Origin of the sequence: Gemmobacter nectariphilus DSM 15620 (assembly GCF_000429765.1) — a bacterium.
Lineage (GTDB): Bacteria > Pseudomonadota > Alphaproteobacteria > Rhodobacterales > Rhodobacteraceae > Wagnerdoeblera > Wagnerdoeblera nectariphila.
The window spans coordinates 1-55,666 of record NZ_AUCM01000003.1 but is presented as its reverse complement, the minus strand read 5'-3'; the positions used below and the strand labels follow the sequence as shown (position 1 = coordinate 55,666).

General features: G+C 67.0%; 53 protein-coding genes and 1 riboswitch (1 of these 54 cut by a window edge). Of the genes, 23 read left to right on the top strand and 30 right to left on the bottom strand.

All coding sequences use genetic code 11. The annotated features are described in order from the left end of the window. The 16 genes from G481_RS0100275 to G481_RS0100195 form a co-directional block, all read right to left on the bottom strand. Nucleotides 1-797 carry the 5' portion of an ABC transporter permease gene (locus tag G481_RS0100275; RefSeq protein WP_028028216.1) on the bottom strand. 133 nt of this gene lie to the left of the window's left edge, so the window shows 797 of its 930 coding nt (coding positions 1-797); the start codon lies at nt 795-797; its stop codon lies off the left edge, out of view. A 7-nt stretch (nt 798-804) separates the two neighbouring features. Then, on the bottom strand, nt 805-1,785 hold the full coding sequence (locus tag G481_RS22420) for an ABC transporter ATP-binding protein (RefSeq protein ID WP_035024704.1): 981 nt from the start codon (nt 1,783-1,785) through the stop codon (nt 805-807). After that, the gene (locus tag G481_RS0100265; RefSeq protein ID WP_028028215.1) at nt 1,782-2,768 is read right to left on the bottom strand and encodes an ABC transporter ATP-binding protein; all 987 of its coding nucleotides are present in this window, start codon (nt 2,766-2,768) and stop codon (nt 1,782-1,784) included. Before G481_RS0100265 ends, G481_RS22420 begins: the two co-directional genes overlap by 4 nt. A 73-nt stretch (nt 2,769-2,841) precedes the next feature. After that, a complete protein-coding gene (locus G481_RS0100260) occupies nt 2,842-4,473 on the bottom strand; it encodes an ABC transporter substrate-binding protein (RefSeq protein ID WP_028028214.1) in 1,632 nt (543 codons plus the stop codon). Nucleotides 4,474-4,614: 141 nt separating this feature from the next. After that, nucleotides 4,615-6,102 (bottom strand): tripartite tricarboxylate transporter permease, encoded by a 1,488-nt coding sequence (locus G481_RS0100255; protein WP_035024702.1) that lies wholly within the window; start codon nt 6,100-6,102, stop codon nt 4,615-4,617. A gap of 1 nt (nt 6,103) precedes the next feature. Then, nucleotides 6,104-6,550 (bottom strand): tripartite tricarboxylate transporter TctB family protein, encoded by a 447-nt coding sequence (locus G481_RS0100250; RefSeq protein WP_028028212.1) that lies wholly within the window; start codon nt 6,548-6,550, stop codon nt 6,104-6,106. Between the two features lie 57 nt (nt 6,551-6,607). Continuing rightward, nucleotides 6,608-7,594: a Bug family tripartite tricarboxylate transporter substrate binding protein gene (locus tag G481_RS0100245; RefSeq protein WP_028028211.1), complete on the bottom strand. Its 987-nt coding sequence runs from the start codon at nt 7,592-7,594 to the stop codon at nt 6,608-6,610. 85 nt (nt 7,595-7,679) lie between these two features. Continuing rightward, nucleotides 7,680-8,054: a hypothetical protein gene (locus G481_RS26205; RefSeq protein WP_028028210.1), complete on the bottom strand. Its 375-nt coding sequence runs from the start codon at nt 8,052-8,054 to the stop codon at nt 7,680-7,682. Between the two features lie 3 nt (nt 8,055-8,057). Then, nucleotides 8,058-8,810 carry a tyrosine-protein phosphatase gene (locus G481_RS0100235; protein WP_161630498.1) on the bottom strand — a complete coding sequence of 251 codons (753 nt, stop codon included), beginning with the start codon at nt 8,808-8,810 and terminating at the stop codon, nt 8,058-8,060. A gap of 8 nt (nt 8,811-8,818) precedes the next feature. Beyond that, nucleotides 8,819-9,625: a metallophosphoesterase family protein gene (locus tag G481_RS22415; protein ID WP_035024699.1), complete on the bottom strand. Its 807-nt coding sequence runs from the start codon at nt 9,623-9,625 to the stop codon at nt 8,819-8,821. Next, a complete protein-coding gene (locus G481_RS0100225) occupies nt 9,622-10,398 on the bottom strand; it encodes an ATP-binding cassette domain-containing protein (RefSeq protein WP_028028208.1) in 777 nt (258 codons plus the stop codon). The genes G481_RS22415 and G481_RS0100225 overlap by 4 nt, the downstream gene beginning before the upstream one ends. Then, the gene (locus G481_RS22410) at nt 10,395-11,348 is read right to left on the bottom strand and encodes an ABC transporter ATP-binding protein (protein WP_051294208.1); all 954 of its coding nucleotides are present in this window, start codon (nt 11,346-11,348) and stop codon (nt 10,395-10,397) included. The genes G481_RS0100225 and G481_RS22410 overlap by 4 nt, the downstream gene beginning before the upstream one ends. After that, complete coding sequence (locus G481_RS0100215) at nt 11,345-12,163, bottom strand: ABC transporter permease (protein WP_028028207.1); 819 nt, start codon at nt 12,161-12,163, stop codon at nt 11,345-11,347. Before G481_RS0100215 ends, G481_RS22410 begins: the two co-directional genes overlap by 4 nt. Next, nucleotides 12,160-13,104, bottom strand: a complete 945-nt coding sequence (locus tag G481_RS0100210; protein WP_028028206.1) for an ABC transporter permease — start codon at nt 13,102-13,104, stop codon at nt 12,160-12,162. Before G481_RS0100210 ends, G481_RS0100215 begins: the two co-directional genes overlap by 4 nt. Before the next feature lie 99 nt (nt 13,105-13,203). Beyond that, nucleotides 13,204-14,694: an ABC transporter substrate-binding protein gene (locus tag G481_RS0100205; RefSeq protein WP_028028205.1), complete on the bottom strand. Its 1,491-nt coding sequence runs from the start codon at nt 14,692-14,694 to the stop codon at nt 13,204-13,206. A gap of 652 nt (nt 14,695-15,346) precedes the next feature. Next, nucleotides 15,347-16,999 (bottom strand): flavin-containing monooxygenase, encoded by a 1,653-nt coding sequence (locus G481_RS0100195; RefSeq protein ID WP_154664483.1) that lies wholly within the window; start codon nt 16,997-16,999, stop codon nt 15,347-15,349. A 365-nt stretch (nt 17,000-17,364) separates the two neighbouring features. Between G481_RS0100195 and G481_RS0100190 the strand changes: the two genes are divergently transcribed. Beyond that, nucleotides 17,365-19,656, top strand: a complete 2,292-nt coding sequence (locus G481_RS0100190; protein WP_028028202.1) for an arginine/lysine/ornithine decarboxylase — start codon at nt 17,365-17,367, stop codon at nt 19,654-19,656. Nucleotides 19,657-19,787: 131 nt separating this feature from the next. On the opposite strand, the gene G481_RS0100185 is transcribed toward G481_RS0100190, so the two are convergent. Next, the gene (locus G481_RS0100185) at nt 19,788-20,222 is read right to left on the bottom strand and encodes an RrF2 family transcriptional regulator (RefSeq protein WP_028028201.1); all 435 of its coding nucleotides are present in this window, start codon (nt 20,220-20,222) and stop codon (nt 19,788-19,790) included. Between the two features lie 142 nt (nt 20,223-20,364). Between G481_RS0100185 and G481_RS0100180 the strand changes: the two genes are divergently transcribed. Both G481_RS0100180 and G481_RS0100175 read left to right on the top strand, forming a co-directional pair. Next, entirely contained in the window at nt 20,365-21,675 is a 1,311-nt protein-coding gene (locus G481_RS0100180) for an NAD(P)/FAD-dependent oxidoreductase (RefSeq protein WP_028028200.1), read from the top strand. Nucleotides 21,676-21,685: 10 nt separating this feature from the next. After that, entirely contained in the window at nt 21,686-22,045 is a 360-nt protein-coding gene (locus G481_RS0100175; protein ID WP_028028199.1) for a DUF5368 domain-containing protein, read from the top strand. A 111-nt stretch (nt 22,046-22,156) separates the two neighbouring features. On the opposite strand, the gene G481_RS0100170 is transcribed toward G481_RS0100175, so the two are convergent. Next, nucleotides 22,157-23,401, bottom strand: a complete 1,245-nt coding sequence (locus tag G481_RS0100170; RefSeq protein ID WP_035024696.1) for an N-acetylmuramoyl-L-alanine amidase — start codon at nt 23,399-23,401, stop codon at nt 22,157-22,159. Nucleotides 23,402-23,458: 57 nt separating this feature from the next. Continuing rightward, a complete protein-coding gene (locus G481_RS0100165) occupies nt 23,459-24,010 on the bottom strand; it encodes a gamma-glutamylcyclotransferase (protein WP_028028197.1) in 552 nt (183 codons plus the stop codon). A gap of 74 nt (nt 24,011-24,084) precedes the next feature. On the opposite strand from G481_RS0100165, the gene G481_RS0100160 reads away from it, so the two are divergent. Further along, nucleotides 24,085-25,059 (top strand): DUF2125 domain-containing protein, encoded by a 975-nt coding sequence (locus tag G481_RS0100160; RefSeq protein WP_028028196.1) that lies wholly within the window; start codon nt 24,085-24,087, stop codon nt 25,057-25,059. A gap of 92 nt (nt 25,060-25,151) precedes the next feature. Here G481_RS0100160 and G481_RS0100155 read toward each other — a convergent pair whose 3' ends face one another. The 4 genes from G481_RS0100155 to G481_RS0100140 form a co-directional block, all read right to left on the bottom strand. Next, a complete protein-coding gene (locus tag G481_RS0100155; RefSeq protein WP_028028195.1) occupies nt 25,152-26,375 on the bottom strand; it encodes an MFS transporter in 1,224 nt (407 codons plus the stop codon). Between the two features lie 387 nt (nt 26,376-26,762). Next, on the bottom strand, nt 26,763-27,557 hold the full coding sequence (locus G481_RS0100150; protein ID WP_028028194.1) for an inositol monophosphatase family protein: 795 nt from the start codon (nt 27,555-27,557) through the stop codon (nt 26,763-26,765). 103 nt (nt 27,558-27,660) lie between these two features. After that, entirely contained in the window at nt 27,661-28,503 is an 843-nt protein-coding gene (locus tag G481_RS0100145) for an alpha/beta fold hydrolase (RefSeq protein WP_211235170.1), read from the bottom strand. A gap of 85 nt (nt 28,504-28,588) precedes the next feature. Continuing rightward, nucleotides 28,589-29,608: a lysine-2,3-aminomutase-like protein gene (locus G481_RS0100140; protein ID WP_425402445.1), complete on the bottom strand. Its 1,020-nt coding sequence runs from the start codon at nt 29,606-29,608 to the stop codon at nt 28,589-28,591. Nucleotides 29,609-29,737: 129 nt separating this feature from the next. Here G481_RS0100140 and G481_RS0100135 point away from each other — a divergent pair, with 129 nt between their 5' ends. The 3 genes from G481_RS0100135 to G481_RS0100125 are packed head-to-tail and all read left to right on the top strand — an operon-like array spanning nt 29,738 to nt 31,352. Continuing rightward, nucleotides 29,738-30,148 carry a ketosteroid isomerase-related protein gene (locus G481_RS0100135; protein WP_028028191.1) on the top strand — a complete coding sequence of 137 codons (411 nt, stop codon included), beginning with the start codon at nt 29,738-29,740 and terminating at the stop codon, nt 30,146-30,148. Further along, nucleotides 30,145-30,729, top strand: coding sequence for a GNAT family N-acetyltransferase (locus G481_RS0100130; RefSeq protein ID WP_035024694.1), 585 nt, complete (start codon nt 30,145-30,147; stop codon nt 30,727-30,729). The genes G481_RS0100135 and G481_RS0100130 overlap by 4 nt, the downstream gene beginning before the upstream one ends. Then, nucleotides 30,726-31,352: a nicotinate-nucleotide adenylyltransferase gene (locus tag G481_RS0100125; protein WP_035024692.1), complete on the top strand. Its 627-nt coding sequence runs from the start codon at nt 30,726-30,728 to the stop codon at nt 31,350-31,352. The genes G481_RS0100130 and G481_RS0100125 overlap by 4 nt, the downstream gene beginning before the upstream one ends. Before the next feature lie 184 nt (nt 31,353-31,536). Here the strand turns inward: G481_RS0100125 and G481_RS0100120 are convergent, their stop codons facing one another. Next, nucleotides 31,537-32,046 (bottom strand): HugZ family pyridoxamine 5'-phosphate oxidase, encoded by a 510-nt coding sequence (locus tag G481_RS0100120; protein ID WP_028028188.1) that lies wholly within the window; start codon nt 32,044-32,046, stop codon nt 31,537-31,539. Nucleotides 32,047-32,136: 90 nt separating this feature from the next. Between G481_RS0100120 and G481_RS0100115 the strand changes: the two genes are divergently transcribed. The 9 genes from G481_RS0100115 (at nt 32,137) to G481_RS0100075 (ending at nt 43,860) form a co-directional block, all read left to right on the top strand. Further along, nucleotides 32,137-33,762 (top strand): SulP family inorganic anion transporter, encoded by a 1,626-nt coding sequence (locus G481_RS0100115; protein ID WP_035024690.1) that lies wholly within the window; start codon nt 32,137-32,139, stop codon nt 33,760-33,762. A 349-nt stretch (nt 33,763-34,111) separates the two neighbouring features. Beyond that, nucleotides 34,112-36,073 carry an acetate--CoA ligase gene (gene acs, locus G481_RS0100110; RefSeq protein WP_028028186.1) on the top strand — a complete coding sequence of 654 codons (1,962 nt, stop codon included), beginning with the start codon at nt 34,112-34,114 and terminating at the stop codon, nt 36,071-36,073. A 3-nt stretch (nt 36,074-36,076) separates the two neighbouring features. Further along, a complete protein-coding gene (locus G481_RS0100105) occupies nt 36,077-36,763 on the top strand; it encodes an adenylate kinase (RefSeq protein ID WP_028028185.1) in 687 nt (228 codons plus the stop codon). Between the two features lie 55 nt (nt 36,764-36,818). Continuing rightward, nucleotides 36,819-37,076: a DUF4212 domain-containing protein gene (locus G481_RS0100100; protein ID WP_028028184.1), complete on the top strand. Its 258-nt coding sequence runs from the start codon at nt 36,819-36,821 to the stop codon at nt 37,074-37,076. Between the two features lie 12 nt (nt 37,077-37,088). Next, nucleotides 37,089-38,906, top strand: a complete 1,818-nt coding sequence (locus G481_RS0100095; RefSeq protein ID WP_028028183.1) for a sodium:solute symporter family protein — start codon at nt 37,089-37,091, stop codon at nt 38,904-38,906. Between the two features lie 90 nt (nt 38,907-38,996). Continuing rightward, complete coding sequence (locus tag G481_RS0100090; protein WP_028028182.1) at nt 38,997-40,823, top strand: DUF294 nucleotidyltransferase-like domain-containing protein; 1,827 nt, start codon at nt 38,997-38,999, stop codon at nt 40,821-40,823. Nucleotides 40,824-40,836: 13 nt separating this feature from the next. Continuing rightward, nucleotides 40,837-41,358 carry a hypothetical protein gene (locus G481_RS0100085; RefSeq protein ID WP_028028181.1) on the top strand — a complete coding sequence of 174 codons (522 nt, stop codon included), beginning with the start codon at nt 40,837-40,839 and terminating at the stop codon, nt 41,356-41,358. Between the two features lie 2 nt (nt 41,359-41,360). After that, nucleotides 41,361-41,777, top strand: coding sequence for a response regulator transcription factor (locus G481_RS0100080; protein ID WP_028028180.1), 417 nt, complete (start codon nt 41,361-41,363; stop codon nt 41,775-41,777). After that, nucleotides 41,770-43,860: a 3'-5' exonuclease gene (locus tag G481_RS0100075; protein ID WP_028028179.1), complete on the top strand. Its 2,091-nt coding sequence runs from the start codon at nt 41,770-41,772 to the stop codon at nt 43,858-43,860. Before G481_RS0100080 ends, G481_RS0100075 begins: the two co-directional genes overlap by 8 nt. 59 nt (nt 43,861-43,919) lie before the next feature. Here the strand turns inward: G481_RS0100075 and G481_RS0100070 are convergent, their stop codons facing one another. Genes G481_RS0100070 through G481_RS0100060 form a run of 3 tightly spaced genes read right to left on the bottom strand, consistent with a single transcriptional unit; the run spans nt 43,920 to nt 46,301 of the window. After that, complete coding sequence (locus G481_RS0100070; protein ID WP_028028178.1) at nt 43,920-44,321, bottom strand: hypothetical protein; 402 nt, start codon at nt 44,319-44,321, stop codon at nt 43,920-43,922. A 60-nt stretch (nt 44,322-44,381) separates the two neighbouring features. Beyond that, the gene (locus tag G481_RS0100065) at nt 44,382-45,476 is read right to left on the bottom strand and encodes an alkane 1-monooxygenase (protein WP_245594897.1); all 1,095 of its coding nucleotides are present in this window, start codon (nt 45,474-45,476) and stop codon (nt 44,382-44,384) included. 48 nt (nt 45,477-45,524) lie between these two features. Then, nucleotides 45,525-46,301 carry a BUD32 family EKC/KEOPS complex subunit gene (locus G481_RS0100060; RefSeq protein ID WP_051294207.1) on the bottom strand — a complete coding sequence of 259 codons (777 nt, stop codon included), beginning with the start codon at nt 46,299-46,301 and terminating at the stop codon, nt 45,525-45,527. A 167-nt stretch (nt 46,302-46,468) separates the two neighbouring features. On the opposite strand from G481_RS0100060, the gene ftsY reads away from it, so the two are divergent. The 4 genes from ftsY to G481_RS0100040 all read left to right on the top strand — a co-directional run bounded on the left by ftsY (nt 46,469) and on the right by G481_RS0100040 (nt 49,798). Then, nucleotides 46,469-47,452 carry a signal recognition particle-docking protein FtsY gene (gene ftsY, locus G481_RS0100055; RefSeq protein ID WP_028028175.1) on the top strand — a complete coding sequence of 328 codons (984 nt, stop codon included), beginning with the start codon at nt 46,469-46,471 and terminating at the stop codon, nt 47,450-47,452. A gap of 193 nt (nt 47,453-47,645) precedes the next feature. Continuing rightward, a complete protein-coding gene (locus G481_RS0100050; RefSeq protein ID WP_028028174.1) occupies nt 47,646-48,545 on the top strand; it encodes an EamA family transporter in 900 nt (299 codons plus the stop codon). A gap of 6 nt (nt 48,546-48,551) precedes the next feature. Next, complete coding sequence (locus G481_RS0100045; protein ID WP_028028173.1) at nt 48,552-49,157, top strand: inner membrane-spanning protein YciB; 606 nt, start codon at nt 48,552-48,554, stop codon at nt 49,155-49,157. Next, on the top strand, nt 49,154-49,798 hold the full coding sequence (locus G481_RS0100040) for a lysoplasmalogenase family protein (protein ID WP_028028172.1): 645 nt from the start codon (nt 49,154-49,156) through the stop codon (nt 49,796-49,798). The genes G481_RS0100045 and G481_RS0100040 overlap by 4 nt, the downstream gene beginning before the upstream one ends. 40 nt (nt 49,799-49,838) lie before the next feature. Here the strand turns inward: G481_RS0100040 and G481_RS0100035 are convergent, their stop codons facing one another. After that, nucleotides 49,839-50,549, bottom strand: coding sequence for a glutathione S-transferase N-terminal domain-containing protein (locus tag G481_RS0100035; protein WP_028028171.1), 711 nt, complete (start codon nt 50,547-50,549; stop codon nt 49,839-49,841). Nucleotides 50,550-50,672: 123 nt separating this feature from the next. Between G481_RS0100035 and G481_RS0100030 the strand changes: the two genes are divergently transcribed. Together G481_RS0100030 and metZ are read left to right on the top strand one after the other, a co-directional pair. Further along, nucleotides 50,673-51,050: a nuclear transport factor 2 family protein gene (locus G481_RS0100030; protein ID WP_028028170.1), complete on the top strand. Its 378-nt coding sequence runs from the start codon at nt 50,673-50,675 to the stop codon at nt 51,048-51,050. A gap of 22 nt (nt 51,051-51,072) precedes the next feature. Continuing rightward, a riboswitch (SAM riboswitch) is annotated at nt 51,073-51,153 on the top strand. A 38-nt stretch (nt 51,154-51,191) separates the two neighbouring features. Beyond that, nucleotides 51,192-52,373 (top strand): O-succinylhomoserine sulfhydrylase, encoded by a 1,182-nt coding sequence (gene metZ / locus G481_RS0100025; protein ID WP_028028169.1) that lies wholly within the window; start codon nt 51,192-51,194, stop codon nt 52,371-52,373. Nucleotides 52,374-52,431: 58 nt separating this feature from the next. Here the strand turns inward: metZ and G481_RS0100020 are convergent, their stop codons facing one another. Next, a complete protein-coding gene (locus G481_RS0100020) occupies nt 52,432-52,839 on the bottom strand; it encodes a hypothetical protein (RefSeq protein ID WP_028028168.1) in 408 nt (135 codons plus the stop codon). Then, nucleotides 52,836-53,756 (bottom strand): LysR family transcriptional regulator, encoded by a 921-nt coding sequence (locus tag G481_RS0100015; RefSeq protein ID WP_028028167.1) that lies wholly within the window; start codon nt 53,754-53,756, stop codon nt 52,836-52,838. Before G481_RS0100015 ends, G481_RS0100020 begins: the two co-directional genes overlap by 4 nt. A gap of 110 nt (nt 53,757-53,866) precedes the next feature. On the opposite strand from G481_RS0100015, the gene G481_RS0100010 reads away from it, so the two are divergent. Then, the gene (locus G481_RS0100010) at nt 53,867-55,093 is read left to right on the top strand and encodes a urate hydroxylase PuuD (protein ID WP_028028166.1); all 1,227 of its coding nucleotides are present in this window, start codon (nt 53,867-53,869) and stop codon (nt 55,091-55,093) included. Nucleotides 55,094-55,666: the final 573 nt, after the last annotated feature.

Genomic DNA, 55,666 nt, shown 5'->3' with positions numbered 1-55,666 from the left:
GCGACCGACACCACGATCAGCCGCCCGACGCCGGGCCAGGAAAAGATGCTTTCCACCACCACGGCGCCCGCGATCAGCGCGCCGACCATGAAGCCGATCAGCGTGACGATCGGCACCGCCGCATTGGGCAGCGCGTGTTTCCAGACCACATCGCGCCAGCTCAGCCCCTTGGCCATGGCGGTGCGGATATAGGGCTGGCCCAGAACCTCGATCATGGCAGAGCGGGAAAACCGCGCCAGCACGCCGATCCCGCCCACGGACATGGTGAGGATCGGCAAGATGGCATGGCGCCAGCTCTCCTGCCCGCCCGAGGGCAACCAGTCCAGCTGCACGGCAAAGATCAGCACCAGCACCAGCCCCAGCACGAAAGACGGGATGGTGAAGCCGAAGATCGACAACATGATGACGCCCCGGTCCGTCACCGACTGGCGGTGCAGCGCGGCATAGACCCCGGCAGGAATGCCGATGCCCACCTTCAGGATCAGCGCCGGGATCGTCAGCGCCAGCGTGGCCGGCACCCGTTCCAGCACCAGATCAATGGCAGGGGCCCGGTCGCGCATGGAAATGCCAAAGTCAAAGGTGACCAGCTGCTTCATATAGGCCAGGTATTGCTGCCACAGCGGGGCATCCAAACCCCAGCGGGTGCGGAAGGCGTCAATCGCGTCTTGCGGCGCATCGGGGCCCAGCAGGATCATCGCCGGATCGCCCGACATGCGCAGCACGACAAAGGCAAAGGTCATCACCAGCGCAATGGTCAGGACAGCGCGGGCCAGCCGCGACAGGATATAGCTGAACATGGGGACCTCAGGCGGCGGTTTGCGCAACGGGGCGCTGTTTCAGGCAGGCGGTCAGGCGACCACGATGGCGCTCCAGCGCCGGCACCTCGCGGGCGCAGGCAGCATCGGCCAGCGGACAGCGCGGGTGAAAGGCGCAGCCATCGGGCCGCGCGGCGGGGTTCGGCGGCTCGCCTTGCAAGATGATCCGCCCCGCCAGCCCCTGCCCCGCCTTGGGGACCGAGGAGACCAGCGCGCGGGTATAGGGATGGCGCGGATCGGTGAAAATCTGGTCCGAGGGCGCCTCTTCCACCACGCGGCCCAGATACATCACCGCCACCCGGTCGCAGATGTTGCGCACGACCTTGAGGTCATGGCTGATGAACACCATCGTCAGCCCTTCCTGTTCCTGAAGATCGCGCAGCAGGTTCACCACCTGCGCCTGAATCGACACATCCAGCGCGGAAACCGGCTCATCGCACACCAGGAACTTCGGGCCCGTCGCCAGTGCCCGCGCAATCACCACGCGCTGCCGCTGGCCGCCCGACAGCTCGTGCGGGTAGCGGTCGGCCTGATCGGGGCGCAGGCCGACGCGGGCCATCAAGGCGGCGACCCGCTCGTGCAGCTCGGGGCCTTCGGCGATGCGGTGGATGCGCAGCGGCTCGCCGATCTGGTCGGCAATGGTCATCCGGCGGTCCAGCGCGGCAAGAGGATCTTGATAGATCAGCTGCATCCGCGCCCGCAGGCGGCGCCATTCATCGGTGCGGGGGGCAGGCATCGCGGCGCCGTCGAACAGCACCTTGCCGGCGGCCGGGCTTTCCAGCCCCAGCAGCATCCGGCCCAGCGTGGACTTGCCGGACCCGGATTCGCCGACAACGCCCAGCACCTCGCCGGGGCGGACCGCCAGGTCGATGCCGTCCACCGCCCGCACGACACGGCCCGGCTTGAGCAGCGAGCGGCCGCTTTCATACTTCTGCACCAGGCCGCGCGCCTCGATCACGGGGGGGGTCATGCCAGTTCCTCCGCCCGCGCCCAGGTGCGGGTATCTTCGCCCAGCGGGCGGAAACAGGCCAGATGGCCGCCCTGCGGCTGCGGTTTCAGATCGGGGCGTTCGATGCGGCACAGCTCGCTTGCGCGGGTGCAGCGCGGAAAGAACGCGCAGCCCATCGGCAGCTTCTTGGGGTCGGGCACCACGCCCTGAATGGGGTTCAGGCGGCCCCGGCCCGCGTCAAGTTCGGGGATCGCGTCGAACAGACCGCGCGTATAGGGATGGCGGGGCGCGGCGAACAGCCGCTCGATCCCGCCCGCCTCGACCATGCGGCCCGCATACATCACTGCCGCCCGGTCGCAGACCGCCGAAACGGCGCCCAGATCGTGGCTGATGAACACCATCGCCATGCCGGTTTCCGCCCGCAGACGCGCCAGCAGATCAAGGATCTGCGCCTGAATCGTGGCATCCAGCGCCGTCGTCGGTTCATCCGCGATCAGCAGGTCGGGCTGACCGGCCAGCGCCATGGCAATCATGATGCGCTGGCACTGGCCGCCGGAAAACTCGTGCGGATACAGATCCACCCGCGTCGCGGCCGAGGGAATGCCCACCATGTCCAGCAGCCGCACCGTTTCGGCCCGCGCCGCCGCCCCGCGCAGACCGCGATGCAGGGCCAGGCTTTCGGCAATCTGCCGCCCCACCCGCTGCACCGGGTTCAACGAGGACGAGGGATCTTGAAAGATCATCGCGATGCGCGCGCCGCGCACCCGTTCGACCATGCGGGCGGGGGCACCGATCAGCTCTTGCCCCTCGACCCGGACCGATCCGGAAACGCGGGCCTTGCCCGGCAACAGCCCCAGTGCCGCCAGCCAGGTCACCGACTTGCCGCAGCCGCTTTCGCCGACCAGACCCACCGCCTCGCCGCGGTCGATATCAAGGTCGATGCCATGCAGAACCTGAACGCCGTCGAAGGCCACTTTCAGATCACGGATCGAGACGAACGCCATGCCCTGCCCCTTTCATGTTTCCAAACGCAATCAGGGGCGCCGGGCCCATGGCCCCGCGCCCCTGACAAAGCGATCAGACGTTCCAGTTGCCTGCGCGGAAATCCATCGCAAAGGCGGGGGCGGCCTTCCACTTCAGCTCGGACTTCATGCCGGTGAACACCGCGTTCTGGTGCAGCAGCGTATAGACCGGGTCTTCGCGTTCCGCGATTTCCAGCATCCGCGCGAACGACTTCTTGCGCAGGGCGCGGTCGGTCGAGGTTTCCAGCACCTGCGCCAGCTGGTTCAGTTCCGCATTCGCCCATTCGCGCGATTGCTGGGCCTGGCCGTTGGGGCCGAACTGGTTGACCATCGGCGTGATCGGATCGTTGATCAGGTTCGAGGCCGACCAGTCGCGCACCCCGCGGGTGCCTTCACCCGCCATGATCTGCGACCAGTTTTCCTTCATCTGGATTTCGATGTTCAGCCCGGCCGAGCGCCACATCTCGGTCAGGATCTGGCCGGTCGCGGTCTGGTTGGTATAGTAGTTGTTCAGCAGGAAATACGGGATCGCATCGCCCTTGTAGCCCGCCTGCTTGAGCAGATCGCGCGCCAGCGCCGGGTTGTATTCCGGCACCGTCCAGCCTTCGATGAACATGTCCGAGCTGGCATAGCTGTCGAACTGCAAGCCGGCCGGGATCACGGTCTGGTTGCCCCACAGCGCCTCGACGATCGCCTTGCGGTCGATCGCATGGGTCATGGCGCGGCGCACCAGCGGGTTCTTCATGATCTCGTTCTGGACGTTGAACACCGAAACGCGGTGGTTCCAGATGGTCGAGGATTGCACTTCCAGGCCCGGCGCGGCCGCAACGGTCGCAATCTGGTCCGGCGGCAGATCGCAGGCAAAGTCATATTCGCCCGACAGCAGGCCATTCACGCGGCTGGCCACCTCGGGGACTTCGACAAAGCGGATCCGCTCCAGCGGCGGGCGGCCGCCCCAGTACTCATCAAAGGCCACCAGCGTCAGCGACACGTCGGGGCGATAGTCCTCGACCATATAGGCGCCGGTGGTCACGGGCTTGCGCGCCCATTCGTCATAGCTGGCGGCCTCGTCCCACGACCGCTTGGACGTGATCTGCGAGCCATAGGCCATCAGCCGGCCTTCCAGCGTCACATCGGGCGTCGCGTTGTGGAAACGCACGGTGTACTTGTCGACGGCCTCGACGCCGCGCAGCGCCGGCCACAGGCGCCGGCCGGTGCCGGGAACCGAGGCAGGCAGTTCCTTGGCGGTCTGCGGCTTGAAGTTCTCGGGGTAGATGGTCTTGCCGCCAGCCGGTTCGGTGCCGCCGAACACGCGCTCGTTCGAGAACGAGAACACCACATCCTCGGCCGTCATCTCGTCGCCATTGTGGAACTTGACGCCCTGGCGCAGCTTCAGCTCGATGGTCTTGTCGTCCAGCCGCTTCCATTCGGTCGCAAGGCCCGGCACCGGCCCCTGATTGCCCATCCAGTCGCGCAGGATCAGACCTTCCCACAGGTTCGGGAAGAACACCCGCTCGCCGACGTTCGACTGCTCGCGCCAGATGTCGAGGGTGTTGTTGTTGGAAATCTTCTGCACCGCGATGGTGATGGACCGGCGGGCGCCCTGGGCGCGCACATGGCGCGGCAAGATCAGCGTGCCGGCGGCGGCACCGAACAGACCAAGGGATTGGCGGCGATTGATAAGCATGTTCATCTCGGCGTTGGGAGTGGCCAGACGTTGGCCCTTTCGCCGATGCTTTTTGCCGCCGTGCGTAACACAGGCGCGATAGGTTAAAGAATTTCGTGTAAAACCAATGTTAAGGCCGAGGCGCCCGGCCGACCGCGGCGTTTACGGGCGGCTCTGACGCCGCCCGATCGCCTGCCACAGCGACATGGCCAGCAGGCCGGCGGCCGCGATGATGAACACCGCCGCGATGGGGCGTTCCAGAAACACCATCGGATCGCCGCGGGCAATCAGCATGGCGCGGCGCAGGTTCACCTCGATCAGCGGCCCCAGCACAAAGCCCAGCAACAGCAGCGCCGGGTTGAACCGCGCCAGCGCCAGCAGATAGCCCACCGCCCCGATCCCCGCGACCATGACCAGATCAAAGGTCGATCCGCGCACCGAATAGACCCCCAGACAGACAAAGATCAGAATCGCCGGATACAGCCAGCGGAACGGGATGCGCAGCATCGACACCCAGATCCCGATCAGCGGCAGGTTCAGGATCAAGAGGAACAGATTGCCGATGCCAAAGCTGACCACGAGGCCCCAGAACATCTCGGGCCGCGCCTCCAGCATCATCGGCCCCGGCTGGATGCCATGGATGATCAGCGCCCCCAGCATCAGCGCCATGATCGGATCGCCCGGGATCCCCAGTGTCAGCGTGGGGACAAAGGCGGTGATCGAGGCGGAATTGTTCGCCGCCTCGGGCGCGGCGACGCCTTCGATGGCGCCATGGCCAAAGCGTTCGGGCTGGCGCGCGATCCGCCGCTCCAGCGCATAGGACAGGAACGAGGAAATCGTCGATCCGGTCCCCGGCAGCGCGCCGAAGAAGCTGCCGACAGCGGTGCCGCGCAGCGCGGGCGGGATGATCTGGCGCATCTGCGCCCCCGTCGGCAGCATCTGGCGGAACTTCACCTTGCCGGGCGGGCCGTGGCGGTCGGCCTTGCGGATATTGGCGATCACCTCGGAGACACCGAATAGCCCCATCGCCAGCGCGACCAGGTTGATGCCGTCCATCAGCTCGGCCCAGCCAAAGGTCAGGCGCTGGGTGCCGGTGTTCACATCGGTGCCGATGCAGCCCAGCAGCAGGCCCAGCACCACCATGGCCAGGCTTTTCGCCGGGCTGTCCGATCCGACCGTGGCGGCCGCCACAAGGCCCAGGATCATCATGGCGGCATAATCCGCCGCACCGAATTTCGTCGCCAGGTCCGCCAGCCACCCCGCCAGCACGACCAGCACCAGAATGCCCAGCATGGACCCGGTGAACGACGAGATCATCGAGGTGAACAGCGCCAGCCCCGCCCGCCCGTCGCGCGCCATCGGATAGCCATCCAGCGAGGTCACCGCCGATTGCGGCGTGCCCGGCAGGCGCAGCAGGATCGACGCCACCGCCCCCCCGTATTGCGAGCCGTAATAGACCCCCGCCAGCATCACCAGCGCCGCCTCGGGCGAGATGTAATAGGTCAGCGGCAGCAGAAGCGAGATGGTCGCCATCGCGCCGATGCCGGGCAGAACGCCGACAAAGGTGCCAAGGAACACACCGAACAGGCTGTAGATCAGAACCGACGGGTGCAGCGCGGTCGCCAGACCCTGCATCAGGCCATCGAACATCTCAGGCGCTCCAGGGCCAAAGGGGAATGGTCATCGCCAGCGCCACCTTGAACACCAGCCAGACCAGCACCGTCACCACCCCGGCCAGCACCAGCCGCCACAGGGCGCCGGGCCGCGCGGCCGGCAAGGTCGCGATCAGCACCGCCAGTGCAGTGCCCAGGATCAGCCCCAGCCGGTTCATGGTCAGCGCAAAGACCAGGATCGCCCCCAGCGCCGCCGCAGCCTCGGGCAGATCAAAGGGGCGCGCCTCGGTCTGGCGGCGCCATGCAGGCACGGCGACGATCAGGCCAAGCCCGGCCAAGAGCAAACCCAGACCGACCGGAAAGAACCCCGGCCCCATCTGGCGCAGGGTGCCGAAATCGTAGTGCGCGCCCGAATAGGCAGCAACGCCAAGGCCAAGGGCGGCCAGCGCCCCGCCGCCCAGAAGATCGTAATAGTCGCGCTGCATGCCGCCCCCGGAAACTGCCGATGCCCCGGCGCCGTCAGGGGCGCCAGGGCAAGCCGATCACTTCTTCGCCTCGATCCGGTCCAGAACCTTGCCCCAGACCGCCGTATCGGCGGTGATCCGCGCGGCCAGATCGGCTGCGGTGCCGCCTTCGGCCTTCCAGCCCATGGTCAGCATCTTTTGCTGCACCGCCGGATCGGCCAGGATCGCTGCGATCTCGGTGTTCAGCCGCGCGACCACGGCCGGATCGGTGCTGGCCGGCGCGATGAAGGCGTTCCACAGCTCGGCCCGGTAATCGGCCGGCATCCCGGCCTGGCCCGCGATCACCGGCACATCGGGCACCTGCGGGAAGGGCCGCGACGAGGTGATGCCCAGCATCTTCATCTTGCCCGCCTGCACATGGCCCATCGCGGCTGACGGCGCCATGAACCCTGCATCAATCTCGCCGCCCATGATCGAGGTTGTGACCTCGGCATAAGAGGTGAAGGGGACGTGCAGCATCTCGATGCCCGCCGTATCCAGGAACAGCTCCATTGCCAGATGCGCGCCCGACCCCTGCCCGACCGAGCCATAGGTCATGCCGCCCGGATCGGCCTTGGCCGCGTCGATGAAGCCTTGCAGATCGTTCGCCGCATTGTCAGCCGCAACCGCCAGCACCATCGGGCTGGTCGCGGTCAGCGCGATGCCGGTGATGTCCTTGGCCACATCATAGCCAATGTCCTTGACCAGACGCGGCGCGGTGGTCAGCGGCCCGTTGATCGTGGCGCCGAAGGTGTGACCATCCTTGGCCGCCAGCATCTGCTGAACGCCAATGACGCCGCCTGCACCCGGCTTGTTTTCCACCACGACCGGCTGGCCCAGCTTTGCCGCCAGCGGCTCGGCCACCAGGCGGGCCAGCGTGTCGGGCGAGGAACCGGCCGGGAACCCCACGACGATATGGACCGGCCCGGTCGGCCAGGACTGCGCGGCGCCCATCCCGGCGGCCCCGGCCATGGCCAGCGCTGCCCCGGCGGCCAGCAGGTGACGGCGGCTGAAAGATTGTGTCATGACGTTCCCTCCCTCGGTTCCTGTCCGAGGCATGAAGCCATCGACACCCGAGGTCAACCCGTAGCGGCCATGCAGCCGATGCGGATCAGAGCGCCTCGATGGGAAAGAACGGGCGGCAGACCTTGGCCTCGAGCCGGAACCAGCGGTCCAGCCGGGCACCGTTTTCCTCGACCCGGAAGGCGTGCAGCATGTCGGATACGGTCTGAAGCGAGGGCACCTCGTAGACCAGATACCAGGTGTGATCCGTATCGGCCGGCTGGCCGACCTTGAGGATATCATCGTCCAGCGTGGTGATCAGCCGCGCGCCCAGATCCTTCCAGCCCGCACAGACAGCCATCAGGCGGGGCAGGATCACCTCGCGCCGCTCGGTGTCGGAGGCGCCATACCAGCCGGGGCCCGAGGCCCCCAGCAGCAGGACCCGCAAGGGGGGCGTGGCGTCGGGGGCCGCGTAATGGGACATGTGTCAGCCCCCCAGCAGACGGTCGCGCAGCGCCTCGATATCGCCGACCTCAAGGCCGATGTCGGCCAGATAGCCGGCAATAGACCCATGGCGCCGTTCGATATGGTCCAGCATCGCCTCCATCGTCGGGGCTTCGCAGCGCAGGAACCGGGCGTGGGTTTCGGGATCGCCGCCATTCGCCCGCGTGCGCGCCAGCAGGCGTTCCACCAGCGGCACGATATGGGTGCCGGTCAGGGCATAATCGGCAACGATGTCCTCGCGCTCGACCTCGGCAGCGCCCAGAAGCAGCGCCGCGATGATGCCGGTGCGGTCCTTGCCGGCGGTGCAATGGAACAGCACCGCCCCTTCGGGCGCGGCGGCGATGGTCGCCAGCACGCTGCGCACGGCGCCGGACTGGGCGTTCAGCGCCTCCATGTAAAGATCAAGCAGCAGATCGTCGGAATTGCGCGCCTTCACATCCTTGATCGTCGGCGCCAGATCGTCGAACAGCGGGATCGGGTGATAGGTCACACCCTGCGAGCCGGCCAGCGGGTTCGGCTCGTCGCGGGTTTCGGGGTGGGACCGCAGGTCGATGATGGTGCGCAGACCGGCACCGCGCAACACCGCGCCCCCTTCGGGCCTCATGTCATGCAGGCCCGCCCCGCGATACAGGCTGCGCCAGCGGGTCTGAGGCCCCCGCCGCGTGCGATAGCCGCCAAGGTCACGGATATTCAGGGCGCCGGGAACCGGCAGAAGTCTGGGGTAATCGGTCAACATCGGCATTCTCAACTAAAGGATCGCAGGCGGGCCACATCCAGCCGCCCCAGTTCCCGCGCATCGGGCGTCAGCGGAACGAAGGTCACCGAAAGACCCGAGGCCCGCAGATCGAACAGGGCAAAGCCCGTGCCCTCGACGATCCGCATATCCTCGCGCTCGATCAGATCGACCGTCGAATTCAGCCCTTGCGAGACATAGAGCGGCACACCGTGCCACATGCGCACGCTGTTGATATGGACATGTCCCGACAGGATTCCAAGGACATTCCGCCCGCGCAGCACATCGGCCAGCCGGTCGCTGGTCGGCTGGTCCAGCGTGGCCCAGGGCAGCTCGTTCGGGTCCATGCGCGGGGGGTGATGGGCCACGATGACCTTGGGCAGGTCAGGCGCGCGCTCCAGCGCCTCGGCCAGAAAGGCGAACTGCACGTCACAGATCGTGCCCGAGACCTTGCCGGGGATCAGCGTATCCAGCGTGATGATGTGCAGGCCGGCTTCGGCCCGGTCGTGGAAATGCGGTGCGTCGCCCCGGCCGGTCTGGAACACCGAATGGAAGGCGTCGCGCCGATCATGGTTTCCCAGCGCCAGAACCACCGGCATCTTCAGCGGCGCCAGGATATCTTGCAGCAGCCCATAGGACCGCGGGTCGCCGATATTGGTCAGATCGCCGCTGGCGATGACGAAATCGGGCGCCGGATCAAGCCTGTTGATGGCCGCGACCGCACTGGCCACCTGCGCGGGCGTGTCGGTGCGCAGCATGGTATCGCCCGAATCGGGATGCGAGATGTGAAGATCGGTGAGGTGGACGAAACGGGTCATGTCAGGCCTGCGGCGGTCAGAAGGGATTTCGTATAGGGATGGCGCGGGGCGGCCATCACCTGGTCGGCGGCGCCCTGTTCAACGGTCTTGCCATGTTCCAGCACCAGCACGTCATCGCAGATCGCCGAGACGACCGACAGATCGTGGCTGATGAACAGCAGCGCCAGCCCCAGATCGTCCTGCAAATCCATCAGAAGGTTCAGGATCTGCGCCTGAACCGACACATCCAGCGCCGAAACCGCCTCGTCGGCCACGATCAGCGCGGGGCGCGTGACGATGGCCCTGGCAATGGCGATGCGCTGGCGCTGGCCGCCCGAAAATTCATGCGGGTATTTCGCGGCATCGGCGGGGCGCAGGCCGACCTGCTCCAGCGCCTCGGCGACGCGCGCCTCGGCCCGTGCGGTGTCGCCGGTGGCGCGCAGCGGCTCGGCAATCGACCAGCCGGCAGTGCGGCGAGGATCAAGGCTGCCATAGGGGTCCTGGAACACGATCTGGAACCGCGGCCGCAGCGCGCGCAGATCGGCCGGCGCAAGCGCGTTCAGATCCTTGCCATCGAGCAGGATCCGCCCCGCATCGGGGCGCTCAAACGCCATGACCATGCGGGCCAGCGTCGATTTGCCGGAACCCGACTCCCCCACGATCCCCAGCGTCTTGCCCGCCTCCAGCCGGAACGAGGCATTGTCGACCGCCGTCAGCATCGGCCCTGCCTGCAACAGCGACTTGCGCGGCAAGCGATAGCGGCGGGTGACATTTTCCACCGAAAGCAAGGTCATGCGGCGCCCCCTTCGGCCAGAAGGTGACAGACGGCATTGTCCACCACCGGCGGGCGCGTGGCGGCGCATTGCGGCAGCTCGACCGGGCAACGGCCGGCGAACCGGCAGCCGGGCGGCAGCTTCTCCAAAGGTGGCACGGTGCCCGGAATGGTCGGCAGGCGCCGACGAACCCCGCCCTGCCGCAGCCCTTCGGGGCGGGGCCGGGCGGCCAGCAGGCCCTTGGTATAAGGATGACGCGGGGCGTTCAGCACCTGATCGGTCGGGCCACGTTCGACTACCGTGCCGCCATACATCACCACGATCTCGGTCGTCGCCCGCGCAACGGCGGCCAGATCATGGCTGATGAACAGCAGCGACATCTGGCGGCGGACGGACAGATCGGTCAGCAATTCCGTCACCCGCAGCGCGACATTGGCATCCAGCGCGGTTGTCGGTTCATCGGCGATCAGCAGGCCGGGATTGCACGCCAGCGCCAGCGCGATCAGCACCCGCTGGCGCTGCCCGCCCGAGATTTCATGCGGGAACTGGCGCAGGCGCGCCTCGGGGTTGGGCAGGCCCACCTCCTTGAACAGCGCCAGCGCGCGGTCCAGCGCGGCGTCGCGGCTTAGCCCCTCATGGATGCGCAGGGGTTCGGCCACGGTATCGCCCACCCGCACCAAGGGGTTCAGCGCGGCCATCGGTTCCTGAAAGATCATCGCGATGTGGCGGGCGCGCAGACGGCGCCAGTCGCGCTCGGATGCGCCCGACATTTCGGCGCCGTCCACGATCAGACTGCCGGTGACCTGCGCCGCATCGGGCGCCATGCCCATCAGCGCCAGCCCCAGCATGGACTTGCCCGACCCGCTTTCGCCGACGATCCCGATGCGCGCACCAGGGGGGATGGTCAGGCTGGCGTCGCGCACCGCCTGCGCCTGACCGAAGGTCACGGACAGATTGGAAACCTCGATCATCTTTCGCGCGCCAGTCTTGGATCGGTGATATCGCGCAGCCCGTCGCCCAACAGGCCAAAGCCCAGCACGGCGGTCACGATGCACAGCCCCGGCCAGATCGCCAGCTGCGGGGCCAGATACATCAGCGTCTGCGCCTCGGACAGCATGCGGCCCCAGCTGGATTCGGGCGGCTGCACCCCAAGGCCGAGATAGCTGAGCGCCGCCTCGGCCAGGATCGCCACGGCAAATTCGATGGTCGCCTGCACGATCACGGGCGCGGCGATATTGGGCAGGATATGATCGCGCGAAATCGCAAAGCGGCCCATCCCCGCGGCGCGGGCGGCAAAGACATATTCCCGCGTCCAGATCTGATTGGCACTGGCCCGGGCCACACGGGCAAAGACCGGCACGTTGATGAAGGCGATCGCCAGAATGGCGTTCTGCAAGCTGGGGCCAAAGACCGCCGCCAGCATGATGGCAAACAGCAGCGTGGGAAAGGCAAAGCTGATATCGGCAAAGCGCATCACCAGATCCTCGACCCAGCCGCCGATGGCGCTGGCCAGCAGCCCCAGCACGGTGCCGATGGACCCGCCCAGCAACACCGCGATCAGCGCGACCGCCATGGAATTGCGCGCGCTGGCCATCAGCTGCGTGACCAGATCGCGGCCCAGCTGGTCGGTGCCCAGCCAATAGGTGGCCGAAGGGCCGGCGAACTTGCCGCGAATGTTCATCGCGTTCTCGGGATGCGGGGTCCAGACCAGCGACAGGGCGGCCACGCCCACCACAATTGCGACCAGAACGCCGCCGATGATCAGGTTGGCAGGCAGGCGTCTCATGTCCGGGCCTTCAGTCGGGGGTCGATGGCGACATAGAGCAGATCGACGATGAAATTGGCCGTGACCACGATGCCGGCGAACATCATCACCAGCGCCTGAACCGTCGGCAGGTCACGGTTGGCAATCGACTGGAACACCAGCCGGCCAAGGCCAGGCAGCGAGAACACGTTCTCGATCACGATGGTGCCGGTGACCACGGCGGCGAACTGCATCCCGACGATGGTGACGATGGGCACCAGCGCATTGGGCAGCACATGGTGCCACAGCACCCGTGCCCGCGACAGGCCCGTCGCCCGCGCGGTGCGCACGAAATCCAGCCGCATCAACTCGAGCGCCGAGCTGCGCGTCACCCGCGCCAGCACGGCCGATTGCACCAGACCCAGCGCCACCGTCGGCAGGATCAGCGCCCGGATCGCCGCCACCGGATCGGACCAGCCGGGGAAATGCCCTGGCGGCAGCCAGCGCAGTTTCACCGCGAACAGCAGCACCAGCAGGATCGACAGCCAGAAGGCCGGCACCGCGATGCCCAGCTGCGACAGGAACATCACGCCCCAATCCGCCGCCTTGCGATGGCGGGATGCGGCCAGAATTCCCGCCGGCAGCGCGATCAGCAACGTCATCGCCATCCCGGAAATCGCCAGCGAGATCGTCATCGGCAGCCGTTCCGCGATCAGCCCGGCCACCGGCACCTTGAAGGAATGGCTGACCCCGAAATCCCCCTGGATCGCATGCCAGACCCACAGGACATAGCGGGTGACGACCGGCTGGTTCAGGCCCAGCTGCTCGCGCAGGGCCGCAAGCGCATCCTCGGAGGCGTCAAGGCCCAGGATCGTCAGCGCCGGATCGCCCGGCAGGATGTTCATCACCGCAAAGACCACAACCGAAACCACCAGCAACGTCAGGACGAAGCCGATGGTGCGGCGCAACAGGAAAAGACCCATATCCGGTCGAATTCACTTTTCTTTCGGCCCATGCCTCCTGCACGGGCCGGCGATTCATGGAACGGGCGGTACAGGCTGTTGCCCGGCCGCCCGCAAGGATCACTCGACCTTGACGCCAGCCAGCGGCCGGAACAGCACCGGCTGCGACACCCACAGCCCGGTGATGCCCTTTTTCTGGATGTTCACCTGGGGCAGCTGGAACAGGAAGCCGTGAACGGCATTCTCGGCCAGATAGGTCTGGCCCTTCTTCAGCAGCGCGATGCGCGTGTCGGCGTCGGTTTCCTCGCTGATCTGCTTCCACAGATCGTTGTAGGCCGCGTCGTCATAGCCATAGAAATACTTCGGCCCGCGCGCAAAGTTGCCCATGTCGTTCGGGCCCGGGTGCGAGATGATGGTCATGTCGTAGTTCAGCTTCTTGTAGATCTCGTCCAGCCAGAAGCCCCATTCGACGTTCTCGACCTTGACGGTGATCCCGGCTTCGGCCAGCTGCGCCTGGATGATCTCGGCCGAGCGGGTGGCATACGAGAACGGCGGCACGCGCAGCGTCATGGTGCTGCCCTCGACGCCCGCGTCCTTGAACAGCGCTTTCGCCTTGGCCACGTCATGCGGATACATGCCCGTCAGATCGACATAGGCCGGGCCGTGGGGCGGGTAGAAGCTGCCGATCGGCACCGCCTGGCCATACATGGCGCCGTCGATCAGTTCCTCGCGGTCGATGGCATAGCTGATGCCCTGACGCACACGCAGATCGTTGAACGGCGGCTTGGAGTTGTTCATCGCCAGGATCACTTCGGCCTCGGTCGAGCCGATGGTGACGTCAAAGCGCGGATCGGCCTGGAACTGCGGCAGCATCTCGGGCGCGGGGAAGCCGGCGTAGACGTCCAGCTCCTCGGCCAGCAGCGCGGCCGAGGCGGCGGCGGCGTCAGGGATGAAGCGGAATTCGATCTTGTCCAGCGCGACAGTGCCGGCGCCGCGATAGTCGGCGTTCTTTTCCAGCGTCAGCCGATCGCCGCGGGTCCAGGCGGCGTATTTGAACGGCCCGGTGCCGACCGGCGTGGTCGCATTCGCATCGGCGCTTTCCGAGGCGACGATCGAGGCATCGCCCTGCGCCATGTTGAACAGGAAGAAGGCATCCTTCTTCTTCAGCTTGATCTCGACGGTGTTCGGGTCGATCACCGTCACGCTGGCGATGGGGGCGAAGATGCTTTTCGTCGGGTTGGTCGACCCTTCGGCCATCGCGCGGTCAAAGCTGAACTTCACGTCATCGGCGTTGAAATCGGTGCCATCGTGATACTTGGTGCCCTGCACCAGCTTGAACACATAGGTCAGGCCATCGTCCGAGACGGTCCAGCTTTCGGCAAGCTGGGGCAGAACCTCGCCCTTCTCGTTCACCGTGGTCAGCGATTCAAAGACGTTCTGCGTCAGCATCCCGTCGATCGAGGCGGTGGCGTCCGAGGTCGGGTCCAGCGAGGTGGGTTCCTGCTGGATACCCATGACAAGCGACGCGGCCGCGGCGTCATCTGCAAGAATGCCGGTGCCAAGCGCCATCACAAGGGCGGCAAGCGGCAGGCTGGGAACGAAGTGGCGCATGGAAATCCTCTCAGGACACGGTTGGACACTGGGGGCGAGAAACACCTCAATTGTAACAGGTGTAAGGGCGCTAACGTGTCGGTCAAGAAAAACCGTTTCAAACCGGAAAAATATCTTGGCGCCGCAATTGGCGCTGTCGGCCCGGGTCCGGCACAAGGGGCCGGAAAGCATCATGCGCAATATGACAGTATTTTGCACACCAAGGCGCTTTGGGCCAGATTTGGAAAAAGCGCCTTGCAGCGGGGGCCGATCCGGCGCCCGCCGCCCCGATCGCGGGCCGGCAAACCGCGCGTCGGATGCACCGCTCATGCGGCGCGGCAGACAGTTTCGGCGCATTCGCCCTGCCGGCCCGGCCACCGCGCCGAAACCGGGGGCACCCGTGATGACAAGGGGCCGCGCGGCGATCTGGTGACTCGGCCGATCGCGCCGATCCCCCCGGACCCAGGCGCGCGCCCTGCCCGGCCGGACCGAACGGGCGCCCCGTGGGCGTGAGCGCGCCCAAGACCGCGCTGGCGGACAAGGTGCCCAAGCTGCGCGGGCCAATCGACCCGCCGGGGCCTGCGATCGCAAATGCCGTCCCTGCCCCGAACCCGTCAGACGCCGCAGCCCGGGTTCACGGGCTGCGGCGCAATCTTCAGGCGCGCGCCTTGGCTCAGGCGGTTTTCCTGACCGGCTGGGCGCCGCGACTCGGGGCAAAGCGGTAGGCGGCGAAATTGTCCTTGGCCGCGGCCTCGCAAGCCTCGACATATTTGGCGAAACCGCCGGTATAGATCGTCAGCCCCTGCGGCTTGCCTTCGATGTTGGCGCCGACATACCAGGTCTTGGCCTTGGACACGAGCGAGCGGTTTGCCAGTTCGCGCACATGGTCCATCCACCTCGTCTCGGCCTCTTCGGTCGGCTCCATGGCGCACAGGCCGTTGTCATCCATGTAGGTGATGGCGCGGGCGATCCAGTCGACGTCGTTTTCGTTGATATGGATGATGTTGGCCAGCGCCGACGGCCCGTTCGGCCCGACCGTGGTGAAGAAGTTCGGAAAGCCCGCCATGCCCAGCCCCAGCAGGGACCTGGCGCCATCGGCCCATTTGTCCTTGAGGTTCTGCCCGTCGCGGCCGATCACGTCAAAGTTCAGCAGCGCGCCGGTCAGCCCGTCATAGCCGGTGGCAAAGATCAGCATGTCCAGCTCGACCTCGCCCGAGGCCAGGCGGACGCCCTTTTCGGTGATTTCCTGGATCGGGTCATCCAGACAATCCATCAGATGGACGGTCGGCAGGTTGTAGGTCTCGTAGTAGCTGGTATCGAGGCAAGGACGGCGGGCAAACACCGGATAGCCGCGCGGCTTGAGCTTTTCGGCCACCACCGGATCCTTGACCACCTCGCCGATCTTGCCACGGATGAATTCCGCGACATGCTCGTTCGCCTCGGGATTGATCAGCAGATCGCTGAACGTGCCCAGCATGCACAGACCGCCCAGCTTCCACGCATCTTCCAGCAGGGCATTGCGGGTTTCGGGCGGCACGCTGAAGAAGGCGCGCGTCGATTGCGGGCGCAGCCCCCCCACCGCCGACATGCGCGCAGCCGCGCGCAGGCCCGGATAGTTGCGCTTGATTTCCGCGACATACTCGGGCGAGAGCGTCTTGTTGCGCATCGGCATCGTAAAGCTGGGAGTGCGCTGGAACACGAACAGCTCGCCCGCCTGCGGCCCCACCTCTTGCACGATCTGGATGCCGGTCGATCCGGTGCCGATCACGCCCACGCGCTTGCCGGCATAGCTGACCGGCTCGTGCGGCCATTTGCCGGCCATGTAGGATTCGCCCCGGAACCTGTCATAGCCCTTGATGTCCGGGGTCTTGGGCACCGACAGCGGGCCGGTCGCCATGACGCAATAGCGCGCCTCGACCCGCTCGCCTTCGGTGGTGGTCAGGGTCCAGATCTGGCGATCCTCGTCCCAGACCGCCGACGCGATGCGGGTGTTGAAGCGGAAATGCTTGCGCAGATCCAGCCGGTCCGCCACGAAGTTGATATAGCGCAGCAGCTCGGGCTGGGCGGCGAATTCCTCGGACCAGGTCCATTCCTGATCGATCTCGGGCGAAAAGGCGAAGCTGTAGTCGATGCTGGGCAGATCGACCCGCGCGCCCGGATAGCGGTTCCAGTACCACACGCCGCCCAGATCGCCGCCTGCCTCGAAAGACTGGATCGACAGCCCCATCTCGCGGAACTTGTAGGTGGCATACATGCCGCCAAAGCCGCCCCCGACGATCACCACATCCAGCGGCTTGGCGCTGGCCGACACACCGACATCATTCATCCCCGGACCTCCCGTTAGGCGGAACCCGGCAGCATCCGGCACAACGACTTGCCCCCCGCGCCGACCTGGCCCCACCGGGACCCGATTCCGCTTGCTCCTCTGACAATCATCATGCCGGGACGGGCGCGAGGGGCCTAGATAATTCCCGTACAAGGACAAGAACTACACATATGTGATAGAGATCAGCGGTCAACGTGCCGCATCCCCCCGTTGCAGGCCGCCCTGCCAGGCGATCCCGCCCCCGGGCGCAAGGATTTGCCGCCCGGACCGGCCATGCGCTGCCATGTGATCACCCTTGGCCTTGACGGGGGGGGCCTGCGCTGGAATGAACGGGGCAACTGCGGCGATGTTCGAAAGGAAGGCCGATGAAGTTCCGTTTCCCCATCGTCATCATCGACGAGGATTTCCGGTCCGAGAACACCTCGGGCCTTGGCATTCGCGCCCTGGCCGATGCCATCGAGCGCGAAGGCTTCGAGGTGCTGGGCGTCACCAGCTATGGCGATCTGTCGCAATTCGCCCAGCAGCAAAGCCGCGCCAGCGCCTTTGTGCTGTCGATCGACGACGAGGAATTCAGCCCCGGCCCGGAACTTGACCCGGTGGTGCAAAAGCTGCGCGACTTCATCGAGGAGGTGCGCTGGAAGAATGCCGATGTGCCGATCTTTCTGCACGGCGAAACCAAGACCAGCCGCCATCTGCCGAACGACATCCTGCGCGAGCTGCACGGCTTCATCCACATGTTCGAGGATACGCCCGAATTCGTCGCCAAGCACATCATCCGCGAGGCCAAGACCTATCTGGAAGGCATCCAGCCGCCGTTCTTCAAGGCCCTGCTGGATTACGCCGAGGACGGGTCCTATTCGTGGCACTGCCCCGGCCATTCGGGGGGCGTGGCCTTTCTGAAATCGCCCATCGGGCAGATGTATCACCAGTTCTATGGTGAAAACATGCTGCGCGCCGATGTATGCAACGCGGTCGAGGAACTGGGCCAGCTGCTGGATCACAACGGCGCCATCGGGGCATCCGAACGCAATGCCGCGCGGATCTTCAACGCCGATCACTGCTTTTTCGTGACCAACGGCACCAGCACCTCGAACAAGATGGTCTGGCACCATACCGTGGCGCCCGGCGATGTGGTGGTGGTGGACCGCAACTGCCACAAGTCGATCCTGCATTCGATCATCATGACCGGCGCGATCCCGGTCTTCCTGCGCCCCACGCGCAACCATTGGGGCATCATCGGCCCCATCGGCCATTCGGAATTCGAGCCCGAGTCGATCCGCGCCAAGATCCGCGCCAATCCGCTGCTCAAGGATGTCGATGCCGATGCCGTCAAGCCGCGCATCCTGGCGCTGACCCAATCGACCTATGACGGCGTGCTTTACAACACCGAGGAAATCAAGCGGATGCTGGACGGCTATATCGCCAACCTGCATTTCGACGAGGCCTGGCTGCCCCATGCTGCCTTCCACCCGTTCTATGGCACCTATCACGCCATGGGCCGCAAGCGCGGCCGGATGAAGCACTCCGTCACCTATGCGACGCAATCCATCCACAAGCTGCTGGCCGGGATCAGCCAGGCCAGCCACGTTCTGGTGCAGGACAGCGAGGAAACCAAGCTGGACCGGCACCTGTTCAACGAAGCCTATCTGATGCACACCTCGACCAGCCCGCAATATTCCATCATCGCGTCCTGCGATGTGGCGGCGGCCATGATGGAACCCCCGGGCGGCACCGCGCTGGTCGAGGAGAGCATCCTCGAGGCGCTGGATTTCCGCCGCGCCATGCGCAAGGTCGACGAGGAATTCGGCGAGAACGACTGGTGGTTCAAGGTCTGGGGCCCCGAAGAGCTGGAAGAAGAAGGCATCGGCCGCGCCAAAAGCTGGGTTCTGCGCCGCACCGATGAAGATGGCGTGCAGCTGGCCGATGGCGAGGACAGCTGGCATGGCTTTGGCGACATGGCGCCGGGTTTCAACATGCTGGACCCGATCAAGGCCACGATCATCACCCCAGGCCTCGGCATCGACGGCAAGTTCGACACCACGGGGATCCCGGCATCCATCGTGTCGAAATACCTGACCGAACATGGCGTCGTGGTGGAAAAGACCGGGCTTTACAGCTTCTTCATCCTGTTCACCATCGGCATCACCAAGGGCCGCTGGAACACGCTGGTGGCCGCGCTTCAGCAGTTCAAGGACGACTATGACCGCAACCAGCCGCTATGGCGCGTCATGCCGGAATTCTGCGCCAAGCATCCGCGCTATGAACGCATGGGGCTGCGTGACCTTAGCCAGCATGTCCATGCGCTTTATGCCAAATACGACGTGGCCCGCCTGTCGACCGAGATTTACCTGTCGGACCACCACCCCGCGATGACCCCGACCGAGGCGTTCTCGCACATCGCGCGGCGCAAGACCGAACGCGTGGCCATCGACGATCTGGAAGGGCGCATCACCACCAGCCTTGTGACCCCCTATCCGCCCGGCATTCCGCTGCTGATCCCCGGCGAGGTGTTCAACGCCAAGATCGTCGACTTCCTGCGCTTCAACCGCGAATTCGCCCGTGAATGTCCCGGGTTCGAAACCGACATCCACGGCCTTGTGCTCGAGGCCGGCCCCGATGGCACGGTGCACCATTACGCGGATTGCGTGGCCGAATAGGCCGGCCAAAGCTGCGGTCAACGACGCGCCGGCGCCCCCTGCGCCGGTGCCACCACCTCGCATGCATCCAGCCGCGATGTGATCACCTCGACCCTGCCCCGCAAGTCGCGGGCGGGGCCTGCGTTACAGGGTCAGGCGGCGCACAGCAGCTCGTGCAGCCCGTCGTTCTCGGCGACCAGATCGGCCAGCGTCACCTTGTCCAGCTGGGCATAGAACGCGGTCAGCGCATCGGCCATCACGCATTTCAGCTTGCAGCAGGCGCGCAACGGGCAGGCCCCGCCATCGGGCATGAAGCATTCGGCAAAGGGCACCTCGGCCTCCAGCGCGCGAAAGACCTGCCCCACGGTGATCTGGGTCATCGGACGGCCCAGCATCAGCCCGCCCGAACGGCCCCGCCGGGTGGCCAGAAACCCCTTTTGCCCCAGCGCATGGATCACCTGCGCCAGATGGTTTTCGGAAACGTCGCAGGCCTCGGCGATGTCATGCTTGCGCACGATGCGTCCCGAATTCACCCCGCAATACATCAGTGCCCGCATGGCCAGATTGGTTCGTGTCGTCAGTCGCATCCTGCCCTCCACCCGCCGGCGAAAGGCCGGCCCATCAAACATGACTAAGGATGCCATCATTTTGCGGGCCGCTGTTTGACCTGCATCAAGGAAATGGAGCAAATCACATGCGATTTTTTGAATGTATACGGAGGAATACATCATGTCCCGCCCCCTTGCCGCCTCGCGCCGCGGCTTTCTTGGCCTGTCGGCCGCCGGCCTTGCCGCGCTGGCCACCACGGCACCCGCCCGCGCCCAGACCATCCGCTCCACGGCACGAATCGTGATTCTCGGCGCCGGGGCGGGGGGAACCGCCTTTGCCAACCGCATCGCGCGGCGGCTGGAGGGCGCCACGATCACCATCGTCGACGGGCGCAAGGAACACTGGTATCAGCCGGGCTTCACGCTGATCGCGGCCGGGCTGAAGCCGGCCTCGTATTCTGTCAGCCAGACCGCCGACTGGCTGCCCGAGGGGGTCAACCTGATCGCGGAACATGCCGCCGCCATCGACCCCGTCGCCAAGTCCGTCACCACGACCGGCGGCACAAGGCTGGATTACGACTATCTGATCGTCGCCACAGGCCTTGTGCTGGACTGGGCCGCGATCGAGGGCTTTTCCACCGACCTGATCGGCAAGGAGGGCATCAGCGCCCATTACCACAGCCCCGAGGCGGCAGCCGCCAGCTTCCGCGCGCTGGACGCGTTCACCGACAAGGGCGGCAAGGCCCTGTTCGGCCGCCCGGCAACCGAGATGAAATGCGCCGGCGCGCCGCTCAAGATCACCTTCCTTGCCGAGGACATGGCCAGCCGCAAGGGCACGCGCGGCAAGATCGACATCACCTATGCCGCCCAGAACAAGACACTGTTCGGCGTGCCGATCGTGTCGGAAAAGGTGCGGATGCTGTTTGGCGATCGCGGGATCGTCCCGGCCTATGACCATGTGCTCAAGGCCATCGACCCCGGCGCAAGACTGGCCACCTATGCCACCCCCGATGGCGACACGCAGCTGCCCTATGACTTCATCAACATCATCCCGCCCCAACGCGCGCCGCAGGTGGTGCGCGAGGCTGGCCTGTCCTGGGCCGACAAATGGACCGACCAGGGCTGGCTCGAGGTCGACATGAAGACGCTGCGCCACCTGCGCTATCCCGAGATCTTTGCCATCGGCGATGTGGCAGGGGTGCCAAAGGGCAAGACGGCGGCCTCGGTCAAATGGCACCAGCCGGTGGTCGAGGACCATCTGCTCGCCCAGATCGCGGGCAAGGAGGGCACTGCCACCTTCAACGGCTATACCTCGTGCCCGTTGATCACCCGCGTCGGGCGGGCCATGCTGATCGAGTTCGATTACAACAACAACCTCGTGCCCAGCTTCCCCGGCATCATCCCGCCGCTGGAAGAGCTGTGGATTTCCTGGCTGATGAAGGAAGTCGCCCTGAAAGCCACCTACAACGCCATGCTGCGCGGCGACGCCTGAGGAAGATGCCATGAAAGACCTGACCCTCACGACCCTGATCGCCGTGTTCGAGGAAATGTTCGGCCGCACCCTGTTCTGGGCGCTGGTCGCGGCAGCCGCCATCGTGACGCTGCTCTACCTTTATGTCCTGATCCGCGACCGCGCGGTCAGCTGGCGCAAGTTCCTGCTGGCACAGCTGTCGATGCCGGTGGGCGCGGTGGCCGCCGTCTGGTTCGTTTTCACAATCACCCGCTCGGGGCTGCGCGACATTGGCGGGGCCATCGACGTGATCGTCCTGCTGGCCATCGCCGCGGGCGGCGCGGTCGGCGCCGCGATCCTTGTCTATACCGCGCAATCCCTGATCAGCCGCCCCGGCACCGATCAGGGCTGACCGCCGCGCTTTCATCTGTCCGCAAATATCCTCAGGGGGAATTTTCCCTGGTCCCCAGACCAGGGAAAATGGGGGCAGAATGCCCCCGTCCCGCCCCAACCGCCGCGCAGCCTACTGGCGCAGCAGGCCCGCTGCCGCCGCATCCTCGACCGACCAGGACGACAGCCCGGCAACGATCGCCCCGGCCATCGTTGCCCGCCAGGCCGGATCGCTCAGCCGCGCCAGATCGCGGGGAGACGAGATATAGCCCAGTTCCACCAGAACTGACGGGATGTCGGGCGCCTTGAGCACCGAAAACGCCGCGCCGCGCCGGGGCACCTTGTGCAGCGGCAACCGCGCCGCGGCCATTGCGGCGACCAGCGCATCGGCCAGCTTTTCGGTGCGCGGCGCCGTCTCGCGCCGGGCCATGTCCATCAGCACCCCGGCGATCAGATCGTCCTGCCCGGTCAGATCGACCCCCGCCATCAGCGCATCGCGGTCATGGCGTTCTGCCAGCGCGGCCGATGCCGCATCCGAGGCCGCCTCGGCCAGCGTATAGACCGTGGCGCCCGTCGCCACCCCTTCGGGCACCGCATCGGCATGCAGCGAAAGGAACACATCCGCCCCGGCCTGATGGGCGATCGCGACGCGGGTCTCCAGCGGCACGAAACTGTCATCCTCGCGCGTCATCACGACGCGGGCGATGCCGGCGCGCACCAGCGCCTCTTTCAGCTCGCGCGCGAAGGTCAGCATCAGCCGCGCCTCGCTTTGCCCGTCATGCTCGGCGCCAGGATCAAGGCCACCATGACCGGGGTCCAGCACCACCACCAGGGGCCCCTGCCCGCGCGGCTTGCGCGGCGCAGGCGTCATGGCGGGTTTGGGCAGCGCCCAGCCGGGCGGATCGGGGCGGGCCACCTCGGCGGCAAAGGCAGCCGGGTCCGCCGGCCGCAACCGCAGCCGCAACAAGGCGCCATCGCCGCCCCGCAAGGCGGTGCGCATCTCGGCCTCGGACACCAGCTGCGGACGATCCAGCGCCAGCACCAGCCGCGACCAGCCCTCGCGCACCGGCCCGGCCCGCAGATCGGTCACCTTGCCCCGGACAGCGCCCATCAGGCGCGCGCCATCCAGCGCGCGAAAATCCACCTCGCGGAAATCGACGATCAGCCGGGGCGGCGCGTTCAGGAACCGCACCCGCCAGGGCACCGGATGGCTGAGCGCCAGATCGAGCGCCAGCCCGCCATCTTCGGCCCAAAGCCGGCTGGCCGCCCCATCGGCCCGCGCAAGGGCGGAAAACTGCCCCTGGGCCAGCGCCCCGCCAGCCGCCAGCCACAGCACCACGCCCGCCGCTGCGATGGACCTAACAAGTGTTGCGATCATGCCTGCCTGCCCTTTTGGCGCAATGTGCCACAGGCGGGGGCGGCGGCGAAAGCCCCCTCAGCCCGGAACCAGCGCCCGCACCCGCGCGGCCAGCCAGTCAAGATCGGGATCGGCAATCCCCAACTGTGCCAGATGGGCGGTCGTCGACCACAGGTAATCGCAATTCCGCCCCCGCCCGCCGCAGGACCGGGCAATGATCCGTGCCTGCTCTTCGGGGTCCAGCGCGCCGGTATACTGGGCATGGGCGGGGTCGATGACATAGGCCAGCGTCTCGGCCCTGCCACCCTCGTGGAAATCGACCGGCAGGGTGATTTCCAGATAGGCCGAGGACACCAGCTCGCGCTCGCGCACCATGGCAAGCGTCTCATCCTCGGCCCCTGGCGCGACGCGCAACGCCAACCCGTCGCAGGCGCCCCCTGCCGCGCGGTCCAGCGCCAGGACCAGCCCCGGCGCCTCGGGGCTGCCGCGATGGTGGATCGACCACATGCAGAAACTGCGATGCCAGCCGCTGGCCCGCGCGACCCGCGCCTCGGCCACCGGAAAATCGGGCTGCCACATCAGCGAGCCATAGGCAAAGATCCAAAGGGGGCGGGGGGCGGTCTGGGTCACGGGGCGTCTCGGCTCTGGTCGCGGGCTTGCGCGGATTGTAGACAGCAGCGGGCAGCAAATGAAAAGGGACAGCAATGCGCGCAGTTCTGTGGATGGCGATTGTGGCACTGGCGGGATGGTCGGGCTGGTGGTGGTTTGCCTCGACTGCCGCGCTGAAGGTGGCGCAGGACTGGTTCACGACCCAGCAGGCCCGGGGATGGACCGCCGCGCATGGCACCATCGAGGTGCAGGGCTTTCCCAGCCGGATCGATCTGACCATCGACAGCCCCGACATTGCCCCGCCGATGGGCGGCTGGGGCTGGCAGGCGCCGTTCGTCCAGGTGCTCTCGCTCAGCTACAAGCCCTGGCACCTGATCGCGGCCTTTGCCCCCGAACAGCGGCTGGCCACGCCCGCCGGCCCGGTCTGGCTGAACGCGGACAAGCTGCAGGCCAGCCTTGTGCTGGTCCCCGGCCCCGATCTGGCGCTGGACCGCTTTCAGCTGGCCGGTGACGGGCTGCGGCTAAGCGGGCTGACCGAGGCAAGCGCCGCGCATCTGTCGCTCGCAACGCGCCCCGCCGTCGGGCTGGCGCTGGCGCATGATCTGGGGATCGAGGCGCGGGGTCTGATGCCCTCGCCCGGCTTTCTGGCCAGGCTGCCGCCCGGCACCGCCCCGTCCGAGGCCGCGCTGGCCCGGCTGGATGCCACGCTGACCTTCAGCGCCGCGCTGGACCGGCATGTCGCGGACAGCCGCCCCGAGATCACCCGCATCACCTTGCGCGAGGCGCGGCTGGACTGGGGCGAGATCAAGGCCTTTGTTTCGGGCGATCTGGCGCCCGATGGCGCGGGCTTTGCCGCAGGGGCGCTGGAGTTGCGCCTGGAAGGGGGCGAAAAGGCGCTGGAGCTGGCGATCGGCGCGGGGCTGATCCCCGCCGAGGCGCGGGCGAGCTGGCAGAACGCCCTGACCGTGCTGGCCCCGCAGGGGCAGGCGCTGACCCTGCCGATCCGGCTGGCAGGCGGGCGGGTTTCGGTCGGGCCGCTGCCTTTGGGGCCGGCACCGCGGCTGAGGTAGCAGCGGGGGGCCAGCCCCCCGCACCCCCCGCCAAAGGGGGCACGCCCCCTTTGGAAACCCGTGGATATTTGGGGACAGATGAAACGGGCGCCTCAGCCCTCATCCTTGCCGCGCCCCAGCAGGCGGCCGACCAGAAAGGAGGTGCGCGGCACATAGGTATAGCGCGTGCGCGTATCGGGCGCCGGGCGGGCGCGCATCCGCACGATGCCGAACACCACCAGCGCCACATGCGAGACGGCGATGAAGCCGAACATGCCCGCCGGACCAAAGAGGTCGATGAGCACCGAGGCGATCAGCGGGCTCGCAATGGCACCAACGGCATAGAGAAACATCAGCGCGGCCGAAAGTTCGACCCGCTCCAGCGGCTCGGCAAAGTCATGGGCATGGGCGGCCGAAATCGAATAGATCGGCATGGTGGTGAAGCCAAAGAACGCCACCGCCAGAAAGACCGCGACGATGCCCGCCCCCGAGGCGGCAACCGTTGCCGCGCAGGCAAGGACCGAGGCGACCGAGAGCCAGATCAGCACCGTCCGGCGATCGAACGTATCGGCCAGCCAGCCCACCGGGAATTGCGCAAGCGCGCCGCCCAGCACATAGGCGGCCAGAAAGAAGGCGATCGTCTCGGTCTCGAGCCCGACGGCGACACCATAGAGCGGGCCGACCATGCGAAACGCCGCCCCTGTCACGCCCGAGACGACAACCCCCACCGCGGCCAGCGGCGAGCGTTCCCAGGCCAGCCGGGGCCGCAAGCGCGGCGCCTCGCCGGTTTCGGGCGCCTCGACCTTGGACAGGACCAGCGGGAACAGCGCAGCGCAGCACACCAGTGTCAGCAGGTTGTAGGACAGGTAGGACGCAGGTTCGAGCACCGCGACCACCAGCTGCGCCCCAAGACTGCCGGCAATGTCGACGATGCGGTAGACCCCCATCGCGCGGCCACGGTTGGCATTGGTCACCTTGCCTTGCAACCAGGCCTCGATGATCGTATAGCACCCGGCCACCGACAGGCCCGAGGCCATGCGGAACACCGACCAGGCCCAGGGATCGACGACCATCATGTGGGCGAGGATCCCGATCGTGCCCGCCGCGGTAAAGGCGGCAAAGGCGCGCGAATGCCCGACCTCGCCCATCAGGCGCGGCGCCCACCAGCAGCCGATGAAGAACCCCAGGAAATGCGCCGAGCCGATGATGCCGATCTCGGCCGTGGTAAAGCCCAGCTGCACCCCGGAAATCGCATCCAGCGGCGCAACCCCCCCGAGCCCCAGTTGCAACAGCACAACCGAGACGAACAGAGCGGCGAACGAGACAAGCATACGCATGGCAAACTTCCGGCTGGCTGCGCCCAGAGTTGCCCGGTCGCGCGGCAAAGGTCTACCCGAATTCGCCCGGATGGCCCGTCATCGCCAGCGCTCTGGCCGCTGCGCCCGGCACGGCCCGCCCCGTTTCGCCTTGATCCAAATATCCTCGGGGGGTGAAGTGGCCGAACGGCCACGAGGGGGGCAGACAGCCCCCCTTTTGCTGCCCCTGGTGCAGCGCAAGCTGTGAGCAAGCAAGGGGGCCTTCTGCCCCCTCTTGGCCTGACGGCCAATTCACCCCCGAGGATATTTGCATCAAGGCGAATTGCCAGGGTGTTTTCCGCACACGAGGCAATGGCCTGCGCGCACGTGGCACTTCAGCGGCCAGTCGCCCCCGGAGCCTGCAACCCGTCAGTCGCGGGTGCGGATGATCTTGGCGAAGGGCTCGAACAGCTCGCCATTGCCGGCGATCACCGCGCCCTTTTCCAGCGGATCGTCACCGTCGCGCACGGGGCCGACAAAGCCGCCGGCCTCTTTGACCAGCAGCATGCCGGCCGCAATGTCCCAGGCATGGATGCCGCGTTCCCAATAGCCCTCGTAGCGGCCGGCCGCCACATAGGCCAGATCGAGCGCGGCCGAGCCAAAGCGGCGCACGCCGGCGCAGACCGGCATCAGGCGGGCCAGATCCTTGATCGTCGCGGGCAGCGTGCCGCGCCCGCCGAACGGGATGCCGGTGGCGAAGATGGATTCGATCATCACCCGGCGCCCCGAGACGCGCAGGCGGCGGGTATCGTTCAGCCAGGCGCCCGCGCCCTTTTCGGCCACGAACATCTCGTCCTTGGCCGGGTCGAACACCACGGCCGAGACGATCTCGCCCTTGTGTTCGAGCGCGATCGACACCGCCCAATGCGGCAGGCCGTGCAGGAAGTTCGTCGTGCCGTCCAGCGGATCGACGATCCAGCGGCGGGTCGGGTCGGCGCCCTCTTCCTCGCCGGTTTCCTCGCCCAGCCAGCCATAGGTGGGCCGCGCGCCCATCAGTTCTTCCTTGATGATGCGCTCGGCCTCGCGGTCGGCCTTGGACACGAAATCGCCCGGCCCCTTGGACGAGACCTGAAGGTTTTCCACCTCGCGGAAGTCCTTGACCAGCGAGCGCCCGGCCTTGCGCGCGGCCTTGATCATCAGGTTGAGGTTCGCGCTGCCTTGCATGGGGCGTCTCCTGTGGCGGTCCGAAGCGAAGCCTATAGGCGGAAGGGCGGCCAAAGGAAAGGGGGCCGCGCGCCGGAAATGTCAGGCAATCAAGGCCCGGACATCAGGCGGCGCGCGCCAGCGCCCCCAGGATTTCGCCAGCGCGGGTCCACAGGATGGCGCTGCCCTCGCCCGCAAGCTGCGTCAGATGTGCGGCGGGAAGCCGCGCGGCCAGCGTCGCGCCGAAATCGGGTGAATGCACGGGGCTTGTATCGGCCAGCCCGAACCACAGCCCGACCGGGCAGCCCAGCGCCTCGGCCCGGAAGGACCATGGCGCCATGGCCAGCACGGTATCGCGCGCATAGCCCGCGGCGCCCTGGCGAAACCCTTCGTCCAGCGCAGCGCGATAGAGCGGCGCGAAACCCTCGGCCGCATAAAAGGCGCGGTCGGCCGGGCCGCTGAAGGTCTCGATCATCTGCCACAGCCAGCCGGGCGTTGCGGTCGCAGCGATCTCGGCCTCGAGCGCCCGGGGCGCCTGCGCCGCGCGGCGCACCATTGCGGCGACGGGGTCGGGCAACTGGCAGGTCAGTTCCGGCAGGGCCAGTTCGTCCTGCCCCGAGACAATGGCGACCGCATCGGCCAGCCCGCCTGCTGCCAGCGCCAGCGCGAAGGGCGCGCCTTGCGAGAAGCCAAGCGTCAGGACCGCCCCCAGCCCCAGCTGATCGACCAGCTGCGCGACATCGTGCGTCCAGCTGTCAAGGCTTTTGCCCGGATCGGCCGAGGAATGGCCAAGACCCGGCCGGTCCACCGCGATGATGCGCAGGCCAAGATCGCCCGCCTCGGCCTGCCCGAAGGGCAAAAGGCCCGTCATGCCCGCCCCGGGGCAATAGATCACCGGGCGCCCGTCGGGCGCGCCCCATTCGCGCCAGGCCAGATACCGGCCGTCTGTCAGATGAATGCCGGGCATCCATGATCTCCTTGCAATGTCCGCCGCTGAATGGTCGCGGCATATGCTTGGAAGATGCGCCGGCGGCAACCGGCTTTGTGCGGCTCTAGCCCGGATCGCGATAGGTGTGGGTGCGGCCTTGCGGATCGGTGACGGTCCAGCCGTGCGGCCCTTGGGCCAGATATCCCGGCCCGATCGGCACCTTGCCGTGCCCGCCGGGAATATCCAGCACATAGGTTGGCAGCGCCGCCCCCGACAGGCGCCCGCGCAGAGCGGCCATGATCGCCTGCCCCCTGGCAATCGTCGTGCGGAAATGTCCGGCGCCGCGGGCCAGATCGCAATGGTGCAGGTAATAGGGCTTGACCCGCAGCCGATAGAGCGCACGGAACAGTGCCTCCAGCGCCTCGGGCGTATCGTTGACACCGCGCAGCAGGACGGTCTGCGACAACAGGGGCACCCCGGCATCGGCCAGCCGCCCCAGCGCGGCGCGGGCGTCCGGCGTCAGCTCGTCGGCGTGGTTGGTGTGAACGACCAGCCAGACCGGGATATCGACCCGCAGCGCCGCCAGCATCGCGGGCGTGATCCGCTCGGGCGCCACCACGGGGACGCGGGTATGGATGCGGATCGCATCCAGTGTCCCCAGCCCGGACAGCCGGGCGATCACCGCCCCCAGCCGGCGGGGCGACAGGACCATCGGATCGCCCCCGGTCAGGATCACCTCGCGGATTGCCGGGGTGGCGGCAAGATAGGCGAACACCGGCTCCAGCGCCGCATCGGGCAAGGTGCCGGCATCGCCCACCGTCTCGCGGCGAAAGCAGAACCGGCAGTAGACCGCGCAGGTCTGGGTCAGATGCAGGATCGCCCGGTCGGGGTAGCGGTGGGTCAGGCCGGGCACGGGTTCATGCGCGCGGTCCCCGATGGGATCGCGCAGTTCCTCGGGGTGGATGACCAGCTCGCGCGGATCGGGCAGGAACTGGCGGGCCACGCCCTCGGCGGTCATGGCGCCCTGCATGGCAGGCGAGATCAGCACGCGGAATTCCTGTGCGACATCCTCCAGCACGGCCGCCTGATCGGGCGCGGCAAGGCCAGCGGCGACAAGCTGGGGAATGGTGGTGATGGCAGGCATTGGCGGCATCCCGTGCGGGCAAGGCGCCTGCCGATACCCCCGCAATGGCGGCAGGGCAAGCCCCATGGGGCCGTTGCGCAAATCACGGGCCTGTGTGCATATGGCCCTGACCTTGCCCGGAAGGACGCCATGACCCGTCAAGACGCCATCGACCTGATCCACCGCTATTATGCGGCCTTCAATGCCGCCGATCCGCAGGGCATGCTGGATCTGGTGAGCGATCAGGTGGAACACCGGGTCAACGAAGGCGGGATCCGGCGCGGCAAGGCGCTGTTTGCCGAGTTCTGCGCGCATATGGGCGTGTCCTACCGCGAAGAGCTGACGGATATCGTGGTCTTTGCCACCGACGATGGCCGCCGTGCGGCAGCCGAATTCGTGGTGCATGGCGAATATCTGCAAACCGATCCCGGCCTGCCCGAGGCGCGCGGTCAGCGCTATGTGCTGCCTGCAGGGGCCTTCTTCGACATCGAGGGTGGGCGCATCGCGCGGGTGACGACCTTTTACAACCTGGCCGACTGGGTGGCTCAGGTTTCCGCATGATCCAGGTCACCCCCCTGACCGGCGCCGCGCTGGAGGCAGCCCTGGACGATGTGGCACGGCTGCGCATCGCGGTGTTTCGCGACTTTCCCTATCTTTACGACGGCGACATGGCCTATGAGCGCCGCTATCTGGAGAGCTATCGCACCAGCCCCGGTGCCGTCGTGGTCGGCGCCTTTGACGGGGACCGGCTGGTCGGGGCCTCGACCGGAACGCCGCTGGCCGATCACGCCGACGATTTCGCGGCGGCCTTTGCGGGAACAGGGCTGGCGCTGGATCAGGTGTTCTATTGCGCGGAATCGGTGCTGCTGCCTGCGTATCGCGGTCAGGGTCTGGGCCATCGGTTTTTCGATGCGCGCGAGGATCACGCCCGCCGTCTGGGCTTTGGCTACAGCGCCTTTTGTGCGGTGATCCGGCCGGCCGATCACCCGGCCCGGCCCGAGGGCTATCGCCCGCTGGATGGTTTCTGGACCGCGCGAGGCTATCGCACCTTGCCCGGCGCTGTTGCCGAATTCACCTGGAAGGACATCACCGAGGCCAAGGCCAGCCCCAAGCGGCTGCAATTCTGGATCCGGGCGCTATGAGCCGCCCTGCCCCCTTGCGCGCCGATCTGCCCAAGGCCCGGGCCGGCATGGTGATCGGTCTTCTGGGCGGGTCCTTCGATCCTGCGCATCAGGGCCATGTGGACATCACGCTTGCCGCCCTGCGCCGCTTTGGGCTGGACCGGGTGTGGTGGATGGTCTCGCCCGGAAATCCGCTGAAGGCGCGGGGGCCGGCCAGCATGGCGCGGCGGCTGGATCAGGCGCGGCAGATCATGCAGCATCCGAAGGTCAGCATCACCGGGGTCGAGGCCGTGCTGGGCACGCGCTATACCGCCGACACGCTGGCGGCGCTGCGCCGTCTGTATCCGGGGGTGCGGTTTGTCTGGTTGATGGGGTCGGACAACCTTGCGAGCTTTCACCGGTGGGAAGATTGGCGGCGCATCGCGGATACCGTGCCGATCGGCGTGCTGGCGCGGCCGGGCAGCCGGCTGGGGGCGCGGTTTTCCCCGGCCGCCCGGTATATGGAACGCCATCGCCTGTCATCCGAGGATTCGCGCCTGCTGGGACAGGCCGGGGCCCCGGTCTGGTGCATGGTGGATCTGCCGCTGAACCCGGCCTCTTCGACCGAGATCCGCGCGCAAGGCGGCTGGCACGGGCAGGACTGATCGAGACCCGGTTGCCGGTGGGCCCGGCCCCGGCGCCGGAGGGGTTTTGCACCCCTCCGGACCTCCCCGCAGGGTATTTGGAAAAAGGCAAAGGGGCCAGGGTGGCGCGGCGATGGGGGCGATTGCCCTTGTCCGAATGTCGGCCGTGCCCGCCCATGTGCGGGGCGGCTGCGGCGCGCATCTGTCAGCGGACGGGATCGGGGGCCAGATCGGCCTCGGTCATCACGAAGGCGCGGGCGAACCCGCCATTCAGTGCGGCCGAGACCGGGCGGAAGCGCACGAAGGTGAAATCGGGCAGGTCGGCATAGACCTTGGCCTTGGGATTGCGCGCAAGCCAGGCCGCGCGCAGGGCGGCATGGTCATCGCTGTCGCGCGCGATGAACTCGGCCCTTGCCCGCAGCGACAGGCGCGGATGGGTCAGCGGGTCGCCCTTGGCGCCCGGCTCGCCGATCAGCAGGCAACAGGCCGGGGTCTCGCGCAGCGCGCGGGTGTGCAGCGCAAGGCCCGAGACCAGCGACAGCGGCAGACCCCGGGCGTCAAGACCCAGACCGATGCGGCTGCAGAACGGCAGGCCGCTGCCAGGCTCCAGCACGGCAAGGGCTGCGAACCGCGCCTCGGCCAGCAGCTGGCGCGACAGGGCGCGGGCCTCGGCATCGGCGGGCTGAAAGGGATCCGGGCGGGGCGGCGTGGTCATGGGGTGTCCTTCGCGTCACTTGACAGGTGGCTCGGGCAGGCATCTCCTGCGCTGCAAGGACTGGGGGGTCAAGGGGGCCGGGCACCGATCATGTCCATTGTCGAGGAATTCACGCCGAAGATCGTCACCGTGCTGCGCGAAGGTTATGGGGCGGGCGATCTGCGCGCCGATGCGCTGGCAGGGCTGACCGTCGCCATTGTCGCGCTGCCGCTGTCGATGGCGATCGCGATTGCCAGCGGGGTGGGGCCCGAGCGCGGGCTGTATACCGCCATTGTCGGGGGCTTTCTGGTCTCGGCGCTTGGGGGATCGCGCTATCAGATCGGCGGGCCGGCGGGGGCGTTCATCGTGCTGGTCTCGGCCTGCGTGATGCAGATTGGCATCGACGGGCTGATCCTGGCGACCTTTCTGTCGGGCTTCGTGCTGATGGCGGTCGGGGCGCTGCGGCTGGGCACCTATGTCAAGTTCATTCCCTATCCGGTGACCGTGGGGTTCACGGCCGGCATCGCGGTGATCATCCTGGCCAGCCAGATGCGCGATCTGTTCGGCCTGACCCTGGCCGGCCCCGAACCGGCCGAGATCGTCCACAAGGTCGAGGCCCTGTGGGCGGCGCGCGGCACGGTCACACTGGCGGCGCTTGGGCTTGCGCTGGCCACCATCGGGGTCATCCAGGGGCTGAAACGGATCCGCCCGCACTGGCCCGGGATGCTGATCGCCATCGCCCTCGCCTCGGTGGCGGCTGCCGTGCTGGTGCTGCCGGTGGACACCATCGGCACCCGGTTCGGCGCATTGCCGCGCACCCCGCCTGCCCCGCGCCTGCCGCTGATGGACGGTGCGCTGGTGCTGGCCGCCCTGCCCTATGCGGTCAGCTTTGCGCTGCTGGGCTCGATTGAATCGCTGCTCTCGGCCGTGGTCGCCGACGGGATGAGCGGGCGGCGCCACCGATCGAATGCCGAGCTGGTGGCGCAGGGGGCGGCCAATGTCGGCTCGGCGCTGTTCGGCGGCTTTTGCGTCACGGGAACGATCGCGCGCACGGCCACCAATGTGCGCGCGGGCAGCCGAGGTCCGGTCTCGGGGATGCTGCACGCGCTGTTCGTGCTGCTGGTGCTGCTGATCGCGGCGCCGCTGGCCAGCTATATCCCGCTGGCAGCCCTTGCCGGGGTTCTGGCCGTGGTCGCCTGGAACATGGCCGAGAAAGAGGAATTCTGGGCCCTCGTGCGCGCCAGCCGTGCCGATGCGGCCATCGTTCTGGTGACCTTCCTGCTGGTGGTGTTCCGCGATCTGACCGAAGGCATCGTCGCGGGGGCCGCGATTGGCGGGGCGGTCTTCATCCGCCGCATGTCCGAAGCCGCGCGCGTGGAGCCGCACAGCCGCGAAACCCCGGTCGAACAGTCAGGCGATGCGGTCGTCTACCGGCTGCACGGGGCCTATTTCTTTGGCGCCGCAGCGACCGTCGGATCGGTGCTGGACCGCATTGCCGACCGGCCGGGGGTCTTTGTTCTGGACTTTGCCGACGTGCCCTTTGTCGACAGTTCCGGCGCGCGTTCGTTCGAGCTGCTGGCCCGCAAGATGGACCGCACCGGCGGCCATCTGGTGCTGACCGGCGCCAGCCCCGAGGTGCGCCGCACCCTGCTGGCCCATGGCCTGCGCGAGCCGCATGTGCGCTGGCGCGCCAGCGTCGAGGATGCGCTCACCGAGTTCGCGGCAAAACCCGACTGATTCGAAAAACGTCAGCCCTTATGACGCAACAATCTTGCGCGTGCAGCATGATTGTGACCCTGCGTCACCCGGCCGCGCGGGTCGTGCGCGGGCGGTGTTCGGGGCCAGCTTCGCGCCGGTTCTGAGCCTTTGCCGCCAATTGCTTGATTTTGCTTGGCTACCGGCCGGATGTTTACAGAAATTTACAAAATACCGCAGCGCAGCGTGAATTGATTGACAGAAAAATCATTGTGAAAAAAGGGCTTACGCGAAACTTCACCAATGGTTTACACTGCCGTCAAGGGAATGGAGTGGCCGGGATACCTGGCCGGGCGGTGCGCCGCCACACGCATGCATCAAGGAGGAGCCCATGTCTGAACAGGCAGCAGCCGGAGTCTATCCGCCGTCAGCCGATTTCGCCGCAGGCGCGCATATCGACGCCGAACGCTATGCCCGGATGTATGATGCCTCGATGGCCGATCCGGCGGCCTTCTGGGGCGAACATGGCAAGCGGATCGACTGGATCCGCGACTATACCAGCGTCAAGGACACGACCTTTGACTATGGCAAGGTGTCGATCAACTGGTTCCGCGATGGCACGCTGAACGTCTCGGCCAACTGCATCGACCGCCACATGATCACGCGGGCCAACCAGACCGCGATCATCTGGGAACCCGATGATCCGGCGCAGCCTGCCCAGCACATCACCTATGCCCAGCTGCTGGAACAGACCAGCCGCATGGCCAATGTGCTGAAGAAATACGGCGTCACCAAGGGCGACCGCGTGGTCCTTTACCTGCCGATGATCCCCGAAGCCGCCTATGCGATGCTGGCCTGTGCCCGGCTGGGCGCGATCCATTCGGTGGTGTTTGCCGGCTTCTCGCCCGACAGCCTGGCCAGCCGGATCAACGATTGCGGCGCCAAGGTGGTGATCACTGCCGACTTCGCCCCCCGCGGCGGCAAGAAGACGGCGCTGAAATCGAACGCCGACAAGGCGCTGTTCGACTGCTCCGACAAGATCAAGTGCCTGGTCGTCAAGCATACCGGCGATCAGACCACCTGGGTGCAGGACCGCGATGTCGACCTCAAGGCCGAGATGGCCGAGGCCAAGCCCTATTGCCCCTATGTGGAAATGGGGGCCGAGGATCCGCTGTTCATCCTCTACACCTCGGGCTCGACCGGGCGGCCGAAGGGGGTGGTGCATACCTCGGGCGGCTATCTGGTCTATGCCGCGATGACGCATCAATACACCTTCGACTATCACGATGGCGACGTGTTCTGGTGCACGGCCGATGTGGGCTGGGTGACCGGGCACAGCTATATCCTGTATGGTCCGCTGGCCAATGGCGCCACCACGCTGATGTTCGAAGGCGTTCCGACCTATCCCGACGCCGGGCGGTTCTGGGCGGTGTGCGAAAAGCACAAGGTCAACCAGTTCTACACCGCCCCCACCGCGATCCGCAGCCTGATGGGGCTGGGCGCCGAATGGGTGGAAAAGTATGACCTGTCCAGCCTGAAGCTGCTGGGTTCGGTCGGCGAGCCGATCAACCCCGAGGCGTGGAACTGGTACAACACCCATGTCGGCAAGGGCAAATGCCCCATCGTCGATACGTTCTGGCAGACGGAAACCGGCGGGCACATGCTGACCCCGCTGCCCGGCGCGATCGCCGCCAAGCCGGGATCGGCCACCAAGCCGTTCTTTGGCGTCAAGCCGGTGGTGCTCGATGCCAACACCGCCGCCGTCCAGACCGACACCGAAACCGAGGGCGTTCTGTGCATCGCCGACAGCTGGCCGGGCCAGATGCGCACGCTGTGGGGCGATCACGAACGCTTTCAGGAGGCGTATTTCGCCCAGTATCGCGGCTATTATTTCACCGGCGACGGCTGCCGGCGCGATGCGGATGGCTATTACTGGATCACCGGCCGCGTCGATGACGTGATCAACGTCTCGGGCCACCGGATGGGCACGGCCGAGGTGGAATCGGCGCTGGTCGCCCATGAAAAGGTGGCCGAGGCCGCCGTCGTCGGCTACCCGCATGAAATCAAGGGCCAGGGCATCTATGCCTATGTCACCTTGATGAACGGGATCGAACCCACCGACGCCCTGCGCAAGGAGCTGGAGGCCTGGGTGCGCACCGAGATCGGCCCGATCGCCAAGCCGGACCTCATCCAGTGGGCGCCGGGCCTGCCCAAGACGCGCTCGGGCAAGATCATGCGCCGCATCCTGCGCAAGATCGCCGAGAACGATTATGGCGCGCTGGGGGATACCTCGACGCTGGCCGATCCGTCGGTCGTGGACGATCTGATCGCCAACCGCATGAACCGGGGCTGAGCGATGAAGGACGACACCATGACCCGTCCGGCCGTGCTGATCCTGCTGGGCCCGCCCGGCGCCGGCAAGGGCACCCAGGCGCGGATGCTGGAAGAGGAGTTCGGCCTTGTCCAGCTGTCCACCGGCGATCTGCTGCGCGCCGCCGTGGCGGCGGGCACGGATGCCGGCAAACAGGCCAAGGCGGTGATGGAGGCCGGCGGTCTGGTCAGCGATGACATCGTCCTTGCGATCCTTCGGGATCGCATGGCCGACCCGGACACCGCCAAGGGCGTCATCCTTGACGGCTTTCCCCGCACCGCCGGCCAAGCCGAGGCGCTGGACGGGCTGCTGGCGCAATCGGGGATGAAGGTCACCTCGGTGATCTCGATGGAGGTCGACGATCAGGCGATGATTGCCCGCGTCGCCGGGCGCTACACCTGTGCAGGGTGCGGCGAGGGCTATCACGACGATTTCAAGCAACCCGCCACGGCGGGGGTTTGCGACAAATGCGGCGGCACGGCGTTCAAGCGCCGGGCCGACGACAACGCCGAAACTGCCGGGGCGCGGCTTGCCGCGTATCACGCGCAGACGGCACCGCTGATCGCCTATTACGAGGCACGCGGGGTGCTGCAACGGATCGACGCCATGGCCGGCATCGACACCGTCGCCAGCAGCCTTTCTGCCATCGTGGGGCGCCTATCGGCGCAATGAAGGGGGGCCTGGCGTCAGATCGGCGCCCGGCAGAGTCAAACAGGGAGAAACGCTTATGGCAGACAACAAGTCAGCCTCGGCCTACTGGGCAGCAAACGTCCGCATCATCCTCATATCCTTGGCGGTGTGGTTCGTCTGTTCCTTCGGCCTTGGCATCATCTTGCGACCGGTCCTGAAGGGGATCCACATCGGCGGCACCGATCTGGGCTTCTGGTTCGCGCAGAACGGGTCGATCTACGTCTTCCTCGTGCTCATTTTCGCCTATGCGGCGAAGATGAACAAGGTCGACCGCGAATTCGGCGTCGACGAGTAAGGGGCGGGGCACATGGATCAGTTTACCCTCAACCTCGTCTTCGTCGGCATCACCTTCGCGATCTACATCGGCATCGCGATCTGGGCGCGCGCCGGTTCGACGGCGGAATTCTATGCGGCCGGCCAAGGCGTTCACCCCGTTCTGAACGGCATGGCGACGGGTGCCGACTGGATGTCGGCGGCCTCGTTCATCTCGATGGCCGGGATCATCGCCATGTCGGCGGCCGGCGGCTATGAACAATCGGCCTATCTGATGGGCTGGACCGGCGGCTATGTGCTGCTGGCGCTGCTGCTCGCGCCCTATCTGCGCAAGTTCGGCAAGTTCACCGTGCCGGAATTCATCGGCGATCGCTTCTATTCCGGCGGCGCGCGGCTTCTGGCCGTGATCTGCCTGATCGTCATCTCGGTGACCTATGTGATCGGCCAGATGCGCGGCGTGGGCGTGACCTTCTCGCGCTTCCTGGAGGTCAGCACCGACACCGGCCTTTATATCGGCGCGGCGATCGTGTTCCTCTATGCGGTGTTCGGCGGCATGAAGGGCATCACCTATACCCAGGTGGCGCAATATGTCGTGCTGATCGTGGCCTATACCATCCCGGCGCTGTTCATCTCGCTGGCGCTGACCGGCAATGTGCTGCCGCAGCTGGGCCTGATCGGCAACTATGCTCCGGGCGGCGGCGACATGGCGATGCTGCAAAAGCTGGATGCGGTGGTGACCGAGCTGGGCTTCAAGGCCTATACCTCGGATTCGGCGAACATGTTCAACATGATCCTGTTCACCATGTCGCTGATGATCGGCACCGCGGGTCTGCCCCACGTCATCATCCGCTTCTTCACCGTGCCCAAGGTCTCGGACGCCCGGTCCTCGGCCGGCTGGGCGCTGGTGTTCATCGCGCTGCTCTATACCGTGGCCCCGGCCGTGGGCGCGATGGCGCGTCTGAACCTGTCGACCACCTTCTGGCCGGGCGCGGTTCAGGGGCAGGCCTTCTCGGCCCCGGCCCTGTCGCTCGAGGATATCAACTCCAAGCCTGAACTGTCCTGGATCAACACCTGGAAAGCCACCGGCCTTCTGGCGTTCGAGGACAAGAACGGCGACGGGCTGATCCAGTACTACAACGACAAGAACGAAGCCGTGGCCGCTAAGGCCAAGGAAATGGGCTTTGCCGGCAACGAACTCATCAAGGTCGACAACGACATGATGGTGCTGGCCAACCCCGAAATCGCCGCCCTGCCCGGCTGGGTTGTGGCGATGGTCGCCGCCGGCGCCATCGCGGCGGCGCTGTCCACCGCGGCAGGCCTGCTGCTGGCCATTTCCTCGGCCATCAGCCACGACCTGATCAAGGGCTCGATCAATCCGAACATCTCGGAAAAGAACGAGCTGCTGGCCGCGCGTATCTCGATGACCGGCGCCATCCTGGTGGCGACCTGGCTTGGTCTCAACCCGCCCGGCTTTGCCGCGCAGGTGGTGGCGCTGGCCTTCGGTCTGGCGGCTGCGACGATCTTCCCGGCGCTGATGATGGGGATCTTCTCCAAGCGCGTGAACAAGGAAGGCGCGATCGCCGGGATGCTGGTGGGCCTGGTCTTCACCGCCGTCTACATCTTCCTCTACAAGGGATGGTTCTTCATCCCGGGCACGGCGACCTTCCCGGACACTGCGGCGAACTACTTCTTCGGCATCTCGCCGCTGTCGATCGGCACGGTGGGCGCAGCGCTCAACTTCGGCGTTGCCTTCCTGGTGTCGTCGATGACCGCCGCCCCGCCGCGCGAAGTGCAGGACCTGGTGGAATCGATCCGCGTGCCGCGTGGCGCCGGCAAGGCCCAGGCGCACTGACAAGACCCGCGAGGGGGCGGCCCTGCCGCCCCCCGCACATCGCCAGACCGGGGCCAACCCGGCGCGCAAGATACCAAAGGGAGGACCGCGATGACCGACAAGACGCCCCAGGGCCGCATCGCCGCCTTTCTGGAAACGGTGCACCCCTATGATACCCTGCCGCAGGACGAGCTGGCGCGAGTCGCCAGTTCCTTCGGCCGCATGGTGCTGGAGGCGGGCCAGCAGATCTACACCGCCGGCGCGCCGCTCGAGGGGCTTTATCTGGTGAAATCCGGCGCGGTCGAGGTGGTCGACCCCTCGGGCGCGCTGGTGTCCTTGCTGGGTCCGCGCAACACCTTTGGCGAACGCGGGCTGATGCGCGATGGAACCGCGCTGACCACGGCGCGCACGGCGGAACCTTCGGTCGTGCTGATGCTGCCCGCAGATGACTTCCGCCGCCTGATCGCCACCCGCCCGGCCTTTGAGCGGTTCTTCAACCGCGGCCGGGCGATTGAAACCCGCGGCCCCGATCTGGCCACCCGCAAGGTCGCCGATCTGATGGCGCGCAAGCCGGTCACCTGCGGGCCGACCGCCACAGTGACCGAGGCCGCGCGGATCATGCGCGACGAACATGTCTCCAGCCTTGGCGTGGTGGATGGGGGGCGGTTCGTCGGCCTGCTGACCACCCGCGACATGACCAACAAGGTGCTGGCCGAAGGGCGCGACCCGGCAACGCCCGTCCATGCGGTGATGACCCCCGACCCCTTGTCGCTGCCGCCCGAGGCGCTGGGGTCGGACGTTCTGCACATGATGCTGGAACGGCGCATCGGCCATCTGCCCGTGGTGCGCGATGGCGCCTTGCTTGGCATGGTCACACAGACCGACCTGACCCGCTTTCAGGCCGTCAGCGCCGCCGTTCTGGTGCGCGATGTGGCCACCGCCGACACCCTGGCCGACATGGCCGCCACCACCGCCCGCATCCCGCAACTGCTGATGCAGCTGGTCGGCGCCCATAACGCGCACGAGGTCGTGACCCGCCTGATCACCGACATTGCCGATGCCGTCACCCGCCGCCTTCTGGCCATGGCCGAGGCCGAGCTTGGCCCCCCGCCCGTGCCCTATCTGTGGCTGGCCTGCGGCAGTCAGGGGCGGCAGGAGCAGACCGGCGTGTCGGATCAGGACAACTGCCTGTTCATCGACGATGCCATGGCGCCCGGCGACATGGACTATTTCCAGCGCCTTGCGCACTTTGTGTCGGACGGGCTGAACGCGGCGGGCTATTACTATTGCCCCGGCGACATGATGGCGACCAACCCGCGCTGGTGCCAGCCGGTCAGCGTCTGGCGCGACTATTTCGCCGGCTGGGTCAACAAGCCTGATCCGATGGCGCAGATGCTGTCCTCGGTGATGTTCGATCTGCGCCCGATCGGGGGGCAGGTCTCGCTGTTCTCGGACCTTCAGGCGGAAACGCTGGATCTGGCGGCAAAGAACTCGATCTTTGTTGCGCACATGATCTCGAACAGCCTCAAGCATCAGCCGCCGCTGGGCCTTTTGCGCGGCTTTGCCACCATCCGTTCGGGCGAGCATCGCAACCATATCGACATGAAGCTGAACGGCGTGGTGCCGGTGGTCGATCTGGGTCGCATCTATGCGCTGCGCGGCAAGTTGACAGCTGTCAACACCCGCGCCCGCCTGCTGGCCGCCGAAGAGGCCGGGGTGATTTCGGTGTCCGGCGCGCGCGATCTGATCGAGGCCTATGACCTGATCGCCGACACGCGCCTGCGCAACCAGGCCACGCTGGTCCAGATGCGGCGCAAGCCCGACAATTTCCTTGCGCCGGCCGATCTGTCGGATTTCGAACGCAGCCATTTGCGCGATGCCTTTGTCGTCGTGCGCACCATGCAATCCTCGGCCTCCAGCCGGGGCGCTCCGGGCTGAGGGGGCCCCGCACATGACCTTTGAATTTCTGGCCATTCTGATCGCAGGCGTCGGCGGCGCGGGCATCGGCCTGTTCTTGCGCCGGCTCAGCGGGCATCGGCTGCCGAAATGGCTGGCCCCGGCGCTGGCGGGCCTTGGGATGCTGGGCGCCTCGGTCTGGTCGGAATACGGCTGGTTTCCGCGCCTTCAGGCGGGGATCCCCGAAGGCGTGCAACTGGCGCGGATCGGCGAAAGTTCTTCGCCCCTGCGGCCCTGGACCTATGCCTTTCCGCTGGTGACCGAGGCCTGGCTGGTCGACACCCGCAAGGCGCTGCGCAACCCGCAGGCGCCCGATCTGGTGCTGGCCCCGGTCTGGCGGTTTGCCCGCTGGCAAAAGGATCAGGAAATCCTGGTCATGTTCGATTGCGCCGGATCGCGGCGCGTCGATGTGACCGAGGGCGTGACATTTTCGGACACTGGCACCTTGTCGGGCGGCACCTGGGTGGCGCTGGACGCGGGCGACCCGGTGCTGGCGGCGGCCTGCCACGGAGGATAGCCATGGGCGCTGATGGGGGGAAGAAACGCATTCTGGTGGTCGAGGACGAGGACAACATCGCCATCGCGCTCGACTATCTGCTCACCCGCGAGGGCTATGACCATGACCGCGTGGCCAATGGCGGCGAGGCCATGGCCCGCATCCGCGGCACGCATCCCGACCTTGTGCTGCTTGATGTCATGCTGCCCGAGGTCTCGGGCTATGAAATCTGTCAGGGCGTGCGGCTGGATCCGGCGCTGTCGGATGTGAAAATCCTGATGATGACCGCCCGCGGTTCCGCCATTGAACGGCGCAAGGGGCTGGCGCTGGGGGCCGACGGGTTCATCTCGAAACCCTTCGAGCTGAAGGAGTTGCGCGAGGAGGTGCGAAGGCTTCTGTCCGGGGCGCCGCCTCAGGACGGGGGCCCGGCGCATGGTTGACCGGCTCAGCCTGCGCCTGCGCATCTTCCTGTTCTTTGCGCTGCTGGCGCTTGGCGGGCTGGCGGCGCTGATCGCCGGGCTGTGGCTGGGCTATCGCCGCCTTGGCACGCCCGAGACGCTGAACGCCTTTGTCCAGGGCGGCATGGTGGCGGGGTTCGTCCTGCTGGGGATCGTCGCCTGGGTCTGGTTCCTGTTCGACACCCATGTCGCCCGCGCGATCGAGCGGCTGGCCGGCAGCATCCGCAGCCGGTCCCATGCCGATGTGGGCAGCGAGATGGACCGCGAAACCGCCCGCTATCTGGGCGATCTGGCGCCCGCCGTGGGGGCGGCGCTGGCAAAGCTGGCAGAGACCCGCAATGCGCTGGCCGAATCCGTCGCGCGCGAAACCACGCGGCTGGCGACCGAAAAGGCGCGGCTGGAAACCCTGCTGTCGGATGTGCCGGTGGGGGTGTTGCTATGTTCGGCGGGGCATCAGCTGGTGTTCTACAACGGCATGGCGCAGGACTTGCTGGGCAGCGCCTCGGGCGCGCCGGGGCTGGACCGCACCATCTTTGGCTACCTGCGCGAAGGGCCGGTGCGCCATGCCTATGACCGTCTGCTGGACACCGACGATGCCGAGGCGGCCTCGGACCTTCTGTGCGCCACCACCGGCCCCGCGCCGCGCCTGCTGGCCGCGCGGATGCGCCTGCTGCATGCCCCCGATCAGGCGGGCCCCGGCTATGTGCTGACCCTGCGCGATGTGACCGCCGATCTGGCCGCCCATGCCAAGCGCGAGGCGCTGCTGGCCGAGGTCTTTGACCGCGTGCGCCGCCCGGCCGCCAATCTGCAGACCGTGATGGGCGTTCTGGCCGAAGACAGCGGCGCCGATCCCGGCGGCGCGCTGGACCGCGCGATGCGGGCCGAGGTGGCCTTGCTGACCCGCGCCATCACCGAACTGGGCGCCCGCTACGATGAGGGGCGCAGCGACTGGGCGCTCTTGTCGATGACGCGCGCCTCGGACCTGCTGGACAGCATCCGGGCCCGGCTGGAAGGCGCGGGGCTGGCCGTCAGCGGCACGGCGGCGGAATTGCTCTTGCGCTGCAACGGGTTCGAGATTGTCGTTCTGGTGGCCGAACTGGCCCGCCGCCTTGCCGCCCATGCCGGGCTGGCCGCCCTGCGGCTGGAGATCGCCGAGGATGGCACCGGCGCGCTGATCGTGCTGGGCTGGGACGGCCCTGCCCTGCCGGTCGGCACGCTGGACCAATGGCTGGAAAGCCCGCTGGAGCCCGGTCTTGCCGAACTGACAGGCCGGGCCGTTCTGCAGACCCATGCCACCGAATGCTGGCCCGAAGGTATCAACGGCACGGCCCGGCTGTGCCTGCCGATCCGTCAGGCCCGCCGCGCCGGGCGTCGCCCTGCCCCGGTCGCCCGCGCGGTGGTCTATGATTTTGACCTGCTCTCGCGCGAACGCTCTGCCCCGGTGGCCGACACCCCGCTCGATCAGCTGACCTGCGTGGTGTTTGATACCGAAACCACCGGCCTTTTGCCCCAGCAAGGCGACGAGATCGTGCAGATCGCCGCCGTCCGACTAGTCAACGGACGGCGCGTCGAAGGCGAGGTCTTTGACACGCTGGTCAACCCCGGCCGCCCGATCCCGCCCGGCTCGACCGAGGTGCATGGCATCACCGATGCGATGGTGGCCGGGGCGGACGGCGTGGCCGAGGTGTTGCCCCGCTTTCACCGCTTTGCCGAAGGCGCGGTGCTGATCGCCCATAACGCGCCCTTCGACATGACCTTCCTGCGCCGGCGCGAGGGCGAGCTGGGCCTGCGCTTTGACAACCCGATCCTTGATACCGTGCTGCTGTCGGCGGTGATCTGGGGGCAGTCGGATGTGCATTCGCTCGATGCGCTGACCCACCGGCTGGGCATCACCATCCCCGAAGAGGCCCGCCACACCGCGATTGGCGACACGATGGCGACGGCCGAGGCGTTCCTCAAACTGGTGCCGATGCTGCAGGCGCGCGGGCTGACCACCTTTGGCGAGGTGCTGGCCGAGGTGCGCCGCCATGGACGGCTGCTGAAGGATGCGAACCTGACGGGCTGAAGGGCCGCCACCGGGCATGGGCGGGGTGACCCCCGCGCTGCTGGTGGCATAGCGCCCGCTTAGACCCCCACATCCGGCCCCGGGCAGGACAGCGGCGCCGGGCTGCGCTTGGCCTCGATCAGATCATCCTGCGGCAGGCCCCCCTCGAACCGCGCGCGCAGATGGCCGCCCTCGTCGAAAAAGGCCCAGCATTGCAGATCGCCGGGGGCGTGGTCATAGGTGAAACAGATGCGGCCCGGCTCGGGTTCGAACCATTGGCCGGCGCGGCAGGGGCCACCGGAAAACGCCCAGATCACCCGGCGCCCCGGCAGGTATTGTTCGGCCCCATAGGACTGGCCCTGCACCTCGAAGGCCAGCGTCTGGCCCGTAACCCGCGCCTCGAAGGCGGCGCCGTCCAGCGGCTCGGCAGCGCGAAGGGGGGCGGCGGCAAGCATCAGGCAGGCGGCAAGGCAAAGGCGCATGGCGGGCACTCCGGTCTGGGGTCGGGTGGCAGCCTGCCACAGCCTGGGCCCCACCGCCAATCACAACCGCAGTGAGGGCGGCGGCGCAGGTGGCAAGCGGCGATCCATCAGCCGGAACCACACCGGCGGCACCAGGGCAACCGTTGCCATCACCGGCAGGCTGTAGGGCAGCCGCAACCCGCCATCGGGCAGATCCAGCGCCGGATAGGCCCGGCCCGGATGGGCATGATGGTCGGCATGACGCGGCGCGTTCAGCATCAGCGCCGACGAGGCCCAGTGCGGCGCATCCCAGCTGTGCTGCGGCCCCACCGGCTCGGGTTTGCCGCCTGGCAGACGGGCGCGCAAAAGCCCGTAATGCTGGACATAATCCGACAGCAGATGCTGCACCTGCGCCCAGGCCGCCAGCCCCAGCCAGACCAGCAGCCCCGCCAGACCGCCCAGGGCCATCGCCAGCCCCATCGCCAGCGCCGCCCCGCCCAGATAGACCACATAGGGATGCGGCCCGCGCCTGACCCGCCGGCGCAGCAGCGTTTCCATCTGATGCCCGGCCCGGAACTCGGCCGGCCAGGCGCGCCGCGCGAAATCATAGAAATTCTCGCCGCGCCGCGCGGTGTTCGGATCGTCCTCGGTCGCCACAAAGCGATGATGCACCAGCCGGTGCGCCGAGGCATGGTGCCCATAGCCGACCGAGGCATAGACCGCGACCCCCAGCGCCCGCAGCCGGCGATCCTGCCGGTGGATCAGCTCGTGCGCGTTGGAATTGGACACCTGCCCGATCCACAGCCCGAAGCCTGCAAACAGTGCAGCCCGCGCCCAGCCCGACAGATCGACACCCCCCGCCAGCGCCCAGACCATCACGGGCAACAGCACCAGATGCGTCAGCGCAAGCAGGGCCGACAGCCCGTCAGCCGCCGGGAATTCATCCGCTCCTGGCACATGGGGCGCGGCCCTTGCGGCAAAGCGGTCCAGCATCCAGACCGCCGGGCTGATGAACGCCAGCGCCAGCACCGCGCCCCAGCCGCCGATGGCGAGGCCCGGCACCAGCAAGACCACCGGCAGCAGGGTGATCATGGCAAAGGCGCGCATGGCGCGCGCGGCCTCATCGCCCCCGCGCAAGGCTACCCAAAGCGCCGCGATCCTGCCTTGAATGGTCATCGGCCACATCCCCGTTTGCGCCACATCTGCCACGGGAAGGCGCCGGAATCATGGCGTTGCGGTGTCGCGCCCTTGACGGTCGATCCAGTCCAGCACCAGCGGGATCGCCCCCAGTTCCCTGGACCGCGGCCGAAGCCGCAGCGCCAGCCGGGCAATCCAGCCCAGCCAGCGCGCCCGCGCGGCGCGGTGCAGCACCGCAGGCCACAATCCCGTGGGCGCCACCGCGCGCCAGCCCTGCAACGCGGCGTCGATCTCGGGGGCCGGGGCGCGGGTGATCGCGAACATCGAATGCATCAAGATCAGCACATCCAGCGCCATCGCCGCCTGACTGCCTTGCCCGCGGCGATAGCGTTCAAGGTCGATGAACCGCGCCGCCTGACCATCCCAGCAGATGTCGCGGATCGAAGGGCGGCCATGTGCCACCCCCGCCCGGTGCAGCGCCCCCAGCGCCGCCCCCGCCGCACGGCAGGCCGCAATGCGCCCCGGCCCGCCCAGATCGGGCGTGCGCAGAAGATGGGCGATCTGCACCCCCACCTCGTCGGTCGCAAAGAAATCCCGCCCCTCGGCCACCACATGCGCCACCGGCAGGCCCAGCGCCTCAAGGTCGTGCAGCCCCTCGCGGTCGGCATCAAAGGCGCGGCGGGTATCGCCCTTTTGCAGCCGCCAGCGCAGCGAGAGCTGTTCGGCCTGCTTGAGCCAGACCGCCCGCCCCCCCGCCGCCACCCGCTGCACCCGCTGGGGCGGGCCCTGCAAGGCAGCCTCGAGCGCGGCCCGCAACGGGGCCGGCAGATCGGGGTCGGCGTTGATCGGGCGCTCAAGGCTCATGTATCGAAGGAATGACGCTTGGATGACGGTATTGAAACGCCAATATGTCACCAGCGCCAGCCGATTTCCAGCACCCGCCCCGGCCAGCGCGCATTTCCGCCCATCGGCGGCTTCCCCTTGCCGCGCCCTTGCGCTAGCAGGGGGAAACCGCCAGCGAAAGGCTTTGCATGTCCTTCTTCGGCAAACTGAAAGACCGGCTGTTCAAATCCTCGACCCGCCTCTCGGGCGGGCTGGACGAGATTGTCGCCGAGGCGCCACAGACCCCCGAAGGCCCGAAACCCGGCCTGATTTCCCGCCTGACCGAGGGCGAGCCGAAACGGCTGGTCGATGACGCGATGCTCGAAAGTCTCGAGGATCTGCTGATCCAGTCCGACATGGGTGTCGATACCGCCGCACGCGTGACCGCCAACATCGCCGAAGGCCGCTTTGGCCGCCGGATCGGCGCGGCGGAACTGCGCGGCGCGCTGGCGGCCGAGGTGGCGCGCATTCTGAACCCTGTGGCCCGGCCCCTGCCGCTCTATCCGCAAAAGCCGCAGGTCGTGCTGGTGGTGGGCGTCAACGGCTCGGGCAAGACCACGACGATCGGCAAGCTGGCCAGCCAGTTCCGCGCGGCCGGCAAGAAGGTGGTGATCGCGGCCGGCGACACGTTCCGCGCCGCTGCGGTCGAACAGCTTCAGGTCTGGGGCCAGCGCGCCGGGGTGCCGGTGCTGACGGCGGCGCAGGGCACCGACCCGGCCAGCCTGGCCTTTGATGCGCTGACCAAGGCGCAGGCCGATGGCGCCGATCTGCTGCTGATCGACACCGCCGGGCGGCTGCAGAACCGCGCCGACCTGATGGAAGAGCTGGCCAAGATCGTGCGCGTTCTGCGCAAGGTCGATCCGAACGCGCCGCACAACACGCTGTTGGTGCTTGATGCCACCACCGGGCAGAACGCGCTGAACCAGGTCGAGATTTTCCGCAAGATCGCCGATGTCACCGGCCTTGTGATGACCAAGCTGGACGGCACCGCGCGCGGCGGCGTTCTTGTCGCGCTGGCCGACCGCTTTGGCCTGCCGATCCATGCGATCGGGGTGGGCGAGCAGATCGACGACCTCGCCCCCTTTGACCCCGAGGATTTCGCCCGCGCCCTTGTCGGGGCCGGAACGCCCTGACGCGGCCGGGCCGCGCGTCTCGCCGCCCTCAGGACTCGCCGCCCGCCTCCTTCGGGGATCGCCGCCGTACTCATTCCTCTGTCCCCAAATATCCTCTGGGGGTTGCCGGTTGTTCGCCACTGGTTCAAGAACCAGCCGGCGACGGGGTGGAAAACCCCCGAACTTCCCGCCCCCCCCCCGCGACACGGCTGCGATGACCGAGCTGCTTCTTTCCCTCGAAGGCACCGATGCCGGACGTCAGGCAGCGCTGTGGCTCGCGCTGCTGGCGGCCTTTTCCCATGCGCTGTTCGGGGCGTTGCAAAAGGGCCGGTTCGATCCCTGGCTGATGCGCGGCGGGATCGACCTGGCCTATGCGCTGATGGCGCTGCCCTTTGCGCTGTTCGTCGTGCCCTGGCCCGAGCCGCATATGTGGCCGATCTTTGGCGGCGCCTTCCTGATCCATGCCGGCTACAAGATGGTGCAGGCGGCAAGCTATGCGCGCGGCGCCTATACCGTGGTCTATCCGGTCGTGCGCGGCACGGGGCCGCTGTTCACCGTGCTGGGCGCCGGTCTGGTCTTTGGCGAGCAGTTCAGCGGCGGGCAATGGCTGGGGCTGGGGGTGCTGCTGGCGGGGATCTTCGGCCTGGCCGCCTATAACCTGCGCCATGTTACGGACAACCGCGACACACTGCTGCCCGCGCTTGGCCTTGCGGTGATCACCGGCGGCTTTGTCGCTGCCTATACCACCTATGACGCCTGGGCGATCCGCCAGCCGCCCGATCCGTTCACCTTTCTGGCATGGTTCTTCCTTCTGGATGGTTTCCTGATGCCGCTGCTGGCGCGGCGCCGTATGGTGGCGCTGCCGCGCGCCGACCGCTGGCCGTTCGCGAAAAAGGCTGTTCTGGGCGCGCTGGTCGCTTATATCAGCTTTGGCGCCATCCTGATCGCCACCCGCATCGGCACTGTCGGCGAGGCGGCGGTGCTGCGCGAGACCTCGACCGTCTTTGCCGCGCTGATCGGCTGGGCGGTGCTGGGCGAAAGCACCGGGCCGCGCAGGGTGGCCCTGATGACCCTGATCGCGGCAGGTGCCGTGATCGTGCAACTGGCAGGCTGAGGACATATGGCAGACGACCGCAAGATTAGCCCCTGGGTAAAGATGGCGCTGGAGCTTGGCCCCGTCATCGCGTTCTTCTTTGGCTACAGCCGCTGGAAGGACCATGTCTTTACCATCGGCGGCACCGACTATTCCGGCTTTGTCGTCGTGACGGCGGCGTTCATCCCGCTGATGGTGGTCTGCTCGCTGATCCTGTGGGCGCTGACGGGCAAGATCTCGCGGATGCAGGGGCTGACGCTGGTGCTGGTCGTCGTGTTCGGCGGGCTGACCGTCTGGCTGAACGACGAGACCTTCTTCAAGATGAAGCCGACAATCATCTATGCGCTGTTTGCCGGCATCCTTGGCTTTGGCCTGATGCGCGGCCAATCCTATATGGCAGCGCTGATGGGCGAGGTGATGCCCATGCAGCATCAGGGCTGGATGGCGCTGACCCGCCGCATGGCGCTGTTCTTTGCCGGGCTGGCCGTGGCGAACGAGGCGATCTGGCGGCTGATGTCCACCGATGCCTGGGTCAGCTTCAAGACCTTTGGCCTGCCGATCGCACTGTTCGCCTTTTTCATGGCGCAGGGCGGGCTGGTGCGCCGCTATGGCATCGCGGACGATCAGGGGTGATCGCGGGGCTTTGGTCCGCGGCTGCGCTGGCTGCCCTGTGGTATGGGCTGGCCCATGCCGGGGCCAGGGGCAGCTGGCAGGCCAGCCTGATCAAGACCCTGTCTACAGCGGCGCTGGCGCTGGCCGGCTTGGCCACGGGGGCGCCGGTCTGGATCGTGCTGGGCCTTGCGCTGGGTTCGGCCGGTGATTTTGCCCTGTCACGCCCCGGAACGCGGTGGTTTCTGGTCGGGATGGCGGCCTTTGCGCTGGGGCATCTGGCCTATGTGGCCGCATTCCTGGGCAGTTTCGGCGCGCCCGTTGCGCCGGGGGGCGCGGGCTGGGTGGTCATCGCGGGGCTGCTGATGCTGATCGCCTCGACCGAGGTCTGGCTTGCGCCCCACACCGGCGCGCTGCGCTGGCCGGTCCGGGGCTATGGGCTGGTGATCGGGGCCATGGCGGTGGCGGCGGCCCTGCTGCCCGCGGGGCCCGGACAGGCGTTGATGCGGATCGGGGCGGCGCTGTTCCTGGTCTCGGACGTGATCCTGGCGCTGCGGGTGTTCCGGCTGAACGCCGCTGGCGCGCAGCTGCTGGCCAGCCGCACGCTGTGGCCGCTTTACTGGGGCGGTCAGGCGCTGATCCTGTGGGGGGCCGTGGCGGGGTGACCCCCGCCCCCTTGCGCCGCGCCGGGCGATCGCCCTGCCCTCACCCCTGGCGCTTGCCGAACAGCACCTGTTGCGCCTGCTTGTCCATCGGCGCCGTGCTGCGCTTGTCGGCGGCCAGCGCCTTGCCGGCGGCAAAGCCCGGACGCGACTCCAGCGCGGCAAGCCAGCGGGCCATGTGGGGCTTGTCGTCCAGCGTCTGTTCCTGCCGCTGCCACAGGATCGCCCAGGGCCAGATCGCCATGTCGGCAATCGACACGAACCCGCCCGCGACGAATTCGGACTGGGCCAGCCGCCGATCCAGCACGCCGTAAAGCCGCGCGACCTCGTTGCGGTAGCGGTCCTGTGCATAGGGCAGCACCTGCGGCGGGTCCAGTTGCGGCGCATAGGACAGGAAATGGTGGGCCTGTCCGGCCATTGGCCCGACGCCGCCCATCTGCCACATCAGCCATTGGTCCACCGAAATCCGGTCGCGTTCGGTCGTGCCATAGAACTTGCCGGTCTTGCGCGCGAGATATTGCAAGATCGCCCCGGATTCAAAGATCGACACCGGCATCCCGTCCGGCCCTTCGGGATCGACGATCACCGGCATGCGGTTGTTCGGACCGATCTTGAGGAATTCGGGATCGAACTGTTCGCCCGCCCCGATGTTGACCAGATGCACGTTATACGGCAGCCCCATTTCCTCGAGCGCGATCGAGATTTTCCAGCCGTTCGGCGTGGGCCAGTAATAAAGGTCGATGGGCGCGGTCATGGCAGGTCTCCGGGGCTGTTCACGGGGAGAAGCTGGGCCGAAATGCCCCGCGCTGCAAGGGGCGGCTTTTCATCGCCAGCGCGCTGCGGCAAGCTGGCGGCGGGGCCGAGCACCGGGGGCTGAATGACACAGACAGTGCTGGACGAGCTTCTGGCCGCCGAAACCGCCGTCTGGCAGGCCTTGGTCGCTGGCGATGCGGCGGCGGATGCGGCCGCGCTGGCACCGGGGTTTCTGGGCGTCTATCCCACGGGCTTTGCCGGGCGTGACGATCATGTCGGCCAGCTGGCGGGCGGGCCAAGCGTGGCCGCCTTTCGGCTGGACGCCCCCCGCGTTCTGGCCCCTGCCCCGGATCTGGCGCTGCTGGCCTATCGTGCCACCTTCCGCCGCCCGGGCTGCGATACTGACGAGGTGATGTTCGTCTCCTCGCTCTGGCAGCGGCAGGGGGGCGGGTGGATCAACCTGTTCAGCCAGGACACGCCGGTCGGCCCAGCTGTCCCTTGACCTTCGGCGCGCCTGGGCGTATCGCCGCATCTGTGGCGCTTTGTTTTCCGGATTGCGGGCCACGTTAAACAAACCGCTAAAGAGGAGCCCCGGTTCGCCCCGGCGCCTCTGGTGTCCGGGGCTTTTCTACGGGGGTCCGCCATGGCCGACAGCTGGAAGACACGCACGAAACTGGTCCACGAGGGCAGCCGCCGCAGCCAGTATGGCGAGATGGCCGAGGCGATATTCCTCACGCAGGGCTTTGCCTATGACAGCGCCGAACAGGCCGAGGCGCGGTTCCTCCAGTCGGGGCCGGATGAATTCATCTATGCCCGCTATGGCAACCCGACGACACGAATGTTCGAGGACCGCATCGCGGCGCTGGAAGGCACCGAGGATGCCTTTGCCACCGCCAGCGGCATGGCCGCCGTCAATGGCGCGCTGACCTCGCTGCTGAAGGCGGGGGATCATGTCGTCTCGTCGCGGGCGCTGTTCGGATCGTGCCTTTACATCCTCGAAGAGGTGCTGACCCGCTATGGCGTTCGGGTGACCTTTGTCGATGGCGCCGATCTGGACCAGTGGCGCGCGGCGGTCACGCCGGGAACCAAGGCGGTGTTCTTCGAGTCGATGTCGAACCCCACGCTGGAACTGGTTGATATTTCAGGCGTCTCCGAAATTGCCCATGCGGCTGGCGCGCTGGTGATCGTGGACAACGTGTTCGCCACGCCGATCTTTTCCCGCGCGGTGGACCAGGGCGCCGATGTGGTGGTCTATTCGACGACCAAGCATATCGACGGTCAGGGCCGCGCGCTTGGCGGGGTGATCTGCGGCACGCAGCACTTCGTGCGCAAGGTGGCCGAGCCCTATCTGAAACATACCGGCGCCGCCATGAGCCCCTTCACCGCCTGGATCATGCTGAACGGCATGGCGACGCTGGATCTGCGCTGCCGGGCGATGGCCGACAGCGCGCTGACCATCGCCAAGGCGCTGCAAGGCCACCCCAAGGTGCCGCGGCTGATCTATCCGGGCCTGCCCTCGCATCCCCAGCACGATCTGGCGATGCGGCAGATGGGGTCTGGCGGCACGATGGTGGCCTTTGACGTGGCAGGCGGAAAAGAGGCGGCGTTCCGCTTCATGAACGCGCTGGAGATTGCCAAGATCTCGAACAACCTGGGCGATGCGAAAACCATCGCGACGCATCCGGCCACCACGACGCATCAGCGCCTGCCGCAGGACCAGAAGGATGCACTGGGGATCACGCCGGGCCTGATCCGCCTGTCGGTCGGGCTGGAGGATGCGGACGATCTGATCGCCGATCTGATGCGCGGGCTGGACGCGGCCTGAGGCCCCCCCACCCCATCCCTCCCCCACAAGGGGGGAGGGAGGCGCGCCGTGGCCAGGGTCAGCGCCGGGTGCAGGTATCGGCGGTGCGGGCGGTCACGCGGCCCCGGTCGTCCTTCATCTCCCAGATGTCGACCAGCGTGCCATCGGCCATCGCCTTCAGCATCAGGGTAAAAAGCCCCGGCCCAAACCCGCCGCGTTCGGCCCCGCGTGCGGTCATCGTATCGCCCCGCACCTGCCAGGCGCCAAAGCTGCGGAACGTGCCATAGCCCGTCTGCCGCCCCTCGGCCAGAAAGGTGCCATCGTCCAGGAGGATCAGCCGGAAACTGCGGGTAAAGCCCGAGATGCGCTTGCCCGCCCCGTTCAGTTCCGCATGATCGCTGCGGCAGGCCCATTCGCCGACAAAACGCGCATCGCCCGCCGCCGCGGGACCGGCCAGCAACACAAGGGCTGCGAGGGCGCGGATCATAGCCCCTCGACCCTTGAGACAAGTTCGGCCTTGATCCGCGAGGCCATGAAATCGACCAGCAGGCGGGTTTTCGGATCCTTGAGCCGCCGATGCGGCATCAGCGCGGACAGTTGCACCGGCAAGGGCGGTGTCGCGACAGCCACCGGCACCAGCGCACCCGATCGCAGATGGTCTGCCACCTCGAACAGCGGTTTCAGCACGATCCCCCGCCCGGCCAGCGCCCAGCCGGTCAGCACATCGCCATCGTCGGATTCGAAAGGCCCGCTGATTTCATAGCGTTGCGGGCCATCGGGGGTCACCAGCGTCCACTGAAACTCGCGCGCGCCGGGAAAGCGCAAGTTCAAACAATCATGCCGGTCACGCACCAGCGCCGCGCCGCTGTCGGGCATTCCCCGCGCGGCGATATAGGCCGGCGCCGCGCACAATAGGCGCGGGCAATCGGCAATGACCCGGACCTTGAGGTTGGAATCCTCGAGGATCCCAAGGTGAAAGGCCACGTCCAGCCCCTCGGCCGTCACGTCGATGGACCGGTCCGACAGCCGCAGCCGCAGGTCGATGAGCGGCCATTCGTCCTTGAAGGCCGGCACCAGCGGCGCGATCAGCCGCCGCCCCACCCCCAGCGGCGCCGCGACATAGAGCGTCCCGCGCGGGTTTTGCGCGGCATCGACGACGGCGGCCTCGGCCTCGTCGATCGCCTCCAGCACCTTGCGGGCACCGTCATAGAACAGGCGGCCATTCTCGGTCGGCTGCAGGCTGCGGGTGGTGCGGTTGAACAGCCGCACGCCAAGATGCTTCTCCAGATCCGAGATTCGCGCCGAAGCGACCGCCGGCGAGGTGCGCTGATCGCGTGCCGCCGCACTCATGCTGCCCAATTCGTAGACACGAACGAACATGCGGATATTGTTCACATAGGACATGGCCGCCCTTCGGGCATTTTTCGCATCGGCTTGAAACTGCTTGGCGATTGCCTGTGCTAACAGAAAAGTGCGCGCCGGTATAGCCTGCGCCAAACAGCGGAGATCGGGCGATGTATGACCTTTACGTTTTCGGGGCCTGGGCGGAATTCGCCGTGCGCTGGCTGCATGTGATCACGGCCATCGCCTGGATCGGATCCAGTTTCTATTTCATCGCGCTGGATCTGGGGCTGCGCAAGGCGCCCGACCTGCCCGAAGGCGCCCATGGCGAGGAATGGCAGGTCCATGGCGGCGGGTTCTACCATATCCGCAAATATCTGGTCGCCCCCGCTGCGATGCCCGAACATCTGACCTGGTTCAAGTGGGAAAGCTATGCGACCTGGCTGTCGGGCTTTGCGCTGCTGTGCCTGGTCTACTATCTGGGGGCCGAATTCTTTCTGGTCGATCCCGAGGTGCTGGACATCCCGGTCTGGGGCGCGGTCTTGATCTCGCTTGGCTCGCTGGCCTTCGGCTGGCTGGCCTATAACCAGATCTGCAAGACCTTTGTGAACGCGAACCAGACGCTGGTGATGGTGGCGCTGTTCGTCGTGCTGGTGGCGATGGCGTATTTCTACACCTCGGTCTTCTCGGGCCGGGCGGCGATGCTGCATCTGGGGGCGTTCACCGCCTCGATCATGTCGGCGAACGTCTTCTTCATCATCATGCCGAACCAGCGCATCGTGGTGGCCGACCTGCAGGCGGGCCGCAAGCCCGATGCGAAATACGGCAAGATCGCCAAGCAGCGCAGCACGCATAACAACTATCTGACGCTGCCAGTGATCTTCCTGATGCTGTCGAACCATTACCCGCTGGCCTTTGCCAGCGAGTTCAACTGGATCATCGCCAGCCTCGTCTTCCTGATGGGCGTCACGATCCGGCACTGGTTCAACACGAAACACGCGCGCCTGGGCAATCCGCACTGGACATGGGGCGTGACGGCGGTGCTGTTCGTGATCATCATGTGGCTCTCGACCGCGCCCCTGCGCTTTGCCAATGACGATGCTGCCGCCCTGACCGGCGCCCCTGCCCGCTTCGCCGCCGCCGAGGGTTTTACCGAGGTCGCGGATATCGTGATGGGCCGCTGCTCGATGTGCCATGCCGCCGAGCCGGGCTGGGACGGTCTTGCCTGGGCGCCCAAGGGCGTCGTGCTGGACAGCCCCGAAGCCGTGGCAAGACACGCGCGCGAGATCTGGTTGCAGGCCGGGCTGACCCACGCGATGCCGCCGGCGAACCTGAGCTACATGGAAGCTCAGGAACGCGCAGCAATCCGCCGCTGGTTCCGCGCCGCCACCGAGGGCTAAGGCGATCCGAGGAGCGCGCCCGACAGAGGCCCGGGGCGCACCCCCTTGCCGCCCCGACCGGCGCCCTGTCCGAATCTGCGCGATCAGACTGGCAGAGCACAGCCTTGTCCAGCGCGCGCCGCGCCCCCCTTCTGGCCTGCCATCTCACCATCACGCACCGTGCCGACCGTCCAAGGACGGCAGCCGGTGCAGGATCCGGTGCAATCGGCCTCGCGCGCATATGTGGACACCCCCTTCGTCAAGTCTTTCCTCAAAGCGCGTCGAATCCGGTTGGGTGCTTGCATATGTCCGGCCTCGTAGTGCGGCCGGTTGGCCGCGGGCCCTGATGATATCCGCGGATCATGGTCCCTATCAAATCATCGCGCTTTTGGGCGCTGTCTCGCGAACGGGTTTTCCTGATCCCCGGCAAAACCGGTAGTCATCACGCTTCTTGGGCAGACCCTCCGAACTGTTGCGACGCCAGTGCGTCGTATTCTATGCGGCTGCTTCTCCGTAGACGGTTTTCCGTGCCATCACGGCCCAGCAGATCCGTGCCATCTTGTTGGCCAGGGCCACCGTTGTAAGGCGTGCCGA

Excerpts from the sequence above, each read along its gene's own strand:
- G481_RS22420 (WP_035024704.1), bottom strand. The coding sequence starts at position 1,785 with ATGACCCCCCCCGTGATCGAGGCGCGCGGCCTGGTGCAGAAGTATGAA.
- G481_RS0100265 (WP_028028215.1), bottom strand. The coding sequence starts at position 2,768 with ATGGCGTTCGTCTCGATCCGTGATCTGAAAGTGGCCTTCGACGGCGTT.
- G481_RS0100260 (WP_028028214.1), bottom strand. The coding sequence starts at position 4,473 with ATGCTTATCAATCGCCGCCAATCCCTTGGTCTGTTCGGTGCCGCCGCC.
- G481_RS0100255 (WP_035024702.1), bottom strand. The coding sequence starts at position 6,102 with ATGTTCGATGGCCTGATGCAGGGTCTGGCGACCGCGCTGCACCCGTCG.
- G481_RS0100250 (WP_028028212.1), bottom strand. The coding sequence starts at position 6,550 with ATGCAGCGCGACTATTACGATCTTCTGGGCGGCGGGGCGCTGGCCGCC.
- G481_RS0100245 (WP_028028211.1), bottom strand. The coding sequence starts at position 7,594 with ATGACACAATCTTTCAGCCGCCGTCACCTGCTGGCCGCCGGGGCAGCG.
- G481_RS26205 (WP_028028210.1), bottom strand. The coding sequence starts at position 8,054 with ATGTCCCATTACGCGGCCCCCGACGCCACGCCCCCCTTGCGGGTCCTG.
- G481_RS0100235 (WP_161630498.1), bottom strand. The coding sequence starts at position 8,810 with ATGTTGACCGATTACCCCAGACTTCTGCCGGTTCCCGGCGCCCTGAAT.
- G481_RS22415 (WP_035024699.1), bottom strand. The coding sequence starts at position 9,625 with ATGACCCGTTTCGTCCACCTCACCGATCTTCACATCTCGCATCCCGAT.
- G481_RS0100225 (WP_028028208.1), bottom strand. The coding sequence starts at position 10,398 with ATGACCTTGCTTTCGGTGGAAAATGTCACCCGCCGCTATCGCTTGCCG.
- G481_RS22410 (WP_051294208.1), bottom strand. The coding sequence starts at position 11,348 with ATGATCGAGGTTTCCAATCTGTCCGTGACCTTCGGTCAGGCGCAGGCG.
- G481_RS0100215 (WP_028028207.1), bottom strand. The coding sequence starts at position 12,163 with ATGAGACGCCTGCCTGCCAACCTGATCATCGGCGGCGTTCTGGTCGCA.
- G481_RS0100210 (WP_028028206.1), bottom strand. The coding sequence starts at position 13,104 with ATGGGTCTTTTCCTGTTGCGCCGCACCATCGGCTTCGTCCTGACGTTG.
- G481_RS0100205 (WP_028028205.1), bottom strand. The coding sequence starts at position 14,694 with ATGCGCCACTTCGTTCCCAGCCTGCCGCTTGCCGCCCTTGTGATGGCG.
- G481_RS0100195 (WP_154664483.1), bottom strand. The coding sequence starts at position 16,999 with ATGAATGATGTCGGTGTGTCGGCCAGCGCCAAGCCGCTGGATGTGGTG.
- G481_RS0100190 (WP_028028202.1), top strand. The coding sequence starts at position 17,365 with ATGAAGTTCCGTTTCCCCATCGTCATCATCGACGAGGATTTCCGGTCC.
- G481_RS0100185 (WP_028028201.1), bottom strand. The coding sequence starts at position 20,222 with ATGCGACTGACGACACGAACCAATCTGGCCATGCGGGCACTGATGTAT.
- G481_RS0100180 (WP_028028200.1), top strand. The coding sequence starts at position 20,365 with ATGTCCCGCCCCCTTGCCGCCTCGCGCCGCGGCTTTCTTGGCCTGTCG.
- G481_RS0100175 (WP_028028199.1), top strand. The coding sequence starts at position 21,686 with ATGAAAGACCTGACCCTCACGACCCTGATCGCCGTGTTCGAGGAAATG.
- G481_RS0100170 (WP_035024696.1), bottom strand. The coding sequence starts at position 23,401 with ATGATCGCAACACTTGTTAGGTCCATCGCAGCGGCGGGCGTGGTGCTG.
- G481_RS0100160 (WP_028028196.1), top strand. The coding sequence starts at position 24,085 with ATGCGCGCAGTTCTGTGGATGGCGATTGTGGCACTGGCGGGATGGTCG.
- G481_RS0100155 (WP_028028195.1), bottom strand. The coding sequence starts at position 26,375 with ATGCGTATGCTTGTCTCGTTCGCCGCTCTGTTCGTCTCGGTTGTGCTG.
- G481_RS0100150 (WP_028028194.1), bottom strand. The coding sequence starts at position 27,557 with ATGCAAGGCAGCGCGAACCTCAACCTGATGATCAAGGCCGCGCGCAAG.
- G481_RS0100145 (WP_211235170.1), bottom strand. The coding sequence starts at position 28,503 with ATGCCCGGCATTCATCTGACAGACGGCCGGTATCTGGCCTGGCGCGAA.
- G481_RS0100140 (WP_425402445.1), bottom strand. The coding sequence starts at position 29,608 with ATGCCTGCCATCACCACCATTCCCCAGCTTGTCGCCGCTGGCCTTGCC.
- G481_RS0100135 (WP_028028191.1), top strand. The coding sequence starts at position 29,738 with ATGACCCGTCAAGACGCCATCGACCTGATCCACCGCTATTATGCGGCC.
- G481_RS0100130 (WP_035024694.1), top strand. The coding sequence starts at position 30,145 with ATGATCCAGGTCACCCCCCTGACCGGCGCCGCGCTGGAGGCAGCCCTG.
- G481_RS0100125 (WP_035024692.1), top strand. The coding sequence starts at position 30,726 with ATGAGCCGCCCTGCCCCCTTGCGCGCCGATCTGCCCAAGGCCCGGGCC.
- G481_RS0100120 (WP_028028188.1), bottom strand. The coding sequence starts at position 32,046 with ATGACCACGCCGCCCCGCCCGGATCCCTTTCAGCCCGCCGATGCCGAG.
- G481_RS0100115 (WP_035024690.1), top strand. The coding sequence starts at position 32,137 with ATGTCCATTGTCGAGGAATTCACGCCGAAGATCGTCACCGTGCTGCGC.
- acs (WP_028028186.1), top strand. The coding sequence starts at position 34,112 with ATGTCTGAACAGGCAGCAGCCGGAGTCTATCCGCCGTCAGCCGATTTC.
- G481_RS0100105 (WP_028028185.1), top strand. The coding sequence starts at position 36,077 with ATGAAGGACGACACCATGACCCGTCCGGCCGTGCTGATCCTGCTGGGC.
- G481_RS0100100 (WP_028028184.1), top strand. The coding sequence starts at position 36,819 with ATGGCAGACAACAAGTCAGCCTCGGCCTACTGGGCAGCAAACGTCCGC.
- G481_RS0100095 (WP_028028183.1), top strand. The coding sequence starts at position 37,089 with ATGGATCAGTTTACCCTCAACCTCGTCTTCGTCGGCATCACCTTCGCG.
- G481_RS0100090 (WP_028028182.1), top strand. The coding sequence starts at position 38,997 with ATGACCGACAAGACGCCCCAGGGCCGCATCGCCGCCTTTCTGGAAACG.
- G481_RS0100085 (WP_028028181.1), top strand. The coding sequence starts at position 40,837 with ATGACCTTTGAATTTCTGGCCATTCTGATCGCAGGCGTCGGCGGCGCG.
- G481_RS0100080 (WP_028028180.1), top strand. The coding sequence starts at position 41,361 with ATGGGCGCTGATGGGGGGAAGAAACGCATTCTGGTGGTCGAGGACGAG.
- G481_RS0100075 (WP_028028179.1), top strand. The coding sequence starts at position 41,770 with ATGGTTGACCGGCTCAGCCTGCGCCTGCGCATCTTCCTGTTCTTTGCG.
- G481_RS0100070 (WP_028028178.1), bottom strand. The coding sequence starts at position 44,321 with ATGCGCCTTTGCCTTGCCGCCTGCCTGATGCTTGCCGCCGCCCCCCTT.
- G481_RS0100065 (WP_245594897.1), bottom strand. The coding sequence starts at position 45,476 with ATGACCATTCAAGGCAGGATCGCGGCGCTTTGGGTAGCCTTGCGCGGG.
- G481_RS0100060 (WP_051294207.1), bottom strand. The coding sequence starts at position 46,301 with ATGAGCCTTGAGCGCCCGATCAACGCCGACCCCGATCTGCCGGCCCCG.
- ftsY (WP_028028175.1), top strand. The coding sequence starts at position 46,469 with ATGTCCTTCTTCGGCAAACTGAAAGACCGGCTGTTCAAATCCTCGACC.
- G481_RS0100050 (WP_028028174.1), top strand. The coding sequence starts at position 47,646 with ATGACCGAGCTGCTTCTTTCCCTCGAAGGCACCGATGCCGGACGTCAG.
- G481_RS0100045 (WP_028028173.1), top strand. The coding sequence starts at position 48,552 with ATGGCAGACGACCGCAAGATTAGCCCCTGGGTAAAGATGGCGCTGGAG.
- G481_RS0100035 (WP_028028171.1), bottom strand. The coding sequence starts at position 50,549 with ATGACCGCGCCCATCGACCTTTATTACTGGCCCACGCCGAACGGCTGG.
- G481_RS0100030 (WP_028028170.1), top strand. The coding sequence starts at position 50,673 with ATGACACAGACAGTGCTGGACGAGCTTCTGGCCGCCGAAACCGCCGTC.
- metZ (WP_028028169.1), top strand. The coding sequence starts at position 51,192 with ATGGCCGACAGCTGGAAGACACGCACGAAACTGGTCCACGAGGGCAGC.
- G481_RS0100020 (WP_028028168.1), bottom strand. The coding sequence starts at position 52,839 with ATGATCCGCGCCCTCGCAGCCCTTGTGTTGCTGGCCGGTCCCGCGGCG.
- G481_RS0100015 (WP_028028167.1), bottom strand. The coding sequence starts at position 53,756 with ATGTCCTATGTGAACAATATCCGCATGTTCGTTCGTGTCTACGAATTG.
- G481_RS0100010 (WP_028028166.1), top strand. The coding sequence starts at position 53,867 with ATGTATGACCTTTACGTTTTCGGGGCCTGGGCGGAATTCGCCGTGCGC.